The sequence below is a fragment of the Tsukamurella sp. M9C genome, assembly GCF_020169415.1.
Classification (GTDB): domain Bacteria; phylum Actinomycetota; class Actinomycetes; order Mycobacteriales; family Mycobacteriaceae; genus Tsukamurella.
In genome coordinates, this window is sequence record NZ_JAIULG010000006.1 from 56,037 (window position 1) to 112,300 (window position 56,264).

Sequence of the window (56,264 nt, forward strand, 5' to 3'; positions counted from 1 at the left end):
CTTGAGCACGAGCAGGCGCAGCTGCTCGATCCGCACGCGCGACTCGGCGATCCAGTCGCGGATCACGCCCTGCTCCGACAGCGGCTTGCCGAACGCGGTCCGGCCCGCCACGCGATCGCACATCAGCTCGACGGCCCGCTCCGCCACGCCGATCGAGCGCATGCAGTGGTGGATGCGGCCGGGCCCGAGGCGGGCCTGCGCGATGGCGAAACCGTCGCCCTCCTCGCCGATCAAGTTGGCGGCGGGGACACGGACGTCGGTGAACCGCATCTCGGCGTGGCCGCCGTGGCTGTGGTCGTCGTACCCGAAGACCTCCATGCCGCGCAGCACCTCCAGGCCCGGGGTGTCCCGCGGCACGAGGATCTGCGACTGCTGGCGGTGGCGCTCGGCGTCGGGCGCCGTCTTGCCCATGACTATGAAGATCTTGCAGTTCGGGTTCATGGCGCCCGTGATCCACCACTTGCGGCCGTTGATCACGTAGTCGTCGCCGTCGCGGACGATCGACAGGCCGATGTTGGTGGCGTCGGAGCTGGCGACGTCGGGCTCCGTCATCGCGAAGGCGGAACGGATCTCGCCGTTCAGGAGCGGGGTGAGCCACTGCTCCTTCTGCGCGGCGGTACCGAACTCGTTGAGCACCTCCATGTTCCCCGTGTCCGGGGCGGCACAGTTGAACACGGCGGGCGCGAGGTGCAGGCTGCGGCCGGAGATCTCGGCGAGGGGCGCGTACTGCAGGTTGGTCAGGCCCGCGCCGTTCTCGCCGGGAAGGAAGAAGTTCCAGAAGCCGCGGCTGCGGGCCTCGGCGCGCAGCTCGTGCAGGACCGGGGCGCTGTCCCAGGCCCAACGGTTCTCCAGCGCGCCGAGTTGCTGGTGGAAGGTCTCCTCCGCCGGGTAGACGTGGCTGTCCATGAAGTCGTTGACCTGTCCGATCAACTCCGTGGTCTTGGCGTCGTACGCGAAATCCATGTCAGTTCTCCTTCAGTGCGTCGAGTCCGGCGTCGAGCAGCGGGTTCACTGCCTCCCCGGCCTCGGCAAAGCCCTCGCCCACGGTCTGGCCGTTGACGTAGCGGTAGTGGATGCCCTCGACGATGCCTGCGAGCTTGAAGCAGGAGAGGGCGATGTAGAAGCCGAAATCCCCAAGTTCCCGGGAGGATCCGGCGGCGTAGCGGTCGATGATCTGCTGCTCGTCGAGGAAGCCGGGCGCCTCGCTCACGTCGCTGACGGTGCCGGCGGAGATCTTCGCCAGCCGCCCGTAGACCACCATGAGCGCGAGGTCGGTGAGCGAGTCGCCGATGGTCGCGAGCTCCCAGTCGACGACGGCGGCGGGCTCGTCCTGCGGCGAGACCAGCACGTTGTCGAGGCGGTAGTCGCCGTGCACGATGCCCGGCACCGCATCGGCGGGCACCCGTCCCTCGAGAGCGGTGAACAGCTCGTCGACCTTGGGCAGGTCGCGGGTGTGCGCCGCGGCGAACTGCTTGCGCCAGCGCTGTACCTGCCGGCCCAGGAAGCCCTCGGGGCGGCCGTAGTCGCCGAGCCCGACGCTCGCGGGATCGACGTGGTGCAGCTCGACGAGGGTGTCGACCAGCCGCTCGGAGATGGCGCGGGTGCGGTCGACGCCGAGCGCCTCCAGCTCCGTCGCCCGGCGGTAGGGGACGCCGTCGATCTCGCTCATCACGTAGAACGGCGCACCGAGCACTTCGGGGTCGTCGCAGTAGGCGTACATCACCGGGACCGGCACGGCGGTTCCGCCGAGCGCGGACATCATCCGGTACTCGCGGCCCATGTCGTGCGCCGACGGCAGGAGCTTGCCGACCGGCGGGCGGCGCAGGATCCAGGACGAGGCACCGTCGGAGATGCGGTACGTGAGGTTGGACTTGCCGCCCGCGATGAGGACGGCCTCGAGCTGCGATCCCGCGCCCTGCACGTGCTGCGGGAGCCACGTGCCGAGGACGTCGAGATCGAGGCCCGGGTGCTGCTCGGCCATCAGAAGACCACCACGGAGACGGTCTCGGCGACGCACGCGGGACGGTCGCCGCCCTCGCGCTCGATGGTCACGCGCGCGACGACCTGCTGGCCGCCGCCGCCCGGGGTGACCGAGACGAGCTCGACCCCGGCCCGCACGCGCGAGCCGACCGGCACCGGCGCGGGGAAGCGGACCTTGTTGCTGCCGTAGTTGACGCCCATCTTCGTGCCCTCGACGGTGTAGATCTGCCACACCAGCATCGGGATGAGGGACAGGGTCAGGTAGCCGTGGGCGATGGTCGAGCCGAACGGCCCGGCCTTCGCCTTCTCCGGGTCGACGTGGATCCACTGGTGGTCCCCGGTGGCGTCGGCGAACAGGTCGATCCGCTTCTGGTCGATCTCGACCCAGTCGCTGTAGCCGAGGTGCTCCCCCACGGCCGCCTGCAGTTCCTCGAGTCCGTTGAGTACCCGCATGTTTCTCGTCTCCTCGTCCTGTCCGGACCTAGTCCTTGGGCCCGCCGGCCACGTACAGCACCTGGCCCGAGACGAAGCCCGCGCCCTCGCTGGCGAAGAAGCTGGCGGCGTGCGCGATGTCCGCGGGCTCGCCGACGCGCTGCACCGGGATCTCCTTGGCGGAGAAGGCCTTGAAGTCCTCGAAGGGCACGCCGATGCGCTCGGCGGTGGCGGCGGTCATGTCGGTCGCGATGAAGCCGGGGGCGATCGCGTTCGCGGTCACGCCGAACTTGCCGAGCTCGATGGCGAGGGTCTTGGTGAGGCCCTGCATGCCGGCCTTCGCCGCGGAGTAGTTCGCCTGGCCGCGGTTGCCCAGCGCCGAGGTCGAGGACAGGTTGACGATGCGGCCCCAGCCCTCCTTGGTCTGGTACTTCTGCACCTCGCGCGACATCAGGAAGGCGCCGCGCAGGTGGACGGCCATGACCTGATCCCAGTCCGAGACGGACATCTTGAACAGCAGGTTGTCGCGCAGGATGCCCGCGTTGTTGATCAGGATCGTGGGGGCGCCGAGCTCGTCGGCGACGCGGGTGACCGCGGCCGTGACCTTCTCCTCGTCGGAGACGTCGACGCCGACGCCGATGGCGCGGCCGCCGGCGGCGGTGATCTGATCGGCGACCGCCCGGCAGGCGGCGTCGTCGAGGTCGAGGACGGCGACGGCGTGCCCGTCGGAGGCGAGGCGGCGGGCCACCTCGGCGCCGATGCCGCGGGCGGCTCCGGTCACGATGGCGATGCGCTGGGTCATGGGGTTCTCCTTCAGGGGTGGATGGATGTGCCGGCCAGTGCGGGAACGAGTTCCCGCAACGCCGTCCGGGTGGTGCCGGCATCGGTGTGGTGGATCGCGTGGATGCCCAGGGCGGCCGCGCCCGCGACGTTGGGAGTCGCGTCGTCGATGAAGGCGGCGCGCTCGGGCGGCACGCCGAGGCGCTCGAGGGCCAGCCGGAAGATCGCGGGATCGGGCTTGCGCAGCCCCACCTCCTCCGAGATGATCACCGGCGCGAAGAGCGCCGCGAGACGCTCCCGGGGATAGAGGTTCCCGCCGCCCCAGCTGTTGGAGACGATCGCCACCGGCACGCCCGCGGCGCGCAGGTCCTCGGCGAGCGCCCACATGGCCGGATCCTCCTGGATCCGAGCGAACATGCGGCGCAGGACGCCGTCGGGGTTCACGGGATCGCCCGAGACGGTGCGCAGCGCCGCGGCGAAGGCGGCGTCGAACTCGGGCTCGGGCAGCTCGCCGGTCTCGAGCCGGTGGATGGGGCTGCCGGCGTCGGCATCCCGGCCCAGCCAGGCCTTGAGGGTCGCCGTGAAGCTCGCCGGCTCGATCCCCTCGTCGGCGATCCACGCCTCGATGCTGTGCCGCATCGGCGCGGTGAGGACGCCGCCGTAGTCGAAGAGGACCGCGCCGATCTCGGCGGTCACTGGGCCGCCTGGTAGACCACGCGGCCCACCGTGGTGCCGTCGCCGAGGCGCTGCAGGCCGTCGGGGACGGCGTCGAAGGCGAGGCGCTCGCTCACGAGCGGGCTCACCAGGCCCTGGTCGGCGAGGGCGGTCAGCTCCGCGTGGCACTGCTGCACCGCGGCCGAGTCGTAGGCGTTGTACAGGCCCCAGTGCAGTCCGACGATCGAGTAGTTCTTGATCAGCGCGTGGTTCAGGGCGGCCTCCTGAATGGTGCCGCCGGCGAAGCCCACGACGAGGATCCGGCCCTCGAAGGCGATGCACTTGGTGGAGCGCTTGTAGGTGTCGCCGCCGACCGGGTCGTAGATCACGTCGGCGCCGCGGCCACCGGTCTCGGCCTTGACCACCTCGACGAAGTCCTGGGTGCGCCGGTCGACGACCACGTCGGCGCCCAGCTCTCGGGCGACCTCCGCCTTCTCCGCTCCGCCGACGACGCCGATGACCCTGGCGCCCGCGGCCTTGCCGAGTTGGATCGCGGCGCTGCCGACGCCGCCCGCCGCGGCGTGCACCAGGAGGGTCTCGCCCGCTTGCAGGTGCGCGCGGCGGTGCAGCCCGAACCAGCCGGTCTGGTAGCCGATGTACAGCGACGAGGCCTGCGCGTCGTCGAGTGAAGCGGGCGCCGGGAACGCCTGTGCCGCGTTCAGCACCGCGTACTCGGCGAACCCTCCGGACGGGAGCGCCGAGCCGCCGAGGACGCGCTGCCCCACGGTGAAGCCTTCGACGCCCTCGCCGACGGCGACGACCTCGCCGCACAGCTCCACGCCGGGCGTGAAGGGCAGGTCCGGCTTGACCTGGTAGAGGCCGCGGCACATGAGCACGTCGGGGAAGTTCGCCGCCGTCGCGAGCGTGCGGACGGTGAGCTGCCCGGGACCCGGATCGGGCGTCGGGGCGTCGACCTCGCGGAGCACCGCGAGCGGCTCACCCAGTTCCTGTACCTGCCAGGCCCTCATCGGCCGCTCTCCTTCGTCTCGAGTCGCTGCTGCAGTTTGTTCATGCCGTGCAGCCACTTGTCGGTCGCCGTCGCACGGACGGCGTAGTAGCCCGCCACCTCGGGGTGCGGGAGGATCAGGAACTCGTCGCCGGCGAGGGCGTCGACGGCGAGCGTCGCGACCTGCTCGGGCGTGAGGGCGGAGTCGCGGCTGAGCAGCTCCTCCAGTTCGCCGGAGCGCTCGAGCATGCCCGTCTTCACGCCCTGCGGGCAGATCGCCTGGACGACGACGCCGCGGTGGCGGTACGTCGCGGAGAGCCACTCGGCGAAGGCGACGGCGGCGTGCTTGGTCACGGAGTACGCGGGGGCGCCGAGCATGGTGAGCAGCCCCGCCGCGGACGCGGTGACCACGAACCGGCCGCCGCCACGCGCGGCCCACTCGGGCACGAGCAGCCGGGCGGCGCGCACGTGGGCCATCACGTTGACGTCCAGCGACAGCGCCCAGTCGGACTCCGGGGTCTCGAGGCCGCGCCCGCGGTCGATGCCGGCATTGGCGTACCAGGCGTCGACGGCGCCGAGCTCGCGGCGCGCGGTCTCGACGAGGGCGGCGACGCCCTCCTCGGAAGCGGCGTCGCCGGGCGCGGCGTACGCGGTGCCGCCTGCGGCGGCGATCTCGGCGACGGTCCGCGCGGCACCGTCGGCGTCGAGGTCCGCGACCACGACGCGGGCGCCGCGCGCGGCGAGTTCGCGGGCGAGCGCCGCGCCGATGCCGTTGCCGGCGCCGGTGACGACGATGCCCTTGTCCTTCGGGTCGAAGGCGGCCATCGGCTACACCCCGCCCGTGAGCAGGACGCCACCGTCGACGGTGAGCGTCTGCCCGGTCATCCAGGCGGCGTCGTCGGAGAGCAGGAAGGCGACGACCGAGCCGATGTCGTCGGGCACGCCGAGCCGCTTGAGCGGGTACGCGGCGGAGACCTGCTCCTCGCGGCCCTCGTACAGGGCGGTGGCGAAGCGGGTCTTGACGACGGCGGGCGCGACGGCGTTCACCCGGATGTCCGGGCCGAGCTCGACGGCGAGCTCCTCGGTGAGGTGGATGACCGCGGCCTTGGAGACGCCGTAGAAGGCGATGCCGGGCGCGGGGCGCAGGCCGGCGACGGAGCCGACGTTGACGATGGCGCCGCCGTGCTCCTTCTGCCAGGCCGCATAGACCTTCTTCGTCCAGGACAGCGTGGAGAGCACGTTGACCTCGAAGATCTTGCGCGCGGCGGCCGTGTCGATCTCCATGAGCGGGCCGTAGACCGGGTTGATGCCGGTGTTGTTGACGAAGAAGTCGGCGCTGCCGAAGGTGTCGATCGCGGTGGCGATCACCTGGTCCTGATGCGCCTCGTCATCCCCCGAACCGGCCACGGCCACAGCCACCTCGGGGCCGCCCAGCTCGGCGACGGCCGCGTCGAGCGCCTCCTGCTTACGTGCCGTGATGACGACCTTCGCGCCGTCGGCCACCAGCCGCTGCGCGATGGCCAGGCCGATGCCGCGGCTCGCTCCCGTGACGATCGCGGTCTTCCCGGCGAATCGGGTCATGCTCCACACACCTTCCGTTCAAACTGACTAAGCGCTCGCTTAGTTTGTAGCCTACGACACACCGCGCCGTGTGACGACCCCCTTGGGCGCACGAACCCCTGTGACGCTCCTCACAGTACGGACCGTTGCGTGCGCACACCCCCGGAAACGACGGAGCGGCCCGTACGTCGAGGACGTACGGGCCGCTCCGAGGGGCGTCAGACGCGGATCAGCTGAGCCGCTCGATGATCATCGCCATGCCCTGACCGCCGCCGACACACATGGTCTCGAGGCCGAACTGCTTGTCGTGCCACTGCAGCGAGTTGATGAGCGTGCTGGTGATGCGCGCGCCCGTCATGCCGAAGGGGTGACCCACGGCGATGGCGCCACCGTTGACGTTGACCTTGTCGGCGTCGATGCCCAGGTCGCGCACCGACGGGATCACCTGCGCCGCGAAGGCCTCGTTGACCTCCATGAGGTCGATGTCGCCGATCGACAGGCCGGCGCGCTGCAGCGCCTGCTTCGACGCCTCGACGGGGCCGAGGCCCATGATCTCGGGCGACAGGCCCGTGACGCCGGTGGAGACGATGCGCGCGAGCGGCGTCAGGCCGAGCGCCTTGGCCTTCTCGTCGGACATGATCACCACGGCGGCCGCGCCGTCGTTGAGCGGACAGCAGTTGCCGGCCGTGACGGTGCCGTCCGGACGGAAGACCGGCTTGAGCCCGGCGATGCCCTCGTAGGTGACGCCGGCGCGCGGACCATCGTCCGTGGAGACGACGGTGCCGTCGGCGAGCGTGACCGGGGTGATGTCCTTGGCCCAGAAGCCCGAAGCGACGGCGGCCTCGGCGCGGTTCTGGCTGCGCACGCCCCACTCGTCCTGGTCCTGGCGGCTGACGTTCTTGAACTGCGCGACGTTCTCGGCGGTCTGCCCCATCGCGATGTAGACGTCCGGCAGGACGCCCGCCTCACGCGGGTCGACCCAGGTCTGGCCGCCGCCGGCGAAGGTCGCGGTGCGCGCCTCGGCGTCGGCGAAGAGGGCGTTCTTGGTGTCGGGCAGGCCGTCCGCGTTGCCCTTGATGTAGCGGCTCACGGTCTCGACGCCGCCGGAGATGAAGACGTCGCCCTCCCCCGCCTTGATCGCATGGAAGGCCATGCGCGTGGTCTGCAGGCTCGAGCTGCAGTAGCGGTTGACGGTGACGCCGGGCAGGTGGTCGAGGCCGGCCTCGACGGCGACGACGCGGGCGATGTTGAACCCCGACTCGCCCGCGGGCTGACCGCAGCCGAACATCAGGTCGTCGATCTCGCGGGGGTCGAGCCCGGGCACCTTGTCCAGGGCGGCGCGCACCATCTGGACCGAGAGGTCGTCCGGACGGACGTCCTTGAGCGAGCCCTTCGCTGCACGCCCGATGGGCGACCGGGCGGTGGAGACGATGACGGCTTCGGGCATGGGATGACCTCCGAGTTGAACCATTACTAACTAAGCGCTCGCTTAGCGGTGTACCATCTACTCTGCACCACTGAGAGCCGGTCGTCAACGGACCGATCCCTGTGGTCCCGTTCACACTAGAGACACCGCGTCGACGCGCCGCATCGCGGTGCCGCCGGAGGGAAACGATGACCGAACCCGAAGCGCCGTCCCGCGCGGACGCCACCCGCGCGCGGCTGCTGTCCGCCGCCGCGGCGGCCTTCGCCGAACGCGGCTTCCACGGCACCACCACCCGCGACATCGCCTCGGCGGCCGGCATGAGCCCCGCCGCCGTGTACGTGCACTACAAGTCCAAGGAACAGCTGCTGCACCAGCTCTCGCGCGTCGGACACCAACGGATCATCGACGCGATCGACGCCGTCGACGACGCCGCGGACACCCCCGCCGAGCGGCTCGCCGCCGCGATGCGGGCGTTCGCGACGCATCACGCGTCGTCGCACACCAGCGTCCGCGTGGTCAACTACGAGCTGGACGCGCTCACCGAGGAGCACCGCGCCGAGATCGGCGGCCTCCGCCGCGAGATCACCCGTCGGCTGCGCGCGATCGTCGACGCCGGCGTCGCGGACGGCTCCTTCGACACCCCGGACCCGCGGATGGCGACCATCGCCGTCCTCTCCAGCGGCATCGACATCGGCCGCTGGTACCACGACGGCGGCGAGATCACCCCCGACCGCATCGGCGATTTCTACGCCGACCTCGCCCTGCGCACCGTCGGGGCGAGCACCACCGACATCCCGAAGTAGAGAACCCGAGGAGACCCACCATGCGTCGCACCGTCTACACCGCCGATCACGAAGCCTTCCGCGAGACCCTCCGCGCCTTCATCGAGGCGGAGGTCGTGCCGCACTACGACGAGTGGTACGCCAACGGCATCGTGCCGAAGGACTTCTACCCCAAGCTCGGCGAGCTGGGCGTCTTCGGTATCGAGGTGCCGGAGGAGTACGGCGGCGCGGGCATCGAGTCCTTCAAGTACCAGGCCGTGATCAGCGAGGAACTCGGCCGCGCCGGCGTCTCCTTCGGCGGTTCGAGCGTGCACATCGCGCTGTGCCTGCCCTACCTGACCGGCCTCGCCACCGACGAGCAGAAGCAGCGCTGGCTGCCCGGCATGGCGGCGGGCGAGCTGATGTTCGCCATCGCGATGACCGAGCCCGGCACCGGGTCCGACCTCGCGGGCATGAAGACCACCGCCAAGCTCTCCGAGGACGGCACGCACTACGTGCTCAACGGCTCGAAGACCTTCATCACCGGCGGCGTGAACGCCGACCGCGTGATCGTCTGCGCGCGCACCGCGCCGTCGACCCCCGAGGACCGCCGCCACGGCATCTCGCTGTTCGTCGTCGACACCACGCTCGAGGGCTACGCCGTGGGCCGCAAGCTCGACAAGATCGGCCTGCGCACCTCCGACACCGCCGAGCTCTCCTTCACCGACGTCAAGGTCCCCGTCGCGGACCTGCTCGGCGAGGAGAACAAGGGCTTCTCCTACCTCGGCCAGAACCTGCCGCAGGAGCGCCTGTCGATCGCCGTCGGCGCCTACTCGCAGGCCTCCGCCGCCGTGCGCTTCGCGCAGGCGTACACGCAGGACCGCAACATCTTCGGCAAGTCCGTCGCCTCGTTCCAGAACACCAAGTTCGAGCTCGCCGCGTGCAAGGCGAAGGTCGACGCCATGGAGTCCAGCGTCGACCGCGGTCTCGAGCTGCACGACGCGGGCCAGCTGACCGCCGCCGACGCCGCCTCGCTCAAGCTGTTCTGCACCGAGGCCGCCTCCGACGTGATCGACCGCTGCCTGCAGCTGCACGGCGGCTACGGCTACATCAACGAGTACCCGATCGCCCGGCTCTACGCCGACAACCGCGTCAACCGCATCTACGGCGGCACGTCCGAGGTCATGAAGACCATCATCGCCAAGGACATGGGCCTGTAGCCCTCACCCCGCGCGACGGTGCTGTACTGAGCACATGGACCTGCTGATCGGCCTGATCGCCGTCGCGCTCCTCTGGGCGGCCGTCGGGAACGTCCGGCGCGCCGGGCCCGGATCGGGGTGGATGCTCCGCTGGGCCCGGTACGCGCGGGCGTGGGTCGTGGCGAGCCCGGTCGCGGCGGTGCTGTGGCTCGTCGTGACGGTCAACGCCGTGATGCTGCTCGGCCTGCCGGACCGCCTGGCGGACCAGGTCCTGCAGGTGCACAGCACCAATCTCGACCGGTTCGGCACCCACCCACTGCAGGCGCTCATCACCTCCGCGCTGTGGATCGAGCCCGTCGACATCGTCTTCGCGACGCTGATGACGGTGCTCGTCCTCGGTCCGGCCGAGCGCTGGCTGGGGCACATCGGGATGCCCCTGATCTACTTCGCGGGCAGCGCGACCGCATCGCTGATCTCGGTGCTGTCGGCGAACCGCCTACTGGCGCACGGGATCATCACCGACGACCTCGACCTGCGCGGCATGATCGACGTCGGCGTCAGCTACGGCAGCCTGTGCGTGCTCGGACTGCTCGTCTACCGCATACCGTCGTGGCGCTGGCGGCTCGCCGCGATGCTCGCCCTGCCCGTCCTGGTGCGGCTCACGCTGCCCTTCTTCGGCATGTACTCGACGCTCGGCCACCTGCGCGCCGTGCTGCTGGGCTACCTGCTGTGGCCGGTCACCCGCATCCCCGCCGTCCGCCGCCGCGCCGCGGACTGGACCTGGCGGTTCCATCCCGCCGCACCGGGTAGCCCCGCCCAGTCCGGCGGGCCCGGCGGGCCCGGCGGGGAGACCGTCACCACACCGTGACGCGGTCCCGCGGCTCCAGCCACTCCTTGTCGCCGGGCTTGACGCCGAAGGTCTCGACGAAGGCGCTCACGTTCTTGACCACCTGATTCGCGCGGAACTCGTTCGGCGCGTGCGGGTCCGTCGCCAACGACTGGATCGCGGAGGCCTCCCGCGCCTTGTTCCGCCAGATCCGGCCCCAGCTCAGGAACAGCGGCGTGAGGTCCGGGTCGGCCCCCTCCCCCGCGCTCGGCACGGCGCTCGCGCTCGGCCCGGCCGACGGTGCCCCGCTCGCCTGCACGGCCCCCTCGGTCCCGGCGTCGCGGTTGGTGACGGCGATCCGGTAGGCGGCGATGGCGATGGACAGGCCGCCGAGGTCCGCGAGGTTCTCCCCCACCGTGAGACCGCCGTTGACCTTGTTGGTCGGCGGCAGCCCGGCGGGGACCAGCGCGTCGTACTGCGCGATGAGCGCCTTGGTGCGCTTGTCGAACTCGGCCCGGTCGGCCGGCTCCCACCAGTCCTTGAGGTTGCCGTCGCCGTCGTACTTCGCGCCCTGGTCGTCGAAGGCGTGGCCGATCTCGTGGCCGATCACGGCGCCGATTCCGCCGTAGTTGACCGCGGCCTGCGCGTCGGGCGAGAAGAAGGGCGACTGCAGGATCGCCGCCGGGAAGACGATCTCGTTCATGCCGGGGTTGTAGTAGGCGTTCACCGTCTGCGGCGTCATCAGCCACTCGCCCTTGTCCACCGGCTTGGCGAGTTTCGCCAGCTGGTAGGCGTTCTCGAACTCGCCCGAGGCGCGCACGTTGGCGACGATCGACTTCCCGTCGGTCTTGAGGTCGCCGTAGTCGCGCCACTGGTCGGGGTAGCCGATCTTAGTGCGGATCTTCTCCAGCTTGGCGGCGGCGGCCCGCCGGGTGGCGGGGGTCATCCAGTCCAGGTCCTCGAAGCTGGCGCGGTAGGCGCTGCGGAGGTTGTTCACGAGCTGCTCGGCCTGCTGCTTGGCGTCGGCCTTGAAATGCTTCGCGACGTACAGCTTCCCGAGCGCCTCCCCGAGGGCGCCCTCGACCACGGCCACGCCGCGCTTCCAGCGATCGCGCTGCTGCTCGACCCCGCTGAGGGTCTTCGAGTAGAACTCGAAGTTGGCCGTGGCGAAGGGCTCGGAGAGATACGCGGCGTAGGCCCGCACCACCTGGATCCGCGCGTGATCCTTGAGGGTGTTCAGGTCGGTGTCCGCCCACAGCTTCGCCGCGGCGGTGAGGAAGCTCGGCTGCGAGACCACGACGTTCTTGGCGTCGTCGGCCTTGATGCCCACGGCCTTCTGCCAGCGGTCCCAGTCGTAGCCGGGCGCCAGCTTCGCGAGCTCGGCCCACGGGTACGGGTTGTAGGTCGCCGTCGCGTCGCGCGAGCGCACGCGGTCCCAATGTCCCTTCGCCACCGACGATTCGAAGGCCAGCACGCGGGCCGCGACGCCCGGCGCGTCGGCCAGGCCGGCGAGCGAGGCCGTCTTCTCCAGGTACGCGCGGTACTCGTCGCGCACCTCGGCGTACTTCGGATCGCGGTAGTAGGCCTCGTCCGGCAGGCCGATACCCGACTGCAGCAGGCTGAGCACGTACTTCGACGAGTCCTTCTGATCCGTGTCGACGTAGAAACCGACCAGGCCGCTCACGCCCTGCTTCTGGTGAGTGCCGATGACGTCGAGCAGGGCCGCCTTGTCGGCCGCCGTGTCGATCGCGTCGAGATCGGGCTTGATCGGGTCCGCGCCCTCCCGGTCGACGCGGGCGGTGTCCATGAAGGAGTCGTAGACGTCGCGGATCTTCGCCTCATTGCTCCGGGTTCGCGGATCCTTGATGCCCTCGATGATGGCCTTGAGCTGGTCCAGCGCACGATCCGACAGCTCGGTGAAGGTGTTGAACGAGGCCTTGTCCGCGGGGATCCGGTAGCCGTCGGCCCAGGCGCCGTTGACGTGGCGGAACAGGTCGTCCTGCACGCGCACGCCGGGCGCCGCGCCGCTCAGGTCGGGCCCCGTCAGCGGCCGCGCCGGCTTCGCGGAGGAGGACGGCGATCCACCGCCGGGCCCCGATACGCCGCAGGCCGCGAGGACCGCGGTGCCCGCGAGCACGCCGAAGCCGGCGAGGAACCGCCGGCGGTCGAGCCCGCCCGACGGTGCGCCGAACGGGTCGCGATCGGGGCGGGGCGAGTGGGCGGACGAATGGGGGTCACCGGTCTGCATGAACCGAATCTAACCCGATCGGCCGCCGAGATGGTGCGACACGCTAACCACCCGAGTCGGGCGCCGGAGTCCGCCGCGAGGTCAGCGCGATGGCGACCACGACGAGTGCGATGCCGACGGCCTCGAGCCATCCCGGCCGCTGGCCCAGCATCACGGCGCCCACGCCGGTGGCGGTCACCGGGAGCAGCGCCAGCAGCAGCGCGAACCGCTCCCGCCCGACCCGGGTGAGCACCACCTGGTCCAGCGCGTACGGGACGACCGAGCTGAGCAGCCCGAGGCCCAGGCCGAGGACCCACACCTCCCAGCTGAGGAAGGCCTCGGGGCGGCTCACGAGGTCGGGGCCGAGGCCCGGGAGGGCGAGGACCAGCGCGCCGGCGGCCAGGCCGACGCCGAGCCCCTCGATGCCGCCGCCCGCGTCGGCGACCCGCTTTCCCAGCACGATGTACGCCGCCCACAGGGCCGCCGCCAGCAGCGCGCAGGCGATGCCGATCGCGCCGCCGGAGCCGAGACCGGCACCGTCGAGGTTGACGCCCGCGACGCACACCACGCCGACGAGGGCCGCCGCCGCGGCGACCAGATCCACCGCGCGCCGCGAGCCGGCGACCGCCACCGCGATCGGACCGAGGAACTCGATCGCGACGGCCGTGCCCAGGTCGATGTGGTCGATGGCCTCGTAGAAGGCCATGTTCATCGCGACGGTGACCGTGCCGAACAGGGCGGCGGCGCGCAGCCGCGCCGGGGTCCAGTCGGCGCGCCGCGGCCGCAGGGCGAGCAACAGGATGAGGCCGGCGCCCGCCCCGCGCAGCCACGCCACCGCGACGGGCGAGAGCTGTTCGAACAGACCGACGCCCAGGGAGGCGCCGACGTACTGGCTGATCGCCCCGATCACGAACATCGCGGGGATCATCAGCGGCGTCACGCGCCTCACCCTAGGGGACCGTGCGCCGGCCCCGCATCCGCGTTTCCCCGCCCGAAAGTTGTTCACCCTGGGAGAACATGCCGCCCACCTCCCCGGTGTGGTGGAACAAATGGGTACCCTCGGACGTATATAGAGATGTAAGAACGGTTCGTGAGGAACGGAGGAGTCATGACCAACACAGTCACTTCAGAGGCCCCTACGGGCGATGCCTTCGCTCCCCTGACGGCGTCCGACCGCTGCGATCGCTGTTCGGCGGCCGCCCAGGTCCGGGCCGTACTGCCGTCGGGCTTCGAGCTGCTCTTCTGCGGCCACCACTTCAGCGAGCACCGCGCGAAGCTGGAGGCGCAGGGCGCCAGCATCACGGGCGAGCCCGTCACGGTCTGAGTACCACCGACGCGACGGCGCCGTGCACCCGCCCTACTTCCGGGTGCACGGCGCCGTCGCCGTTTCTGCAGGTCGGTGCCCTACCGGCACCCGATCACTTCCAGGTGCGCAGCGCCGCGATCCGCTCGCGCAGCTGATCGGCCGACGCCATCGCGGTGACGGGTCCCCCCAGCCTGCTGCGCAGTTCGTTGTGCACCACGCCGTGCGGCTTGCCCGTGCGGTGGTGATGCATCGCGACCAGCGAATTCAGCTCGCGCCGTAGTGCGGAGAGCTGCGCGCCCGCGGTCGCCCGCTCCTCCACCTGCGCGGGCGCCGCGGGGCGCTCCACCTCGGCCGACCGGGTGTCCACCTGATCCTTCTGCCGCTGTTTGAGGAGCGCCCGCATCTGCTCGGCGTCCAGCAGCCCCGGTAGCCCCAGGTAGTCGGCCTCCTCCTCGCTGCCCGCGAAGGTGGCGGTGCCGTACGAGGAGCCGTCGTAGATCAGCTGGTCCAGCTCGGCGTCGGCGTGCAGGGAGACGAACGCCTTCTCCTCCTCGCCGGGCTCGTCCTTCTGCTTGTTCGCGTCGATGAGCAGCGCGTCCTCGAGTCCGTCGGACTCGCGGTGCGGCTTGCCGAGCACGTGGTCGCGCTGCTCCTCCAGCTTCGCGGCGAGATCCAGCAGGACCGGGACCGACGGGAGGAAGACGCTCGCGGTCTCGCCCGGCACGCGCAGTCGCACGAAACGGCCGATGGCCTGGGCGAAGAACAGCGGCGTCGAGGCGCTCGTCGCGTACACGCCCACGGCCAGGCGCGGGACGTCGACGCCCTCGGACACCATGCGGACGGCGACCATCCACTTGTCCGTGCCCTCGGAGAAGGCGGAGATCCGCTTCGACGCCGTCGGGTCGTCGGACAGCACGACGGTGACCTTCTCGCCGCTGATCTCCTCGAGCAGCTCGGCGTAGTCCCGGGCCGTCGTCTGATCGGTGGCGATCACCAGGCCGCCCGCGTCGGGCATCGCGCGACGCAGCTGCTCGAGCCGCGTGTTCGCGGCGTGCAGCACAGCGGGGATCCAGTCGCCGTGCGGGTCGAGCGCGGTGCGCCAGGCGCGCGCCGTCTGCTCCTTGCTCAGCGGCTCGCCCAGGCGGGCGGTGAACTCCTCGCCTGCGCTGGTGCGCCAACTCGCCTGCCCGGAGTAGGCCAGGAAGACGACGGGGCGGACGACGCCGTCCGCGAGGGCGTCCGAGTAGCCGTAGACGTGATCGGCCTTGGACCGCTGGCCGCCGCCGAACTCCGGCTCATACGTGACGAATGGGATGGGGTTGTCGTCGCTGCGGAACGGGGTACCGGTGAGCGCGAGCCGACGGGTGGCCGGCGCGAAGGCCTCGCGCACGCCTTCGCCCCAGCTCTTGGCGTCGCCGGCGTGATGGATCTCATCGAGGATGACGAGCGTCTTGTAGGCCGACGTACGCGCGTGGTGCTTGTACGGATGCATGCCCACCTGGGCGTACGTGATGACCACGCCGTCGAAGTCCGACGAGGTGCTGCCGCCCGAGTTGGTGAAGTTCGGGTCGAGGTTGATGCCGTTCCGCGAGGCCGCCTCGGCCCACTGGTACTTGAGGTGCTCGGTCGGCGCGACGACGGTGATCCGCTCGACGGTGCGGTCGGCCAGCAGCTCGGCGGCGACGCGCAGCGCGAACGTGGTCTTTCCGGCGCCGGGGGTCGCCACGGCGAGGAAGTCCTGAGGCTTCGAGGTCAGGTACTTCGTGAGCGCACGGCGCTGCCAGACACGAAGTGAAACCGCCATCGAGAAACGCACCCCTAAACCGCGAGAGAAGCCCGTCCGGCGCGAGTCCGCGGCGCGGGCGGGTCGATCGTGAACCCGGAAGCAGTCTACTCGCAACACGCGGCGATCCCGGTTACGGCGTGATCGGCCCCGGTGCGGAAGACTGAACATGATGGACGACGCACACGGCACGCCGGGAGGCCGGCAACCGGGCCCGGCGCAGGACGCCGAGCCGCGCGATCCGGGTCCGCACACCCAGGACCTGGATCGGCCCCGGCGCGCCTCGTTCCCCACGCGCGCGTGGGGCGTCGTCAAGGGCATGCCGCAGGTCCTGTGGCGCACCGTCGTGAAGTCCTGGGACGATTCGATCGTCGGGCACAGCGCGCAGGCGGCCTTCTGGACCACGCTGTCGCTGGCGCCGCTGCTGCTCGCCCTGATGGGCCTCATCGGTTACGTGGCGAACTGGTTCGGCCCCGACACCATCGGGGTGATCCACGACCGGCTCATCTCCTTCGGCCTGCGGGTCTTCACGCCCAACGTGGTGGACGAGATCATCCGGCCGATGGTCGACGGGGTGCTCCAGCAGGGCCGCGGCGACGTGGTCTCGGTGGGCTTCATCCTCGCGCTGTGGGCCGGGTCGTCGGCGCTGTCGTCGTACGTGGACTCGATCAGCATGGCGCACGATCAGCACACGGTGCGCAATCCGGTGTACCAGCGGCTGTTCGCGCTGGTGCTCTACCTCGAGTTCCTGGTGATCGCGGTGTTCACGCTGCCGCTCGTGGCGCTGGGCCCCAGCTTCATCATCAAGTACATCCCCGCGTCCTGGCACCCCGCGGTCGCCCAGCTGATCGACTTCGGTTACCTGCCCTTCGTCGTGCTCATGCTGGTCGGCGGCCTCGCGCTGCTCTACCGGCAGGCGCTGCCGCGGCCGCTCCCCTGGTACCGGCACGTGCCGGGCGCGGCGCTCGCGGCGCTGATCTTCCTCGTCGCCTCGACGGGGCTGCGCGTGTACCTGTCGTTCATCGCGTCGGGGAGCGGCATCTCCTACGGCGCGCTGGCGACGCCGATCGCCTTCCTGCTGTTCACGTTCTTCCTCGGCTTCGCGGTCATGGTCGGCGCGGAGTTCAACGCCGCGCTGCAGGACCGCTGGCCCGCGCGCGAGATCCGCACCGATCAGCTGCGGGACTGGGTCGTCGAGCAGATCAAGGAGGCGGGGATCCCCGATCCCGGCAGGGCGGCCGCCGAGGGCCTGCGCCGCGCGACCGACCCGATCCGCCGGCGCCAGCGGGCGGAGACCGACGAGCCGTCCACCGACACCGAGACGCCGGTGTCCGGCGGGTCGCCCGCCGACGCGCCGAGTGCCGCGGCGCCGCGGCGCACCGTCGAGACGGACGTCCCGGCGCGGCGCACCGTCGAGCCCGAGGCCCCGCGCGTGCCGCCCGCCCGGCCGCCGCGCGAGGTGGAGCCGCGGTGAGCGGCTACTTCTTCATGCGGTCGTAGATCTTCTTGCACTCGGGGCACACCGGCGAGCCGGGCTTGGCGGACTTGGTGACCGGGAAGGTCTCGCCGCAGAGCGCGACGACGTAGTTGCCCATCACGGCCGACTCGGCGATCTTGTTCTTCCGCACGTAATGGAAGAACTTGGGGGTGTCGTCGTCGGTGCCGGTATCGGCGTCGACGTCGACGTCCGGCTTCTCCAGGGTCTTCGTACTCATGACTTTCATTCTGCCAGCCGCAGTGGGACGATCGAAGTGTGGGAAACCAAGGTGAGAACACCTACGTCATCACCGACGCGGAGGACTCGTACGACGAGCAGCACCGGCGGCGCGTCCGCCGCTACCTGATGATCATGGCGATCCGCATTCCCGCCCTCGTCATCTCCGCGTGGATCTACTCCGCCACCGGCAACTGGATGATCGCGCTGGCCGTGCTCGGCGGCTCCATCCCCATCCCGTGGATCGCCGTGATCCGCGCCAACGACCGGCCCAAGAAGCGTAAGGGCGAGCCCGACCGCTTCACCCGCCGCAAGCTGGATCGCCTCGCCCTGCAGGGCCACCCGATCACGACCGTCTCGACGCGCGGCGACTAGGTGCTGCTCTCCCCCGGCCTGGCACCACTGTGCCGTCGGCTCGGCCCCGCGCTGGCCGCCGCCGATTTCTCGGAATCCGCCGTCGCCGACCGCCTGGGTGACGCCTACGGCTGCCTGTCGCGCGGCGAGCCCGGCCCCGTCGAAGCCGCGGCACCCGGCGACGCGCCCCTGGACGTGCTGATCCGCCTGTTCCTCGCCGCCGCGCCGGTCCCCCGCCCGCAGGTCGACGGTGCCCTGGCGCCCGTCACCGTCGACGACGCCCTGGCGGCCGGCCTGCTGGAGGCCGATCCGGAGGACCCGTCGCGGGTGCGGGCCGCGCTGAGCCTGCGGCCACTCGACCTGCCCGACGGTCCGCAATGGTTCCTCTCCGACCTCGACGGCCTCATGCGGCCGCACGCGCAGCACCGCGAGCACGTGCTCGGCGTGGGCCACGCCTCGCAGTCGCTGCTGCGGGCCACGCCGCGCGAGCCGGTGGGCACCGTCCTCGACCTCGGCACCGGCTGCGGCGTGCACGCGTGCGCCGCGACCCGGTTCGCACGCTCGGTCACCGCCACCGACGTGAGCGAGCGGGCCGCCGGCTTCGCCGCCGCGTCCGCCGCGCTGAACGGCGCGGACGTCGAGGTACTGACCGGCGACTGGTTCGCGCCCGTCGCGGGACGCCGGTTCGACCTACTGCTGGCGAACCCGCCCTTCGTCGTGGGCGAGGGCCGCGTCGACCACACCTACCGCGACTCCGGCCTCGATCTCGACGGCGCGTCCGAGTTGGTCGTGCGGGGCGCACCGGATCATCTGGCGCCGGGCGGCACCGCCGCGCTGCTCGCCTCGTGGGTGCACGGCGACGACGAGTCGTGGCAGGCCCGGGTCGCGTCCTGGCTGCCCGCGGACGGCATCGCGGCGTGGGTGCTGCAGCGCGACGTCGCCGATCCCGCGCTGTACGTGGGCACCTGGCTCCGCGACGAGGGGCTCGACCCGCGTGTCGGCGAGGGACGCGCGAAGTCCGACCGCTGGCTCGCCCACCTCGCCGACGCCGGCGTGACCGGCATCGGGTTCGGTTTCGTGCTCCTCCGGGCGATCGACGGCCCGTCGGAGGTGGTCTGCGAGGAGCTGAGCCAGCCCTTCGACGATCCCCTCGGCGACGAGGTTCCCGCGCACTTCGCGCGGATGGCGTGGCTGCGCGACGCCGACCTGGACGCCGCCCGGCCGCTACTCGGCGACGACGTCGCCCTCGAGCGCGTATCGGTGACCGGCGACGAGGGCTGGGACGAGGTGGCGGTGCGCGTGACCCGGATGTCGGGCCCGCGCTGGGTGCACGAGCTCGACGACGCCGGCGCCCGCCTGCTCGCCGGATGCCGCGGGGAACTCCCCGCCGAGGACCTCGTCATCCTGCTCGAGGCGGCGACGGGCGAGGACGACCTCGCCGATCCGGCCCGGCGGTTGCTCGCCGACCTGCACCGGCACGGATTCGTAACCTTCCTCTAAGCAACTTCTCAGAACGCCTCGCTGTTTCCGCAGGTCAGGGGATCCGGGCTCGGGAACTCTGTGCGCCCGTCGTCCGTTGAACCTGATGTACCGGCGAACAGGAGGCAGCCACATGGCACACCGCGTCAACACTGCTAGCACCGCAGCCCGCCCCGCTGATCGGGTGCGGCCCCCGCTGACCGAGGCCGATCTCGATGCACAGAGTCCCGCCGCGGATCTGGTGCGGGTGTACCTGAACGGCATCGGCCGCACCGCGCTGCTGTCCGCTGAGGACGAGGTCGATCTGGCCAAGCGCATCGAGGCGGGGCTGTACGCACAGCACCTCCTGGCCACCAAGAAGCGGATGGCCGCCTCGAAGAAGCGCGACCTGGCCTTCATCGTGCGCGACGGCCAGGCGGCCCGCCAGCACCTGCTGGAGGCCAACCTGCGCCTCGTGGTGTCGCTGGCCAAGCGCTACACCGGGCGCGGCATGCCGCTGCTGGACCTGATCCAGGAGGGCAACCTCGGCCTGATCCGCGCGATGGAGAAGTTCGACTACGCCAAGGGCTTCAAGTTCTCGACCTACGCCACCTGGTGGATCCGGCAGGCCATCACCCGCGGCATGGCGGACCAGTCCCGCACCATCCGCCTCCCCGTCCACCTCGTGGAGCAGGTGAACAAGCTGGCCCGCATCCGGCGCGAGCTGCACCAGCAGCTGGGCCGCGAGGCCACGGACGCGGAGCTCGCGGAGGAGTCGGGCATCCCGGCGGAGAAGATCGCCGATCTCATGGACCACTCCCGTGATCCGGTGAGCCTCGACATGCCCGTCGGGTCCGACGAGGAGGCGCCTCTCGGCGACTTCATCGAGGACGCGGAGGCCGCGTCGGCCGAGTCCGCCGTGATCTCGCGACTCATGCACAGCGACGTGCGCTCGGTGCTCGCCACCCTCGACGAGCGGGAGCAGCAGGTCATCCGCCTGCGCTACGGCCTCGACGACGGCCAGCCGCGCACGCTCGACCAGATCGGCAAGCTCTTCGGGCTCTCCCGCGAGCGGGTGCGCCAGATCGAGCGCGAGGTCATGAGCAAGCTCCGCAACGGCGAGCGGGCCGACCGGCTGCGCGCGTACGCGAGCTAGCCCCGAACCACCCTCGAAGGAACCGCGTCGGCTGTCACAGCCGGCGCGGTTCCGCTTGTTGGGCGAGGACGTCGCTGGCGTGGCCGATGCGGATCACCACGGACAGCACCGAGGCGCCGTCGGTCGTGGCGAGGATCGGCTGGCAGTCGATCGAGGCGATCTCGGGCACCTCGTAGGCGAGGGCCGCGATGCGGGTCACCACGTCGGTGAGCGCCGCGCGGTCCACGCCTGATTCGCCGGCGAAGCCGTCGAGCAGCGGGGCCGAACGTGTGGCCGTGACCAGATCGGCGGCCGCGGCGTTGGTGAGCGGCAGCAGCCGGTAGGCGCGGTCCCCCAACAGCTCCGGCACGGCGCCGCTGAGGCCGAAGGACAGCAGCGGACCGATCCGCGGGTCGTTCTCGTAGCCGACGGCGCAGCCGATGCCCTTGGGCGCCATCCGCTGCACGTGCAGCGTCGACTCCCCCGTCGCCTCCGCGAGCTCGGCGAAGGCGGCCGCCACGGCCTGCGGGCTCGCGAGATCGAGGCGGACCGCAGCGAGGTCGGCGCGCAGGCGCCAGCGCTCCCCCATCGCTTTGACCGCGACGGGGTACCCCAGCCTGTCCGCGGCCGCGGCCGCGTCCTCCGGCGTGGACGCGACGTCGAAAGCCACGACGCCGATCCCGTAGAGCCCCAGCAGCTCCGCGCTCTGATCGAAGCTCAGGGTGACGGCGCCGGTGTCGGAGTCGGCGCTGGGCAGCCACTCCCGGACGCGAGTCCTCGCGGTCTCGACGTCGGTGCGATCGGGCCGCGCGGTGTCGGAGACGGGGCGGGCGCGCCACTGCGCGTACCGCCAGCCGTGGGCGAGGACCCGGGCCGCACGCTCGGGCTCGGGGTACGACGGGACCGACCCCCGGACCCGGACGCCGTCCTCGTCGGTGACGGCGAGCAGTTCGGTGACGCCGTCGAAGGCGAGGAAGGTCGAGACGATCGGCTTGATCTGCTTGCGGGAGGCCTCGAGCAGGACCGCGGCGTGCGCCTCGGGTGGCGCCTCCACCGGCGGCACGAAGACGGCGATGATGGCGTGCACCGCGTCGTCGGCCAGCGCGGCGTCGATCGCGGCGCCGAACTCCTCGGGGGTCGCTGCGGCGCCGAGATCCACGGGCTGCGCGACGTCGAGCCCCGCGCGGATCCCGGTGTGCGTCGCGAGGATCCCGAGGGCCGTCGAGTTGCCGATGACGGCGACGCGGGGGCCGACGGGCAGCGGCTGGTAGCTGAAGAAGGTCGCGCAGTCGAACAGCTCCGGGATCGAATCGACCTGGACGACACCGGAGTTCTCGAACAGCGCCTCCGATCCGCGTCGGCGGCGGTCGGCGTCGATCCCGCCGCGGTGCACGGCGACGATCGGCTTCTGCCGGGACAGCCGCTGGGCGATCCTGCCGAACTTGCGCGGGTTACCGAAGCTCTCGAGGTAGAGCAGCACCACTTCGGTGGCGTCGTCGGTGTCCCAGTACTGGAGCACGTCGTTGCCCGAGACGTCGGCGCGGTTGCCGGCGGAGACGAAGGTCGTCAGGCCCACACCACGTTTCGCGGCGGTGTCGAGGATGGCGATGCCGAGGGCGCCGGACTGGCAGAAGAAGCCCACGTTGCCGCGCCCGGGGACGACGGGGGCGAGCGTCGCGTTGATCCGCACCGCGCGGTCGGTGTTGATGACGCCGAGCGCGTTGGGGCCGATCAGCCGCATCCCGTGCGAGCGCACGGCTTTGAGGAGCCGGCGCTCCGACTCCTTGCCGCGTCCACCGGCGTCGGAGAAGCCGGACGAGACGACGAGGAGCGTGCGGACCTCCTTAGCGAGGCAGTCGTCGAGCACCTGGTCCATGTTGTCGGCGGGCACGGCGACCACGGCGAGGTCCACCTGATCGGGGATGTCGCGCACCGACTCGTAGGCGCGGATGCCCGCGACCGAACGGCGTTCCGGGTGCACCGGGTACACCGGGCCGGCGAAGTCGCCCGCGATGATGTTGCGCAGCACCGCGTGGCCGACCTTGCCCGGGGTGGCCGACGCACCGATCACGGCGATCGACTCCGGCCGCAGTGCGTTGCTCACGCTGCGCGCCTCCGAGGCGAGCTCGCGGGCGTTGCGCACGGCGACCAGGGCCTCCGTGGGGTCGATGCCGAACTCCACGTGCACCACGCTGCCGTCGAAGCTGCGCCTCAGCTCGTATCCGGCGGCCTTGAAGACGTTGACCATGTACCGGTTCTCGGCGAGAACCTCCGCCTCGAAGCGGTGGAAGCCGTTCTCGGCGGCGGCGCCGGCGAGGTGCTCGAGCAGGATCGGGCCGAGACCGCGGCCCTGGTGCTCGTCGGCGACGACGAAGGCGACCTCCGCCGACGTCGGCTTGCCGGAGTCGGCGAGGCCCTCGTAGAGGCCGACGGCGATGATCTTGCCGCCGAGGATCGCCAGCAGGCAGACGCGCTGCTCGTGGTCGACGGTGGTCATCCGCGCGACGTCGCGGGGCGGCATGACCGGGTAGGGCCCGAAGTAGCGGAGGTAGCGGGTGCGCTCGGAGAGTCCGGCGTGGAAGGCGACCATGTCGTCGGCGTCGTCGGGCACGACGGGCCGCAGGTGGACGACGCCGCCGTCGGAGGCCAGCACGTCGGCGACCCAGTGGGCGGGGAACTCGTACGGTCCCGACGGTGCCTGCGGGCTCGGCGCCGGGAACGGGTCGGTGGCGGGCCCCGAGGGGTGCAGGGGGATGTCGTCAGTCACGAGGGTCCTCCGGATCCAGTCCGTGGAGAGGAAAAACCGCGGATCGGGCGCGGGCGATGAAGCGGTCGGCGGCGGCCTCCAGCGGGGCGGCGGTGGGGTCGTAGGAGGAGGGCTCCCAGGGGGTGAACGCGGTGCCGCCGCCCTCGCCCATCGTGTCCGGCAGGCCGCTCACGGCACCGACCTGGTCGGTGGGGAGGCTCGCGGCCAGCTCCTTCCACTCCTCGGGAATCGGTGTGGCCGGGTCGATGTCGACGCCGACGACGGCGCCGATCAGGTGGGTCCAGGCGCGGGGCACCACGTGCACGAGCTGATACCCGCCGCCGCCGATGGCGAGCCACCGGCCGTCGCACACCTCGTCGGCGAGGTCGCGCATGGCCAGGATCGCGGCGCGCTGCCCGTCGACGGTGAGCGAGAGGTCGGTCAGCGGGTCCGTCGCGTGGGAGTCGCAGCCGCACTGGCTCACGATGAGCTGGGGCCGGAACTCGCGGACGATCGACGGGACCACGGCGTGGAAGGCGCGCAGCCACAGCCCGTCGGGGCAGAACGCGGGCACCGGGATGTTGACGGCCGTGCCACGCGCCTCCGGGCCGCCGAGCTCCGTCGGGTAGCCGGTGTTGGGCCACAGGTGCTGGGGGTCCTCGTGCAGGGAGACGGTGAGCACCCGCGGGTCGTTCCAGAACTGGGCCTGCACTCCGTCGCCGTGGTGGGCGTCGACGTCGATGTAGGCGATCCGGTCGAAGCCGTTGTCGAGCAGCCAGGAGATGGCGATGGCCGCGTCGTTGTAAACGCAGAAACCCGAGGCGTGCGAGCGCATGGCGTGGTGCATCCCGCCCGCGATGTTGACGGCGCGGGTGGTGTGGCCGACGGCGATCGCCTTCGCGCCGGTGAGGGTGGAGCCGACCAGGCTCGCGGCCGCCTCGTGCATGCGCAGGAAGATCGGGTTGTCGTCGTTGCCGAGGCCGTATCCGGTGAGATCGATCCGCGAGCGGCCCGAGCCCGCGACGCGCACCGCCGCCAGGTAGTCGTCGGTATGGGCGCGGCCGAGCTCCAGCGGGTCGAAGTCCGCCGGCGCCACCACCTCGACCCCGTCGAGGACCCCGAGCATCCGCGAGAGCTCCATCGTCAGGCGCAGCCGGACCGGGTCCATCGGATGGGAGTGGGAGAACCGGTAGTCGAGAACCGAGGGGTCCCAGACCACCTGGGAGTCGGGGAACCGTGCCATGTGTCACGACCCTAGTCGTTGCACACCTGCGCCGCTTCGAAGTTAGGTAACCTTAAGTACGGGGGACGGTAGCCCGTCTCGGTTAAGCTCGACAGTGACGAGAAGGAGCTGGATACGTGAACGATCTGGTGGACACCACCGAGATGTACCTGCGGACCATCTACGAGCTCGAGGAGGAGGGCGTGGTGCCCCTCCGGGCGCGGATCGCGGAGCGTCTCGAGCAGAGTGGTCCCACCGTCTCGCAGACGGTGCAGCGCATGGAGCGCGACGGGCTGGTCCGGGTCGCCGGTGACCGGCACCTCGAGCTCAGCGAGAAGGGCCGCCAGTTGGCCATCGCCGTGATGCGCAAGCACCGGCTGGCCGAGCGGCTCCTGGTGGACGTGATCGGGCTGCAGTGGGAGAACGTGCACGCCGAGGCGTGCCGCTGGGAGCACGTGATGAGCGAGGACGTGGAGCGGCGCCTGCTGGAGGTGCTGGGCAACCCCACCACCTCCCCGTACGGCAACCCCATCCCGGGGCTCGGCGAGCTCGGGGTGGCGATCACCGGCGAGCCGGCGCGCCCCGCCCGCCTCACCGACCTGCCGCAGGGCGGTCCGACGGCGGTGGTCATCAAGCGGCTGGCCGAGCACGTCCAGGCGGACACCGACCTGATCGGCCGGTTCCGCGAGGCCGGCGTCGTCCCGGACGCGCGCGTGTCGGTCACCGTCCAGCGCGGCGCCGTGGTCATCTCGGTCGCCGGGCACGAGGACTTCGAGCTCCCCGACGAGATGGCCCACGCCGTCTTCGTCGAGGCGGTGTAGCCGATGCGCCTGGTGGTGACCGGCGGCGCCGGCTACGTGGGCAGCGTGTGCACGCAGGTGCTGCTCGAGCGCGGTCACGAGGTGACGGTTCTCGACGACCTGAGCACCGGCAACCGCGAGGCGGTGCCTGCGGGCGCGACGTTCGTGGAGGGCGACGTGGCGCAGGCCGCTCGCCCGCTGCTCGCCGACGGCGACTTCGACGGCGTCCTGCACTTCGCAGCGAAATCGCTGGTGGGCGAGTCGGTGTCGCATCCGCACAACTACTGGCAGGGCAACGTCGTCACCACGCTGACGCTGCTCGACGCGATGCTGGCGGCCGGCGTCCCGCGCCTGGTCTTCTCGTCGACCGCGGCGACCTACGGCGAGCCGGAGTCCGTCCCGATCACGGAGGACGCGCGCACCGCGCCCACCAACACCTACGGCGCGACCAAGCTCGCGATCGACGCGGCGATCTCCTCGTACGCCACCGCCTACGGCCTGGCCGCGGTCTCGCTGCGGTACTTCAACGTGGCGGGCAGCTACGGGGGCTTCGGGGAGAACCGTGAGGTCGAGACGCACCTGATCCCCCTCGTGTTGCAGACGGCCCTCGGACAGCGCGGCGACATCGCGGTCTTCGGCGCCGACTACCCCACCGACGACGGCACCGCGGTCCGGGACTACGTCCACGTCAAGGACCTGGCCGAGGCGCACCTGCTGGCCCTGGACCACGCGCGTCCGCGCACGCACGAGATCTTCAATCTCGGCTCCGGTGAGGGCTTCTCGGTGCGTCAGGTGATCGACACGTGCCGCGAGGTGACGGGGCGCGAGATCCCCGAGACCGCTGCCGAGCGCCGCGCCGGCGACCCCGCCGTGCTGGTCGCGTCGTCCCGCCGGGCGATCGAGGAGCTCGGCTGGCGGCCCGAGAAGACGGACCTGCGCGACATCGTCGCCGACGCCTGGGCGTACACCCAGGAGCTGGGCGACCGCGCGCACGCCGCCCGCCGCGCCTGACCCCGTACCTCACTCCGATCCCCCTCGCAGGTCGTCACCCGGCGAGGGGGAACCCGAGGTCCCGGGGCGGGAGGTCCACGCCGAGGCGGCGGGCCACGTCCACGCCGATCTCGGCGGTGATGCACAGCTCCCGCGGATGCATCCCCGCGGCCAGCGCGTGCGCCAGGAGGTGCGCGCCCCGGTAGCGACCGTCGGCGGTCAGCGCCGCGTCGAGGGCGATGCCGGTGAGCGGACCGTCCCCGCGCAGGTAACTCCCGGCGGCCACCAGCGTCGCCGCCGCCGCACGCGGCGTGCCCCGCAGGCGCCGCGCCAGCTCGGCGAACAGCAGCCGGGCCTCGTCCGCCATCACGGTGAGGGCCAACGCCATCGCCGCATCGCGCACCTTCACCTCGAGCAGCGCTCCCCCGAGCAGCGCGACGTCGGCGTCCGAGAGGTCCGCTGAGCGCTGCGCGGTGACGGCCCCGACGACGGCGGCCAACAGCTCGCACGGATCGCCGTCCGCCTCGTAGTCCGCGGCGTCGCGGCAGCGGTCCGCGCCGATCCCCGGGCCCTCCTCCGCGAGCTGGTCCGTCAGCTCCGTGCGGGACCGGTGGATGGTGCGCCCCTCCACGACGGCCGCGACCATGAGGGGCGACGACGCCGGATCCGGGAGAGCGCCACTCTCGCCGTGCCGGCACACCCATCGCTCACCGGCCTCCATCCGGTCGAGCAGGACCAGGTCGATGATCTCGAGGTCGGGATCGACCGCGTCCCGGGACCGGGCGGCGTCCTCGAGCAGCCGGAGCAGCGCCGGGGTGACCCGCTCGCGCGGGCGGTCGTCGACCGCGACGCAGAACAGCCGGTCCGCGCCCTGGCGCCGCAGCAACCCCACCGCCTCGGCGATGTGGGTCCGGCAGTCCTTCCGAAGACCGCCGGACGCGGTCACCTCGAGGTCGGTCCGAGCGGTGGCCCCGATCCGGCCGGTCACCTCGTCGTGCGCGAGCAGCACCACCGATCGGGTCGGATAGAAGCCCAGGAGAGCCGGGACGGCGGCGACCAGGTCGCCGAGGGAGTCGATCTTCATGGCCGGGTCCGCGTGATGTTTCGTCATGCTCGAATGCTCGTGGAGGCGACGGACGACGATCGCCGCTGCGCCCCGTCCATCCCCACTTTGGTTACGAAACGTTCTCCACGCTGGGCGTTGTCCACAGGATCGCCCGTACCGGACACCCGCGGACGGGCGCCCGACGTGCGGCACCGGCGAGCGCTACTGTGAACCGCGTGATCGGCTTACCGCGGTTCTCGGACCGCACGCGCGACTGGTTCCTCAGCGGCATGTCTGAGCGGGCCGGCACCCACGTCGGACCCCACGCGAAGGACGCGGAGCACCCGCAGCCGTGGTGGAAGGTCATGTGCCTGACCGGCGTCGACTACTTCTCGACCCTCGGCTACCAGCCCGCGATCGCGTTCATCGCGGCCGGCGTCATCTCCCCCATCGCCACCCTCGTGCTGATCGCGCTCACGCTGTTCGGCGCTCTCCCGGTCTACAAGCGGGTATCGCGGGAGAGCTTCAACGGCTCCGGCTCGCTGGCGATGTTCGAGCGGCTCCTCCCCTGGTGGGGCGGCAAGCTGTTCGTGCTGGTCCTGCTCGGATTCGCGGCCACCGACTTCATCATCACCATCACCCTGTCGTCGTCCGACGCCGCCGAGCACATCGTCGAGAACCCGCTCGTCCCCACGTTCCTCCACGGCGCAAACATCCCCATCACCCTGGGGCTGGTCCTGGCCCTGGGCGTGATCTTCCTCAAGGGCTTCCGCGAGGCGATCGGCACCGCCGTCGTCCTGGTGACGGTCTACCTGTCGCTCAACGTGGTCGTCATCGGCGTCTCGCTGTTCCACGTCGCCGAGCGGCCGCAGAAGGTGCTGGACTGGCAGGACCTGTTGTGGGCCGAGCACTCGAATCCGCTCATGGTGATCGCGGTCGCGCTCATCGTCTTCCCGAAGCTGGCGCTGGGCCTCTCCGGTTTCGAGACCGGCGTCGCGGTGATGCCGCAGATCAAGGGCGACCCGAACGATCCGCCCGAGTACCCCGCCAAGCGCATCCGGGACACCGGGCGGCTCCTGACCACGGCGGCCGTGATCATGAGCGTCCTGCTCGCCACGTCGAGCTTCGCGACCACCGTGCTGATCCCCGCGGAGGAGTTCGGCCCGAACGGCGACGCCAACGGCCGCGCGCTGGCGTGGCTCGCGCACGAGTACCTCGGGAACGGCTTCGGCACCGTCTACGACGTCTCGACGGTCGCGATCCTCTGGTTCGCCGGGGCGTCCGCCATGGCCGGCATGCTCAACCTGGTGCCCCGGTACCTGCCGCGCTACGGCATGGCCCCGCGCTGGGCCTCGGCCGTGCGGCCGCTGGTCGTGGTGCTCACCGTGATCGCCCTCGCGATCGTGCTGATCTTCGAGGCGGACGTGAACGCGCAGGGCGGCGCCTACGCGACCGGCGTCCTCGTGCTCATGACCTCGGCCGCGATCGCCGTGACCATCTCTGCGCGCCGCAAGCGCCAGACGGGGGCCACCTGGGGCTTCGGCCTGATCTCCGCGGTCTTCGTCTACACCACGATCGACAACATCATCGAGCGGCCCGACGGCGTGCGGATCGCCGCGCTGTTCATCCTGGCCATCGCCGTGGTGTCGATCGGCTCGCGCGTGCGCCGCTCGTTCGAGCTGCGCGCCTCGTCGATCACGTTCGACGAGAAGGCCCTCGAGTTCATCCGCGACGACGCCGCCGCGCAGCACGCGATCCGGATCGTCTCGCACGAGCCCGACGTGGACACCAAGAAGGAGTACCGGGACAAGGTCCGCGCGGAGCGCAAGTTCGGGCACATCCCCGGCCGCTCGCGGGTGATCCTGCTCGAGGTGTGGCCGCGCGACTCGTCGGACTTCGAGGAGGACCTGGAGGTCCGGGGCATCGAGAAGTTCGGCTACCGCCTGCTCAAGGTGCGCTCGGGCAGCATCGCCAACACGATCGCCGCGGTCCTGCTGTACATCCGCGACGAGACCGGCGTGGTGCCCGAGGTCTACTTCCAGTGGTCGGAGATGAACCCCGTGCTCAACATGGGCAAGTACCTGGTGGAGGGCTCGGGCGAGGTCGCGGCCGTGTGCCACGAGGTGCTGCGCCAGGCCGAGCACGACTCCAAGCGCCGCCCCACCGTCCACGTCTCCTGACGCCGCGCGCTCACGGCCGGTAGGCGAAGGGCAGCTCGTGGTGGGAAACGGGCAGCGTCTCGACCCGCATCCACGGGTACCGCTGTTCGACGGTGCGCGCCAGGGCCGCGCCGTCGTGGTACCGACTGCGCAGCGCGACGACGACGGTGACGCCGCCCGGGACGGCTTCCAGCGCTTCGAGCGCCGCCGCGGACGGCCTGCGCGGCGGCCAGTACGTCGGACGGGGACCATCCGCGACCGCCGCGGCGAGGCGACCCGACTCGACGGTCGGCGGCCAGTGTCCTCGTGTCTCCCAGAGTGCGAGAGCGCGTTGCCGCGTGCTCGACGGGGCCACGAGCGCCGGTAGCGCCCGGATCAGGACGCTCGGCCGCATGCGGGCGAAGACATCGGTCGGGTCGAGCAGGGTCATCGTGCGCACCCGCTCGGGACGCGCGAGAGCATGAGCGACCGCGATCTGCGCGCCGTAGGAGTGGGCGAGCACCGCGGCGGACGGCGCACCGACGCCGTCGAGGACCTCCCCGACCCACGCCGGCCAATCCGCGCGGGAGTGGAAGGCACGCCGTTCGGTCCCGCCAGCGTCGCCCGGCAGGTCGGGCGCGATCACCCGGAACCGCTGCGCGAGGTCCTCGGCCTGCGCGAACCACACCGCCGCGGTACCACCGCCGCCCGGCAGGCACAGCAGCGGCGGCGCGTCGTCGTCACCCGCGACGAGCACCCGCGTGCGGGCGAGGTCACCGTCGACGACGAGCCGCCGGACGGGGACGCCCCACTGCTCGACCACGGCGTCGTAGGCGTCTTCGAACCGGTCCACGAAGCATTCCTCTCGATCATCGAGATATTTGACCGTCAAGATACCTGATATCGTCACCGCGTGAGCGACAACGAGCACCTCGTGCACGCCCTGCGCGCGGCGGCGCTGCGGTGGGAGCGCGAGATCGCTGCCTTCGGCGCGCGGCACGCGCTCGGCGACACCGACGTACGGGCACTGATCGCGTTGCTCGACCTGGAGCGGGCGGACGCGCCCGCCACCCCCGGTGCGCTCGCGGCGGCGTTGCGGCTGAGCTCCGCGGCGTGCACCGCCCTCGTCGACCGCCTCACGGCCGCCGGCCTGGTCGAGCGCGGCCCCGACCCCGACGATCGCCGCCGGGTCCGGTTGCTCGTCACCCCGGGCGCGCGGCGCCTCGGCGAGGACTTCTTCGGCGATCTGATCGGCCCGATCCGAGTCGCGGCGGCCGCGCTCACGCCCGCAGAAGCAGAGGTCGTGAGGCGTTTCCTCGCGTCCGCCGTTACGCCGTGAGCGGAAACACGCGGCGCGCGGGAATCGACACAGTGCGCGCGAGGTTGTCCCACGTGGAAAACTGGTAGCTCTCCCGCTCGCGCGGGGAGCACTGCGGTTGGAGGTAGCCCATGGACGAGCAGTCCCACATGTACGAGCTGGAGTTCCCCGGCCCGTCGGTCTCGGACACCGACGGCAACGGCCCCGTGCTGGTGCACGCGCTCGACGGCTACGCCGACGCCGGACACGCGCTGCGGCTCCTGCGGCAGCACCTCAAGGACAACCTCACCACCGAGCTCGTCGCGTCCTTCGACGTCGACGAGCTGATCGACTACCGTTCCCGCCGCCCCTCGATGACCTTCGAGGACGGCTTCACCGGCGTCGACGAGCCCGAGCTCAACCTCTACGCGGTGCGCGATTCCGCAGGCAAGCCCTTCCTGCTGCTCGCCGGCGCGGAGCCGGACCTGCGCTGGAACGGCTTCGTCAGCGCGGTCGCCGGCCTCGCCGAGCGGTTCGGCGTGCGCACGGTCGTGGGCCTGCACGCCATCCCGATGGCGGTGCCGCACACCCGGCCCGTGCCGGTCACCGCGCACGGCAACAACCCGGACCTGCGCAGCGAGCTGCGGTCGTGGGACGGCGGCACCATGCGCCTGCCCGGCAGCGCCGCGGGCATGCTGGAGCTGCGCATGGCTGACAAGGGCTACGACACGCTCGGCCTGTCGGTGCACGTGCCCCACTACCTCGCGCAGAACGACTACCCCGAGGCCGTCCTCGGCATGCTCGGCGCGCTGGGCAGCTCCGTCGGCCTGCAGCTCCCCGAGGGCGATCTCGCGGTCGAGTCCGCCGAACTGCGCGAGCAGATCGACGCCCAGGTCTCGTCCAGCTCGGAGATCTCCTCGGTGGTCGAGGCGCTGGAGCAGCAGTACGACGAGGCCGCGCAGCAGCCCCGCGAGCTGCTCATCGCCGACGGCGAGGCCATCCCCACCGGCGACGATCTGGCCAGCGAATTCGAGGCCTTCCTCGCGGAGCAGGCCGGCGACGAGGGCGAGAACGGCACCGCGTCGTGACACAGGTGCGTCAGCGCGTCGCGCTGATCCACGGCCACCGCCGGGCCTACCGGATCGGCGGCAGCGGACCCGCTCTGCTGCTCATCCACGGGATGGCCGACAACTCGTCGACGTTCGAGCCGATCCTCGAGCGCCTCGCCGAGCGGTACACGGTGATCGTGCCCGACCTGCTCGGGCACGGACTCTCCGGCCGCCCGCGCGCCGACTACTCGCTGCCCGCGTTCACCAACGCCATGCGCGACCTGCTGCTCTACCTCGGCATCGAACGCGCGACGCTGGTCGGACACTCGCTGGGCGGCGGCATCGCCGGCCAGTTCACCTACCAGTACCCGCAGATGGTCGAGCGGCTCGTCTTCGTCAACACCGGCGGCGTCACCCGCTCCGTCTCCCCCGTGCTCAAGGCGGTCTCCCTCCCGATGTCGGAGGTCGCGATCCGCTCGCTCGCCCTTCCGGGCGTGCTGCCCGTCGCGAGCGCCGCGCTGGGTCTGCTGGGCCGGGTGCCGCTCAAGCTGTTCGTCGACAACGCCGAGTGCGCCCGCGTACTCGCGGGCCTGCCGCACGCGGGGACGCCGCGCGCCTTCGCCCGCACCCTGCGCGCCGTGGTCGACCCGTTCGGCCAGGTGGTGACGATGCTCGACCGCACGTACGTCGCCGAGTCCGTGCCCGTGCTCGTGGTGTGGGGCTCGGACGACCCGATCATCCCCGTCGAGCACGCGCACCTGTTGCACGCCTCGCTCCCGTCGTCCCGCCTTGAGGTGTTCGACGGTGCGGGCCACTTCCCGTTCCGGAGCGACCCGGAGCGCTTCCTCGCGGTGCTGACCGGGTTCATCGACGACACCGATCCCGCGCGGCTGACGACGGCCGACCTGCAGGACGCCCTGCGGCGCGACGCGGATCTCGACGCCGACCTGGACACAGGCGCCGAAACGCCCGCGTAACCGGACGGGGCGCCGCCCGTAATCCGGCCCGCCCACACTGACGAGCAGTCAGTCGTGAGGAGGCCGCGATGAGTTCCGAGGTCCTGCCCTTCCGGGCCCGTCCGTACGTGCCCGACCTGTGCTTCGCGACGATCCACGGGCACCGTCGCGCCTACCGGATCGGGGGCACCGGCCCGGCCGTGCTGCTGCTCCACGGCATCGGCGACAACTCCCTGGTCTGGGACTCCGTCCTGGCGCCGCTCACCGACCGGTTCACCGTGATCGCCCCGGACCTGTTGGGCCACGGCCTCTCCGACCGGCCGCGCGCCGACTACTCGGTCGCGGCGTTCGCGAACGGCATGCGCGACCTGCTCTGCTACCTCGGCATCGAGCGCGTCTCGGTCGTCGGGCACTCGCTGGGCGGCGGCGTCGCGGGGCAGTTCGCCTACCAGTACCCGGAGATGGTGGAGCGGATCGCCTTCGTGGCGCCGGGCGGGGTGGACCACGACGTCTCGCCGCTGCTGCGGCTCCTCTCGCTCCCCTTCGCCGAACAGCTCGTCGCGCTCACGGCCCTGCCGGGCGCGAAGCAGGTCCTCGCCACCGCGCTGCTCGCCGCGGCCGCCGTGCCCAGCCCCGTGCGCCCCGACGCGGTGCAACTGCGCCGCGCGCTCGACCGGATGCCGAACACCGCCTCCCCGCACGCCTTCGCGCGGACGCTGCGCTCCGTGGTCGACCTGCGCGGCCAGGTGGTCACCATGCTGGACCGCTGCTACCTCACGGCCGAGGTCCCCACGCTCGTGGCGTGGGGCTCCGACGATTCCATCATCCCGGCATCGCACGCCGAGGTGCTCCGGGCGGCGCTGCCGTCGGCGCGCGTGGAGGTGTTCGACGGTGTCGGCCACTTCCCGATGACGGAGGCGCCCGACCGGTTCCTGACGCTCCTCACGGACTTCCTGACGACCACCTCGCCGGCGCGGCTGGCGCGGACCCACCTGCGCGACGGGCTGCGGTCCGCCGCCGGCGTCACCGTCGCCGCGCCGGCCCAGGAGCTGGGCTGAGCGGCCACGATCGCGGCCCGTAGAGTGAGATGAGTGAACCTCACCGACCTGCTGCCGTCCGACCCGACGGCCGACGCGGTCTTCGAGGCCTTCCTGGAGTGGACCGAGGATCGCGGCATCACGCTCTACCCCGCCCAGGAGGAGGCCCTGATCGCGGCGTGCTCGGGCGCCAACGTGATCGTGGCGACGCCCACCGGCTCCGGCAAATCCCTGGTGGCGATGGGCGCCCAGTTCGCGGCGCTCGCGCAGGGCCGCCGCACCTACTACACCGCCCCGATCAAGGCCCTGGTCAGTGAGAAGTTCTTCGCGCTCTGCGAGGTCTTCGGCACGGAGAACGTGGGCATGGTGACGGGCGACGCCGCGGTGAACGCCGACGCCCCGATCGTGTGCGCCACGGCGGAGATCGTCGCGAACTTCGCGCTGCGCGAGGGCGCGGACTCGGACATCGCCCAGGTGGTGATGGACGAGTTCCACTACTACTCCGAGCCCGACCGCGGGTGGGCCTGGCAGGTGCCGCTGATCGAGCTGCCGCACGCGCAGTTCGTGCTCATGTCCGCCACGCTCGGCGACACCTCCTTCTTCGAGGAGGACCTCACCCGCCGCACGGGACGGGAGACGGTCCTCGTCGCCGGGGCGGAGCGCCCGGTGCCGCTCCACTTCGCCTACTCCACCATGGCGATCCAGGACCAGATCGTCGAGTTGGTCACCACGCACCAGGCGCCCGTGTACGTCGTCCACTTCACCCAGCAGTCCGCGGCGGAGCGCGCCCAGGCGCTCATGTCGCTCCCGCTGGCGAGCAAGGAGGAGAAGGCGGCGATCGCTGCGGCGATCGGCGACTTCCAGTTCACCACTGGCTTCGGCAAGACCCTCTCGCGCCTGATCCGCTCCGGTGTCGGCGTGCACCACGCCGGCATGCTCCCCCGCTACCGACGGCTCGTGGAGAAGCTCGCGCAGGAGGGCCTGCTCAAGGTCATCTGCGGCACCGACACGCTCGGCGTCGGCATCAACGTGCCGATCCGCACCGTCTACCTCACGGGCCTGACCAAGTTCGACGGGAACCGCACGCGCCACCTCCGGGCCCGCGAGTTCCACCAGATCGCGGGCCGCGCCGGGCGCGCGGGGTTCGACACGATGGGCACCGTCGTGGTGGCCGCGCCCGAGCACGAGATCGAGAACGCGCGCCGGGAGGCGAAGGCGGGCGGGGATCCCGCGAAGCTCAAGCGCGTCCAGCGCAAGAAACCGCCCGAGGGCTTCGTCTCCTGGGGGAAGGCCACCTTCGAGAAGCTCGTCGCGGCGGATCCGGAACCGCTGGTCTCGCGTTTCTCGGTGACCAACTCGATGCTGCTCAACGTGATCGCCCGGCCGCAGAACTGCTTCGAGTCGATGCGTCACCTCCTGGAGCAGAATCACGAGTCGCGCCGGAACCAGCTACGGCACATCAGAACCGCGATCACGCTGTTCCGCGGCCTCGAATCGGGCGGCGTCGTCGAGCGGCTCGCCGAGCCCGACGAGGACGGCCGGCACGTGCGGCTCACCGTCGACCTGCAGCCCGATTTCGCCCTGAACCAGCCTCTCGCGCCCTTCGCGCTCGCGGCGCTGGAGCTGCTCGACGCCGAGTCCCCGGAGTACGCCCTCGACGTGATCTCCGTGATCGAGTCCGTTCTCGACGACCCGCGGCCCGTGCTGCGGGCGCAGCAGAACGCAGCGCGCGGCGCCGCGGTGGCGGAGATGAAGGCGGACGGGATCGACTACGACGAGCGGATGGCGCTGCTCGAGGACGTCACGTACCCGAAGCCGCTGGAGGAGCTGCTCGTCCCCGCGTTCGCGACCTACGCCGCGGGGCACGCCTGGGTGACGCAGTTCGAGCTCTCGCCGAAGTCCGTGGTGCGGGAGATGATCGAGCGCGCGATGACCTTCAACGACCTGGTCTCGAAGTACCAGCTGGGCCGCTCGGAGGGCGCGGTCCTGCGGTACCTGTCGGACGCCTTCCGGACGCTGCGGCACACCGTTCCCGAGGCGGTGCGCACGCCGGAACTCGACGACTACATCGCCTGGCTGGGCGCGCTGGTGCGGTACGTGGACAGCTCGCTCGTCGACGAGTGGGAGGAGATGACCTCCCCGGACCCGGTGAAGGCGCACGCCTCCGCCCCGGAGATCGGGCGCTCCACGTCGCTGACCTCCGACGAGCGGGCGTTCGCAGTCATGGTGCGCAACACGATGTTCCGGCGCGTGCAGCTCGTCGCCGAGGAGGAGTACGACCTGCTCGACGCGATGGACCCCGGCGTCGACTGGTACGCGGCCTTCGACGACTACTACGAGGACTACGACGACATCGAGACCGGACCGGACGCCCGTGGCCCGCAGCTGTTCTCGCTCGATACGTCGATGCCGCGGGCCTGGAAGGTGCGGCAGACGATCGCCGATCCCGACGGCGACCACGGCTGGGCCATCACGGCCGTCGTCGACCTCCCCGCGTCCGACGAGCGCGGCGACGTCGTGCTCGTGGACGTGGAGGTCGTCTCGGGCTGACTAGCCCCGGACGACGGCGTCGAGGCCGGCGAGCGACTGGTCGAGGTACTCCGGCGGGAACGGCGGCATGGAACCGACGAAGTCCCGGAAGGACTGCGGGGTGTCGGTCCAGTCGTAGGTCAGCGTGACCTGCGTGCCGTCGTCCGACGGTGCGAGGTCGTACCGCCACCACCAACCGCCGGCCTCCCAGGCACCCTCTCGACTCGTTCCGGGCAACCACCCGATGACGCGGTCCCGCTCGAAGTCGGTGACCTTGTTCTCCATCACGTAGTCGCCGCCCGCCTGCTCGAGGTACATGTTCACGGAGAACATCTGCCCGACGTGGTCGAGCGGGGCGGGGTCCACCGCGGCGCGGACCCAATCCGTGGGCTCGATGTCCTGGTGGCGTGCGGGATCGGCGAGCGCGGCGAAGACCCGATCGGGGCTCGCGGCGATGACTCGGGTGGTGGACATCCGCTCGGACATGGTGACTCACTCTCTGCTGTGTCTCCACGGCGCGCGTCGGCCCGCACGCCATGTTCACAGCGTACACATGAAGGCCTCCGGCGGCGCCGGATCGCGGATATCCGCCGCGGGTCAGCGTGCGGGCGCGGCCTCGACGCCGCCCTCGTCCGTCCCCTGCGCCGCGGCCGACTCCACGGTGGGGGTCGACTCCACGGCGGGGGCCGACGCCGTGGGCGTCGGCTCCGACCGCGGGGTCTCCGGCGCGCTCGTGCCGGAGACCTCGACCACGGTCGGCGCATCGGTGGGCGATGCGGGAGCCGCCGGCTCGGGCGTCGCCGGGCCACTGGGCGCCGGCTCCGTCGTCGATCCCCCGGAGGCGTCGGCCGGTGCGCTCGTCGCGGAGACGGGCGTCGTCGCGGGTTCGACGGAGACCGGGCGCGCCCCGGACGAGGGGCCGGCCGCCTCGTCCGCGCCGAACGCGGACGAGGTCACCGCGGGCGCCCCCGGCTCCCGGGTGCGCGCCGCGCCGTCCGATGCGTCGCCGGGCGACGCGACCCCGGCCGTGCCGGCCGGCGCGGCGGTCACTGTCGGGCCGGCGGGCCGGAAGACGTCGGCGACGACCTTCTGCACCTGGGTGATCGCGTCCTCGACCGCGATGATCACGATGCGCACCGCGGTCTCGAGGCTGTTCTGCACGAAGTAGACGGCGCGCTCGACCGCGCTCGGGTTGAGCGCGCGCGGGTCGACGCCGGTGCGCACGATGCTGCCGTCGGCGCGGGTGATCTCGAAGTAGCCGATCACGGGCTCGTGGTCGGACACGGGATCCGCTCCCGCGACGGGGATCTGCACCCAGCGGACCTTCGCGCCGCCGGTGGTGCCCACGTAGTCGAGGGTGTCGCGGTAGCCCGTATAGCCCTGTTTGGCGACGAGGGTGTTGGTCACGGAGTCGTAGGTGAAGGGCAGGGCGCCGGGGTCGAACAGGTCGATCCCGCTCCGCGCGACGAGCTGCTGGAACTCCGTGAGTCCCTGGGCGTCCGGCCTCCCCTTCCCGGCGAAGTACTCGGTGTTGAAGTCGCCCCCGTAGATCACGGGCGCGCCGTCCGCGGCGAACGTGTCGACGAAGCGGCGCAGCTCCGCGGCCTGCTTCATGCGGATGTCGTGGGTGCGCGAAGCGCGGTCGTTGATCGTGTCGTCGGCCTGGGTGTGCATTGCGACGACCCAGAACTCCTGGCCGTCCTTCTCGATCCGGGCCATCACCGCGCCCTTGTTCGCGAACATGTCGGGGGCGAGCGGGGCGTAGTTGGTGTAGACGTACTGCTCCGACTGCGCGATGGGGTACTTGCTCACCACGGCGACGCCGCCGTTGACCGACCAGAGCGCGTCGCTGCAGGCACCGAACACCCCGGCGCAGCTCTCGCCGAGGCGCGGCGTCTGATAGGTGTAGCCCTGCTCCCGCAGGCCGTCGAGGATCGCGCGGCCGGCGGTGCCGTTCACCTCGCTGAGCAGCAGCACGTCGGCGCCGCTCGCGGCGAGCTGGTCGACGGACGCCCGCACCCGGGCGTCGGAATCGGCCTGGGTCCCGGAGACCGCGTTGAGGATGTTCGGCAGCTGGTACATGTTCCAGGCCTGCACCTTGACCTCGACGGGTGCCGCCGGCGCGGGTGCCTGCGCGGGCGCGGGCCGCACCACGGGCGGCACCGCCGTGGTCGCCGCCGCGGCGGGAGCCGCCGTCATCGCGCTGATCCCCGCGAACGCCATCACCGCGACCGCCGTCGCCCCGAGCCCGCCTCGCCGTGCCATCGTCCCCGCCTTCGTCCTTGCGATACCAAGGAGAGATTAAACCGGACGTCGCGCCGATCCGGTGGGCGATCTCGTGCGGCGGCGCGAGCGGCAGCGGGCTACTTCCGGCGGGGCCGGTTGCGGGCCGCGCGCGCCTCGATGACCCGCTGCTCCTCGGCGCGCACCGCTTCGAGGCCGGCGCGCTCGTCGATCAACCACTGCGGCGGATCCGCGAGGAGGGCTGTGATCTCCTCGGTGGTCAGCGCCTCGCCCACGCCGGCGCGCTGCAGGCCCGAGATCGACACGCCCAAGCGGGCGGCGACGAGGTTCTTCGGGTGCGGCCCGTTCTTCCGCAGATCCTGCAACCACTGCGGCGGCTCGGCCTGCAGCGCGGCCAGCTCGTCGCGGGTGATCGCCTTCTCCTGGAACTCCGCCGGCGTGGCGGGCAGGTACACGTCCAGCTTCTTCGCCGCGGTCGCGGGTTTCATGGACTGCGTGTTCGGCCTGCTCATGCGGACCAGCCTATCGGTAATCTCATGCCGTGACCTCATCGCTTCCGCCGGGCCTGCGGCTCGGCTACGTCCCCGGCGCCACGCCCGCCAAATGGGCCCGCATCTGGGGCGAGCGGCATCCGGACGTCCGACTGGACCTCGTCCCCCTCCCGGCGGCGGACGCGCCGGACGCGGTCCGGGACGGCACCGTCGACCTGGCGCTCCTGCGCCTGCCCGCGGAGACGAGCGGGCTCGCGACGATCGCGCTGTACGAGGAGCAGGTGGTCGCGGTGGTGCCGAAGGAGCACCACGCCGCGGCCGCCGACGAGCTCGCCGCGGCCGATCTCGACGGGGAGCCGACCCTTCTCCCCCACGACGAGGCCCTGCACTGGGACGGCGCCCCGGGCGCGCCGGTCGAGCACCGACCGGAGACCACCGAGGCCGCGATCGAACTCGTCGCCGCGGGCCTGGGCGTGCTCCTCGTGCCGCAGTCGCTCGCGCGGCTGCACCACCGCAAGGACCTCACGTACCGGCCGGTCATCGACGCACCGCCCTCCCCCGTCGTGCTCGCGGTCCTCGCGGGCGAGCAACCGGAGGCCGTCGCGGAATTCATCGGCGTGGTGCGCGGCCGGAAGGCGGGCTCGTCCCGGGGCCGCGCCGAGCCCGCACCCAAGCGCACCGCGCGGGAGAAGACGCTCGCGAAGCAGGCCGCCCGCGCCGCGGCGGGCAAGAAGGCCGCGACCCCGAAGGCCAAGCCCGGCAAGCGCCCCCGCCGCTGAGCTCAGCCGAGCGATTCGATCCACTCGTCGACGGCCTGCACCTCGGCCTGACGCGGGAAGACCTTGCGCACCAGCACGCGGTGCACCTCGGGATCGTGGTCGGCGCAGGCGTCGGCCAGGACCGTGAGGCCGTAGTCGAGATCGCCCGCGTAGCGGACCGTCGACAGGACCACCCCACTCGTCGAAATGCCTGCGAGCACCAGGTGATCGGCCTGCAGGCCGCGCAGCACCACGTCGAGATCGCTGCCGCTGAACGCCCCGAACCGGCGCTTGACCACGACGGGCTCGCCCGGCAGCGGCGCCACCTCGGGGACGATCGCCGTGAGCGGGGAGACCTCGGTCATCGAATCGCCGCCCTCGCGGAGCATGGCGAAAGCCCGGTTGGTCGGCGGGATCTCGGGATAATCGGGCCGGAAGGCGACGCGCACGTGCACCACCGGCACGCTGTGGTCGCGCGCCGCCGACAGGGCACGTGCGGCGGAGGCGAGCGCCGCGGCGCCGGCGCGCTCGGCACCGTCGACGATGCCTCGCTGGTAGTCCATGAGGATCAGAACGGAACGCGATTCGGCCATGCGTCCAGGCTAGCGCTCAGCGCAGCGCGTCGAGATCCACCCGCACGGCGAACGGTGCCATCGCCTCGAACGCGCCGGTGGCCTCGACGGACTCGTACGCGCCATCCACCAGCGTGAGGATTTCGAGCCGGACGTCCGCACCGTCGAGGTCGACGATCCAGTAGTGCGGGATCCCGGCCTCGGCGTACTCGTGGCGCTTCATCACCAGGTCGGTCCGGCGGGTGCCGGGCGACAGCACTTCGACCACGAGCACCACGTCCGTGCCGGAGATCCTCCTGCTCGCGACCCCGGTCCGGACGACGACCACATCAGGGGCGCGCACCGTGGCCGGCGTACGGGCGTCGAGCACCACGTCCACCTCCGGGTAGACGTCGAACTGCTCGGGCGCCGCGGCATCGAGCGCTGAGAACAGACGCCCACCGGCACGTTGATGTTCCGGCCTCGGCTTCGGCGACACGATCAGGACCCCCTCCTGAAGCTCCGCGTGCGACGACGAGTCCTCCCCCAAGGCGTCCCACTCCTCCAGCGAGAGGAGGTGTGGGCGGGTCGCTGCGGTCATGGCGCCATCGTACGCCCGGTTCGGCCAGGTCACACGGTAGATCCTGCGGCCGCGCGGGCGATCTCGGCGAGGCGGGCGAAGCCCTCCGTCTTCGCGCTGGACGCTCGGTAGGCGAGGCCGATCCGGCGGCCCGGCGCCGGCGCCGCGAACCGTGCGGTCGCCAGATCCGTGCCGCGCAGTTCGACGGCGACCGCGGGCTCGGGCAGCAGGGTGACCCCTAAGCCGCCTGAGACGCACTGCACGATCGTCGCGAGCGAGGCCGCCCGGGTGTCGCCCATGACGCCGACGCCCGCCTCGGCCTGGCGGCACAGGTCGAGCGCCTGGTCGCGGAGGCAGTGTCCCTCGTCGAGCAGCAACAGCTGCAGCCCGGACAGGTCGTCCGCGGTCAGGTCGTCGCGGCCGGCGAGCGGGTGACCGGGCGGCACCACGAGGACGAACTCCTCGTCGTAGAGCGGGATCTCGGCGACCGACGAGCTGTGCACCGGCAGCGCGAGCACGGCCACGTCGATCCGGCCGGAGCGCAGCGCGTCGAGCAGGCGGGCCGTCTGGTCCTCGACGACGGTGACCGCCAGATCGTCGACCTCGGCGCGCAGCTGCGGCAGGAGACGAGGCAGTCGATACGGCGCGACCGTCGGGATCATGCCGAGCCGGAGCGTCCCCCGCAGCTCGCCGGTGAGGCCGGCCGCCGAGCTCACCAGCTCCGCCGCGGACGCCACGATGACGGAGGCCTGTTCCAGCAGGGCCATTCCCGCCTCCGTGATGAGCACTTTGCGCGTGCTGCGCTCCACCAGCTGTACGCCGAGCCCGGTCTCGAGCGAGGCCAGCGCCTGCGACAGCGACGGCTGGCTCACGCCGAGCGATGTCGCCGCGGTGCCGAAGTGGCGCGAGCGTGCCACTGCGACGAAGGCGCGCAGCTGCGCGAGGGTCGGCTGATAAGGCTGATCGGACATACCTATCAGTCTAGTGCCATCCATCACCTTTGCTTTACAAAGATGTGATTCGCTCGGCACAGTGGTCTCCGAAAGCAACCCCGCCCGCGCGCCCATACCCCGGGTCGCACCTCGGGCTCATCGATACCCAATGAAGGAGTCATCTTGCCTCTCTTGACCATCGGCGACCAGTTCCCCGCGTTCAACCTCACCGCCGTGATCGGCGGCGACCTGTCGAAGGTCGACGCGCAGCAGCCGGACGACTACTTCACCACCGTCACCAGCGATGACTACGCCGGCAAGTGGAAGATCGTCTTCTTCTGGCCGAAGGACTTCACCTTCGTCTGCCCCACCGAGATCGCCGCCTTCGGCAAGCTCAACGACGAGTTCGCCGATCGTGACGCCCAGGTGCTCGGCGCCTCGGTCGACAACGAGTTCGTGCACTTCCAGTGGCGCGCGCAGCACGAGGACCTCAAGACCCTCCCCTTCCCGATGCTCTCGGACCTCAAGCGCGAGCTGGCGCAGGCCTCGGGCGTGCTCAACGCCGACGGCGTCGCGGACCGCGCGACGTTCATCGTCGACCCCAACAACGAGATCCAGTTCGTCTCCGTGACGGCCGGTTCCGTGGGCCGCAACGTCGACGAGGTGCTCCGCGTGCTGGACGCCCTGCAGTCCGACGAGCTCTGCGCCTGCAACTGGAAGAAGGGCGACCCGACCCTCGACGCCGGCGAGCTGCTGAAGGAGAGCGTCTAAACACATGTCGATCGACAACCTGAAGAACGCGGTCCCCGAGTACGCCAAGGACCTCAAGCTCAACCTCAGCTCGCTCGCGCGCTCCACCGAGCTCACCGAGCAGCAGCTGTGGGGCACCTTCCTCGCCTCGGCCGCGGCCACCAAGAACGCGACCGTCCTGCGCGAGATCGCCGAAGACGCCGCCGATACCCTGTCGGCGGAGGCCTACCAGGCCGCCCTCGGTGCCGCCTCCGTCATGGGCATGAACAACGTCGCGTACCGGGCGAAGGGCTTCCTCGGCGCCGACTACGCCCAGGTGCGCATGGGCCTGCGGATGAACATCATCGGCAACCCCGGCGTCGACAAGACCGACTTCGAGCTGTGGAGCCTCGCCGTCTCGGCGATCAACGGCTGCGAGCACTGCGTCGCCGCCCACGACGACGTGGTCCGCAAGGCCGGCCTCACCAAGGAGCAGGCCTTCGAGGCCGTCAAGGTCGCCGCCACCGTGCAGGGCGTCGCGCAGGCGATCTTCGCCGCCGAGACCCTCGCGACCGCTTCGGTCTAGCCTCACCGCTTCACAACACGACGGTGCCCGCCCCTCCTCGCGAGGGGCGGGCACCGTCGTTCTCGTACGCGTAACGAACAGCTCGCGGCCACCGACCTACGGTCATGCGGCAGAACCTGGTGGTGGCGCTCCGCGTCGCAGCCCTCATCGTCCTCCTCACCGCGGCGGTCGCTGCGGCGACCGCCGCGCACCCCCGCGATGCCGACCACACGGAGTTCGCCCACGAACTGGATCGAGGCGCGGTCGTTCAGGTGGCGCTGCCGGATTCCTCGTCGAGCTCGATCGACGACGAGACCGTCTGGACCGCGACGTGGTCGACGGGGCCGTTCCAATGGCGCCGGGGCCCCATCACCGACCGGCTGCAGACCCCCGTCGCCGAGTTCACAACCGCCATGCGGGCTCGCGGGGTCCGCGTCACGACGAAGGACGACGACGCCGAGCTGCTCGCCTGGCCCCTGCGCGGACCACCATGGGTCACGACCGTCATCGGGCTGACCATGCTGGCCACGCTCGTCGCCATGCTGTCCTCACGCCCCATCTACGGCACCCGGTGGGCATGGTTCTGGATGTTCGTCATCGGGCAGCTGGGCGCCCTGCTGTACCTCGTGCTGGAGCCCGCCCCGCTCTGGCGCCGCGGCACGGGCTCCGCGCACGGCCCGGCCGCCGCGGGCGATCCAGAGGGCGCGGGGCCACGGCCACCACGCTCTCGATGGAACGGGCTGCAAGGCGTCGCCTGGTCGATCCTCCTGCTCATGGCCGGCGCGATGGCCTCCTCCGGAATCGGCTGGCTCGCGGCGCGCGTCCTCCCCTGAACGCCCCGGGAGGATTCCGTCACGGTCGCCAGGAGCCGGCCTCCTGGCGGGTCGCGTGGTTGACCCGGTTCCAGAGGTTGATCTGCCCGACCGCCAGGACCAGCGCGGCCAGCTGGTTCGCGTCGAACTCGTCCGCGGCGGCGTCCCACAGCGCGTCCGGCACGGCCTCGGGGTGCCCCGCGAGCGCGGTCAGCTCCTCCGTGAGCTCGAGCGCGATCCGCTCGGCGTCGGAGAAGTAGGGCGTGTGACGCCAGGCGCCGACGGCGAAGAGCTTGTCGTCGGACGCGCCGTGCTTGCGGGCCATCCGCCAGTGCCCGTCGAGGCAGGTGCTGCAGCTGTTGAGCTGACTGGCCCGCATGTTGACCAGCTCCAACAGCTCCGGCGACAGCCCCGAGGCCGCCACCGCCTCGCCCAGCTTCGTCAGCGCATCCAGCGCCCCGGGCAGGGCGAAAGCGGGGTTCGTCATCCGTGCGGTCATGTCGGTCTCCTCTGTCGGTCACACTCGGGGCGGGCGCCCCGTCATACACCTGACGGATCGACGACGGAGGATGTGACACATGGACCTGAACGACTTCGAAAGCGCACGGCCCCGGCTGCTCGCGGTGGCCACGCGGATGCTCGGCTCCCCAGCCGACGCCGAGGACGCGGTGCAGGAGGCGTGGCTCCGGGCCGACCGGGCGGACTGGGACGGCACCGTCGACAATCCGGCCGCGTGGCTGACGACCGTCGTGTCGCGTATCTGCCTGGACCGCCTGCGCGCCCGTCGCGAGACCGCGTCGCTCGACGACGTCGACCCCGCCGACCCTGCGCCCGCGCCAGACGACGAAGCGCAACTCGCGGAGTCCGTCGGTGCGGCGATGGGCGCGGTCCTCGACGACCTCGGGCCGGCGGAGCGCGTGGCCTTCGTCCTACACGACGTCTTCGCCGTGCCCTTCGACGACGTGGCGGCCATCCTCGGGCGGAGCCCCGCCGCGACGCGCCAACTCGCGAGCCGCGCCCGCCGGCGGGTGGCCGGGACGCCCCGGCCGGACGCGGCGCGGACGGACGCGGTGCGCGCCTTCCTCGCGGCGTCGCGCGACGGTGACTTCACCGCCCTCGTCGAGCTGCTCGACCCGGACGCCGTCTTCCGCACGCACACCGACGGTGCGGCCACGTCAGTGCTGACCGGCGCGCCCGCGATCGCGGAGGCCTTCCTGTTCAAGGCGAAGACGGCCCTGGTCGCGCTGGTCGACGGCGTGCTCGGCTACACCGTGCGGCTGCCCGGCGCGCCCAGCTACCTACTGCTCGGCGACGTGACTTTCACCGCGGACGGCCGGATCGCCGCCCTCGACGTCACCCTGCGCGCCGACGAGGTGGCGGGCAGCGAGGTGGTCCCGCTCTGACACGTGGAACGACGGTGCCCGCCCCCGGAGAGCCGGGGACGGGCACCGTCGAACGCGATGGGCCTAGTGGTCGATGGCCTTCTCGACACCGACGCCGGTGAGCGAGCGGACCTCCATCTCGACCGCCTTGTCGGCGAGATCGGTGTCCGGCTTGCCGAAGAGCGTGCCCAGGATCGCGAGGCCGAAGCCGATCGGGATCGACACCAGGCCGGGGTTCTCCAGGGGGAACCAGTGGAAGTCGAGCGACTTGAACATCGACGTCGACTTGCCCGACACGGCCGGCGAGAAGACGATCAGGACGATGGCCGAGATCAGGCCGCCGTACATCGACAGCACCGCGCCGGTGGTGTTGAACTTCCGCCAGAACAGCGAGAACAGGATCGTCGGCAGGTTGGCGGACGCCGCGACGGCGAACGCCAGGGCCACCAGGAAGGCGATGTTCTGCCCCATGGCGCCGATGCCCAGGATGATCGACGCGATGCCGATGACCACGACGGTGATGCGCGAGACACGGACCTGCGATTCCTCGGAAGCCTTGCCGTGCTTGATGACACCGTTGTAGATGTCGTGGGCGAGGCTCGCGGACGCGGTGATCGCCAGGCCGGCGACGACCGCGAGGATGGTGGCGAAGGCGACGGCGGAGATGACCGCCATGAGGATCGTGCCGCCCAGCGAGAACGCGAGCAGCGGCGCCGCGGAGTTGACCCCGCCGGGGGCCTTCGCGATGACGTCGGCGCCCACGTAAGCGGCGGCGCCGAAGCCCAGCACCAGGGTGAAGATGTAGAACGCGCCGATCAGGCCGATGGCCCAGGTCACCGAACGGCGGGCCTCCTTGGCCGTGGGCACGGTGTAGAAGCGCATGAGCACGTGCGGCAGGCCCGCGGTGCCGAGCACCAGCGCCAGCGCCAGCGAGATGAAGTCCAGCTTGGTGGTCTCGGTCTTGCCGTACTTGAGCCCGGGCTCGATGATCTTCTCGCCCGCAGCGCTGCCGTCGATGGCCTTCTGCAGCAGGTCGGAGAAGTTGCCCTTGACCGCGGCGAGCACCATGAGCGTCATCAGCAGTGCGCCGCCGACGAGCAGGACGGCCTTGACCATCTGCACGTAGGTGGTGCCCTTCATGCCGCCGACGAGCACGTAGACGATCATCAGGACGCCGACGACCGCGACGACGACGGCCTGGCCGGTGGTGCCCTTGATGTTGAGCAGGAGCGAGACGAGGCCGCCCGCGCCGGCCATCTGGGCGATCAGGTAGAAGAGGGAGACGGTGAGCGTCGCGAGCGCGGCGGCCATGCGGACGGGGCGCTGCTTGAGCCGGAAGCTCAGCACGTCGGCCATGGTGAACTTGCCGACGTTGCGCAGCCGCTCGGCGACGAGCAGGAGCGCGACGAGCCAGGCGACCAGGAAGCCGATGGAGTACAGGAAACCGTCGTAGCCCTGGACCGCGATGGCGCCGCAGATGCCGAGGAAGCTGGCGGCCGAGAGGTAGTCGCCCGCGATGGCGAAACCGTTCTGCGGGCCCGTGAACGTGGCGCCGCCGGTGTAGAAGTCCGTGGCCTTCTTGGTGGTGCGGCTGGCCTTGATGACCAGGCCCATCGTGACGCCGATGAACAGGACGAAGACGAGGATGTTCAGCGCGGTGGAGCCGACCTGCTGGCCGACCTCGATCGTGCGGGGCTCCCAGGCGAGGAGATCGGTCACTGGCCCGCCTCCCCGGCCTTGAGCTCGCCCTCGATGTGCTCACGGAGATCCGTCGCCATCGGGTCGATCGTGTTGTTCGCGAACCGCACGTACGCCCAGGTGATGGCGAACGTGGTGACGAACTGCCCGAGCCCCATCACCAGCGCGACGTTGATGTTCCCGAACAGCTTCTGGCTCATGAATTCGTGCGCGTAGGTCGCCAGCAGCACGTACACGGCGTACCAGAGCAGGAACGCCACGGAGATCGGGATCACGAACGTCGCCAGCCTGCGCCGGAGCTCGTGGAATTCCTTGCTGTCGTAGGCGCGCTGGTAGACCGCCGCCGTATCCTCTTCGTTCACGTCCGAAAGTGTGGCACGGACCACATTCACCGCAGGGTTGAATGGGCCACATACGCCGTGCAACCCCTTGCAACCGCCTTTACTCGGCGCTTGCTCCGGTCAGGAGTCGAGCGCCCGCCGCGTCGCCGCGGCGATCTCGGCGACCTGCTCGTCGGTGGTGACCAGCGCCGGCGAGTACTGCAGCGTTCCGAGGCCGGCGGCGCGGCCGGAGACGCCCTGCGCCCGAAGCTTCTTCACCATCGCCATGGCCTCGGCGGGCTCGTGCAACTGCACGCCGGCGACGGCGCCGACGCCGCCCCGCACGTCCTTGACCTTCGGGTGGTCGGCCAGCGTGGCGAGCTCCCGCAGCAGGGTGTCCTGCAGCCGCAGCGCCTCGGCGAGCAGGTTCTCGCGCTCCATGATGTCGAGCACCGCCATCGACGCAGCGGCGGCGGCCGCGTGGCCTCCGTAGGTGTAGCCGTGCCGCCACCACACGCCGCCCCCGTAGAAGGGCTCGGCGACGCGCGGTGCCACGAACAGGGCGCCCATCGGCACGTAGCCGCTGGTGAGCCCCTTGGCCGTGGTCATCAGGTCGGGCTCCAAGTCGAACCGGCTCGAGGCGAACCACGCGCCGCCGATCCGGCCGAAGCCCGTGATCACCTCGTCGGCGATGAACAACACGTCGTGCTCACGGCAGATGTCGCGGACCTCGCGCAGGTACCCCTCCGGCGGGGGCAGCAGGCCGCCGGCGCCGATCACCGGCTCCGCGACGAAGGCCGCGATGGCATCCGCGCCGACCCGCTCGATGAGGCCCAGCAGCTCCTTGGCGTCGTCCCACGCGACCGTCGCGGTGTCGTCGAAGAGCACCCCGCCGTAGCCCTCGGCGTTCACCGGGATGCCGCCCAGGCTCGTGCCGCCCACGTGCATGCCGTGATAGGCGTTCGAACGGCCGACGATGAGCTTCTTCTCCGGACGTCCCTGCTCCTGCCAGTACCGGCGGGCCAGCTTGATCGCCGAGTCGACCGAATCGGAGCCGCCCGAAGTGAAGAAGATCTTGCTGTCCGGCACCGGCGCGATGGCCTGCAGGCGGTTCGCGAGGGCGACGGTCGTGTCGGTCGCGGCATCGCCGAAGCCGGTCACGTGCGCGACCTTGAGCAGCTGATCGCGCACCGCGTCGGCGACCTCGGCGCGGCCGTGGCCGACATTGGCGAACCACAGGCCGGCGGTCGCGTCGAGGTACCGATTGCCGTCGGTGTCGAAGACGTACGCGCCCTCGCCGCGCGCGAAAACGAAGGCGCCGTCGCGCTGCACGGCGCCCATGTCCGCGAAGCCGTGCCAGAGTGCCGATGAGGTCGTGGGTCCCTGTCCGCTCATGGTGGATAAACTAGTCGCAAATGACGAAGCAGGAGACGCGCACCGCACGAGACGACGGCGCGGGCGGACCGTCGAAGCGCGATCTGTACGCCGCGCTCGGCACCGATGCCGACCCGGCGCTCACCCTCCGGGACGAGGCCCGCCTCCGCGGAAGACTCAAGCGCGCCAAGCCCTCCGACCTACCGAAGCTGGCCCGCGAGGTGGAGACCGCGCGGGCGCGCTACGCCGAGCGCACGGCGGCGGTGCCGGCGATCGTCTACCCCGAGAACCTCCCCGTCAGCGCGCGGCGCGAGGAGATCGCCAAGGCCATCTCCGAGAACCAGGTCATCATCCTCGCGGGCGAGACCGGCTCGGGGAAGACGACGCAGCTGCCGAAGATCTGCCTCGAGCTCGGCCGCGGCGTCCGGGGCATGATCGGCCACACCCAGCCCCGGCGACTCGCCGCCCGCAGCGTCGCCGAGCGGATCGCCGAGGAGACGAACACGGAGCTGGGCGACGCCGTCGGCTACGCCGTCCGGTTCACCGACCGGGTGTCGGCGAAGACCTCGGTCAAGCTGATGACCGACGGCATCCTGCTGCGCGAGCTCACCCGCGACCGCCTGCTCCGCGACTACGACACGATCATCATCGACGAGGCCCACGAGCGCAGCCTCAACATCGACTTCCTCCTCGGGTACCTGCGGCAGCTCCTGCCCCGCCGGCCCGACCTCAAGGTGATCGTCACATCCGCGACCATCGAGCCGGAGCGGTTCGCCGCCCACTTCGCGCGGCCCGACGGTACGCCCGCCCCCGTGATCGAGGTCAGCGGCCGCACCTACCCGGTGGAGATCCGGTACCGCCCGCTGGACGAGATGACCGACGACGCCGAGCCGCTCGACCAGGTCACCGGGATCGTGCACGCCGTCGACGAGCTCTCCCGCGAGGCACCCGGCGACGTCCTCGTCTTCCTCTCCGGCGAGCGCGAGATCCGTGACGCCGCGGAGGCGCTGCAGGCGCACGTGCGGCCCGGGACCGAGATCCTGCCGCTCTACGCACGCCTGTCTTCCGCCGAGCAGCACCGCGTCTTCGCCCCGCACACGGGCCGGCGGATCGTGCTGTCCACCAACGTCGCCGAGACCTCGCTGACGGTGCCCGGCATCAAGTACGTGGTGGACACCGGCACCGCGCGCATCTCCCGGTACTCGGTGCGCACCAAGGTACAGCGCCTCCCCATCGAGCCGGTCTCGCAGGCCTCGGCGCAGCAGCGCTCCGGGCGCTGCGGCCGCACGTCCGACGGCATCGCGATCCGGCTGTACTCGGAGGACGACTTCGACGCGCGGCCCGTGTACACCGATCCCGAGATCCTGCGGACCAACCTGGCCTCGGTGATCCTGTCGATGACCGCGTTGGAGCTGGGCGAGGTCTCCGCCTTCCCGTTCGTGCAGCCGCCCGACGAGCGGGCCGTCCGCGACGGCACGGCGCTGCTCGAGGAGCTGGGGGCGCTGGAGGACGCGCACGAGGGACACAAGCGACTCTCCGCGGTCGGCCGCCAGCTCGCGGACCTGCCCGTCGACCCGCGCATGGCGCGCATGCTCGTCGCCGCCCGCGAGTTCGGGGTGCTCCCCGAAGTGCTCGTGATCGTCGCCGGGCTGTCGATCCAGGATGTGCGCGAGCGGCCCGCCGAGCACCGTCAGGCCGCAGACGCGCAGCACGCCCGCTTCGCCGACCCAACCTCGGACTTCCTCTCGTACCTGAACCTGTGGCGGCACCTCGGCGACCGTCGCGCGGAGCTGACCTCCAGCGCCTTCCGCCGCGAGTGCCAGCGGGAGTTCCTGCATTACGTGCGGATCCGCGAGTGGCAGGACCTGCAGGGCCAACTGCGGCAGATCTGCCGGGACCTGGGGTGGAAGCTCGACTCGCTCGGCCGGGAGCCGGCGCCGTCGCCCGACCTGATCCACCAGGCGATGCTGGCCGGACTCCTGTCCCAGATCGGCCTGCGCGAGCCGGACGGCAAGGAGTTCCTGGGCGCGCGGAACGCGAAGTTCCTGGTCTTTCCCGGCTCCGCACTCGCCAAGAAGCCGCCGCGGTTCGTCATGGCCGGTGAGCTCGTGGAGACCTCGCGGCTCTTCGCGCGGACCGTCGCCAAGATCGAGCCCGAGTGGGCCGAGAAGCTGGCCGGGCCACTCGCGAAGCACCACTACTCCGAGCCGCACTGGTCCACGAAGCGGGAGGCCGTGCTCGCCAAGGAGCGCGTCACACTCTTCGGCGTGCCGCTGGTGGCCGACCGCACGGTGAACTTCGGCCGGATCGACCCCGTCGCCGCGCGGGAACTCTTCCTGCGGCATGCGCTCGTCCAGGGCGAATGGCGCACGCGCCACCCGTTCTTCGCTCGCAACCGGGCGCTGCTCGACGACGCGGAGTACCTCGAGGACAAGGCCCGCCGCCGGGACATCGTCGTGGACGAGGACGGTCTCTACGACTTCTACGACCGACGCGTGCCCGAGGGCATCGTCTCGGCGCGCCACTTCGACTCCTGGTGGAAGAAGACCTCGCGGACCGACCCCGGGTTGCTGGACCTCACCGCCGACGACCTCCTCGCCGACGGTGCCGCCGACGTCACGGCGGAGGCGTACCCGACGTCGTGGCTGCAGGGCCGCATCGAGGTCCCGCTGAAGTACCGCTTCGAGCCGGGTGCGGCCGACGACGGCGTCACCGCGCGGATCCCCGTCAAGGACCTGTCCACCGTCCGCGCCGACGGCTTCGAGTGGCTCGTCCCCGCGATGCGCGAGGAGCTCGCGGTCGCGCTGATCAAGTCGCTGCCCAAGCAGCTGCGCCGCGAGGTGGTGCCGGCCCCCGACTTCGCCGCGGCCGCGCTCGCGCGCCTCACCCCGCGCGCGGAGCCGCTCACCGAGGGCCTCGCCCGCGAGCTGACGCAGCTGTCCGGCACCGTGATCCGAGCCGGGGACTTCGCCACCGGCGCGATCCCCGATCACCTGCGGGTGACGTTCACGGTGATCGGCGACGACGGCCGCGTGCTCGGGACCGGCAAGGACCTCGACGCCCTCAAGCGCAAACTCGGGGCCGCGGTGCAGCAGGACCTGTCGAGCCGCGCCGGGGCGTACGAGCGCGCTCCGGCGAAGCAGTGGACCGCGGACACGCTCGGCGACGTGCCGCGGACCATCGACACCGAGGTGCGCGGCAGCCGCGTGACCGGCTTCGGCACTCTCTACCCCGCCGGTGACGCCGCGGGCGTGAAGGTGGTCGCGGCGGAGCCGGAGCAGACCGCGCTGATGGGGGCCGGGCTCGACGTGCTCCTCGCCAACGTCCTCCCGGCGGGGCACAAGTCGGTGCTGCAGTCCGTCGGACAGCGGGAACGGCTGGCGCTGTCGCAGAGCCCGTACGCGACGCCGATGGACCTCGTCGCCGACTGCCGGCGGCGCGCCATCACGGATCTCCGTGTCCGCGCGGGCCTCGCGTGGACGCCGGACGAGTTCGAGTCGCTCACGGCGACGGTGCGCGCCGGGCTCGGCGAGGCGGTCCAGCAGAACTTCGCCGCCGTCGCCGCCGCGGTGGCGACGGCCACCGAGGTTCGATGCGCGATCGCGTCCGCGCCGCCGGCGCTGCGCGACGCGGCGGAGGACATCGCCGAACAGCTCGACGGGCTGCTGTTCAGCGGCTTCGTCGCGGCCACTGCGGACGTCCATCTGCAACACCTGCCGCGCTACACCGCGGGCGCCGCCGCGCGCTGGGCCGCGCTACCCGCGTCGATCGACCGGGACGACCGCGGCATGGCGACGCTGGATCGTGTCTACGGCGCCCTGACCGCGAAGCTGGACACACTGCCCGAGCATCGCCGCGACGCAGCTCTGGACCAGGTGCACTGGCTGATCGAGGAACTGCGGGTCAGCCTGTTCGCGCAGTCGCTCGGTACCGCCGGGTCGGTCTCGGAGAAGAAGGTGCTGGCCGCGATCGCGGCTCTGACCTGAGAGCCGACCGCGCGGGCCGGCGCGGAAACGGGCTACGCCGCGTCGGTGGGGTCCGCCGCGGCGGCCCGGGTGCGGAGATCGCGGATGGCGGCCTCGAAGTCCTCGATGGACGAGAACCCCTGGTAGACGGAGGCGAACCGCAGGTAGGCCACCTCGTCGAGGTCGCGGAGCGGCCCGAGGATGGCGAGGCCCACCTCGTTCGCAGGAACCTCGGCCACGCCCATCGCGCGGATCGCCTCCTCGACCTGCTGGGCGAGCTTGTGCAGATCGTCCTCGGCGACGTCGCGGCCCTGGCACGCGCGGCGCACGCCCTTGACGACCTTCTCGCGGCTGAAGGGCTCGGTGACGCCGTTGCGCTTCACGACGGCCATCACCGCGCTCTCGACGGTGGTGAAGCGGCGCCCGCACTCGTTGCAGGAGCGGCGGCGGCGAATGCCCTGCCCGTCGTCGAAGACACGCGAATCGACCACACGGGTGTCCTCGTTCTTGCAGAACGGGCAATACATCGGTCCACCTCCCGCGCGGCTGCGCTCGGACGTCCGGCGGGGCAGTTGCAGCACGGTGGCCCCTGCCACCGACGTGCCCCGCGATCTCGACTCCGAGAATACTCGGCGCGGGAACGGCACCACGTTGTCGAGGTGGGCGGAGCGCCCGCCCTGCCGGGAATCCACTATCGCCATGCGGGTGGTCATCTGCGTCTCCTTCGCTCGTGGGTGATGGTCAGTAGCGCGGCGTGACGAGGGTCTGCCCCGCGTGCACGCGGCCGCCCTGCAGGCCGTTGATCTCCGAGATCTCCGCGACGACGGCGGCCTGAGCGCGCTCGGGCGCGATCTCACGGGCGATCTGCGCGAGGTCCTGGCCGGCACGGACCGTCACGACCGAGGTGAGGGCGGGCTGCGCCGCACCGGCGGGCGCGGGCTCCGCCTGGGGCGCGCCGCCGAACAGCACCAGCAGCGCGGCGAAGACGCCGGCGGCGAACAGGACGCACGCCGCGACGGACGGGCCGGGGATGCGGCGCGCGCAGCCGTCGGCGCGCGAGTAGCCGAGGGGTGCGCGGCGCCCCGCAGTACGCACGCCCGGGCGTTCGACGGTGCGCCGAGCGGACCCGCGGGCACCGGTCACGCGGACGGCGGTGAGCTCCGTTCGAACAAGACCCTCTGCGGCGCCGTTCGACGAGGTGATCGAGAGCGCCGACACCTCCCGCCCGCGGCTGCGGGCGAGCCGCGGCGAGACCCCGCGGGCCCGGGTCGCGCCGCGCCGGTCGGCGGCCGCCGAACCGTGCCGCACGAGCGCCTGCGCCTCGGCGGCGGCGCTCTGCGCTGCAATGATGACGTCTCGATCGATGATCGCGGTCATGATCTCTCCTTCGTCGGTAGCGGGTCCTTCTCGCTCACCTACTGGTCTATCGGAGGGGACTGACAAGTTTTCAATCCAGCCCCACCAGTCACACCGGAGTGCGTGCAAGTGTTCGAGAGAACTTCTGTTCGATTTCTACCACACCCCTCGAGCGAGCGGAAGACACGCGGACAAATTTCTCGAACAGATGTTTGTCAGGTCGTTCGAGCTGGACTACAGTGGAGTCGGAACCGAACGGGCGTGAGGAGCGACACATGACAGATGAGCGACAGGTTCAACACCGGGACAAGCGCTTCCGCGACGCACAGGGCAACGTCTCCGAGGATCACCTCACCCGTCGCCAGAAGCAGGTCCTGGAAGTCATCCGGCGCTCCGTCCGCGAGCGCGGCTATCCCCCGAGCATCCGGGAGATCGGCGACGAGGTGGGCCTCACGTCCACCTCCTCCGTGGCGCATCAGCTCCGCACCCTGGAGCGCCTGGGCTTCCTGCACCGCGATCCGAACCGCCCCCGCGCCGTGAACGTCCAGGGCGCCGAGGAGCGCACGGCCCAGGTCATCCAGAAGGTCATGGAGGACGAGGACCGGATGCCGGAGCCCGCGTTCGTCCCGGTGCTGGGGCGCATCGCCGCGGGCGGCCCCATCCTGGCCGAGGAGGCGGTGGAGGAGATCTTCCCGCTTCCCCGTGAACTCGTGGGCGAGGGCTCACTGTTCCTGCTCAAGGTGGTCGGCGAGTCGATGACGGACGCCGCGATCTGCGACGGGGACTGGGTCGTGGTGCGTCAGCAGTCCGTCGCCGAGAACGGCGACATCGTCGCCGCGATGCTCGACGGCGAGGCCACCGTCAAGACCTTCCGGCGCACGGGCCGCGACGTCTGGCTGATGCCGCACAATCCCGCCTTCGACCCGATCCACGGCAACGACGCGGTGATCCTCGGGAAGGTCGTCACCGTGATGCGTCGGATCTGACCGCACCCGCACTCGCCTCCGGCCGCGCCGGCTCGTCGACCGCTCGGTCGGGGGCCGGCGTTCGTCGTCCACCGAGGGACGCCAGCGCGCACGCGGCGCCGCCGAGCACCAGCCCGGCGAGCACACCCGGATGAAGGGCCTCGCCCAGCATCAGGAAGGCGAACAGCGCGGAGACCGACGGGATCACGGCGAAGAGCATCGCGGCGCCGCTCGCCCCGGCGATGCCGATCACGCGCAGGTACAGCGTCGTCGCCGTCATCGAACTCAGCAGCACCATCAGCACGAGCACGAGGGCGCCCTGCACGGGATCGCTCACCGTCGCGCCGAACAGTACGGTCAGAGCGCCGGCCGGCACGGCCGCGACCACCATGCCGATCGCATTCCCGGCCAACGGATCGACGCCGCGGCAGAACCGCTGCTGGTACACCCCGCCCACGGCGATGCCCGCCAGTCCCACCAGCGTGAACCCGATCCCCGCCCCGGCATGGGCCAGGGCCGGCACCGTCGACCAGCACGCCGTGACGACCGCTGCGAGCCCCAGCAGAGCCGCCAGGGCGCGGCGGGCCGTGAGTCGCTCGCGGAGCGCTATCCGGGCCACCACCGTCGTCACGGCCGGGTTGACACCGATGATCAGGGCCGCGACCCCCGCAGGCACGCCCGCCTGTAGCCCCAGGTAGCAGCCCAGGAACTGCGTGGCCTGCGTGAGCAGCCCGACGACGACGGCGTGTCCCAGGTCGGCGCCCCGCGGCAGGCGCCGGTCGGTCGCGCGCACCAGGCCGAGCATCAACACCCCGGAGACCGCGAACCGCAGGAAGAGCAGCAGGAACGGGCTCATCGCCGCGATCCCGAGGGCACCCAGCGGATACCCGAAGGCGTACAGCACCACGACGGAGAGCGCGAGCATCGGCGGAATTCTCATGACTCGATGGTCGAACGCGCAGGCCCCCGCCGTCCAACAATGATTGACGATCACGATCGATCGGTTCTATCGTTCAGTCATGCCGGATCCGATCCTGGACATCGTCCCACTGCGCAGCGTGGTCGCCATCGCCCGCTGCGGCGGAGTCCACCGCGCCGCCGAGACGCTCCACCTCACGCAGTCGACCGTCAG

54 protein-coding genes (2 of these 54 cut by a window edge) are annotated in these 56,264 nt (G+C 71.3%); 24 read left to right on the forward strand and 30 right to left on the reverse strand.

Annotation, left to right across the window (positions count from 1 at the left end; genetic code table 11):
• The 9 genes from LB823_RS05370 to LB823_RS05410 form a co-directional block, all read right to left on the reverse strand.
• Window positions 1-963: the 5' portion of an acyl-CoA dehydrogenase family protein gene (locus tag LB823_RS05370; RefSeq protein ID WP_224645733.1), read on the reverse strand. 267 nt of this gene lie to the left of the window's left edge; 963 of the gene's 1,230 nt are visible here — the first part of the coding sequence; it begins with the start codon at window positions 961-963; its stop codon lies off the left edge, out of view.
• Window position 964: 1 nt separating this feature from the next.
• A complete protein-coding gene (locus LB823_RS05375) occupies window positions 965-1,981 on the reverse strand; it encodes a phosphotransferase family protein (protein ID WP_224645734.1) in 1,017 nt (338 codons plus the stop codon).
• The gene (locus LB823_RS05380; protein WP_224645735.1) at window positions 1,981-2,433 is read right to left on the reverse strand and encodes a MaoC family dehydratase; all 453 of its coding nucleotides are present in this window, start codon (window positions 2,431-2,433) and stop codon (window positions 1,981-1,983) included. Before LB823_RS05380 ends, LB823_RS05375 begins: the two co-directional genes overlap by 1 nt.
• Before the next feature lie 28 nt (window positions 2,434-2,461).
• Window positions 2,462-3,214: an SDR family oxidoreductase gene (locus LB823_RS05385; RefSeq protein WP_224645736.1), complete on the reverse strand. Its 753-nt coding sequence runs from the start codon at window positions 3,212-3,214 to the stop codon at window positions 2,462-2,464.
• Between the two features lie 11 nt (window positions 3,215-3,225).
• Window positions 3,226-3,888, reverse strand: coding sequence for an HAD family phosphatase (locus LB823_RS05390; RefSeq protein ID WP_224645737.1), 663 nt, complete (start codon window positions 3,886-3,888; stop codon window positions 3,226-3,228).
• Entirely contained in the window at window positions 3,885-4,874 is a 990-nt protein-coding gene (locus tag LB823_RS05395) for an NADPH:quinone oxidoreductase family protein (protein WP_224645738.1), read from the reverse strand. The genes LB823_RS05390 and LB823_RS05395 overlap by 4 nt, the downstream gene beginning before the upstream one ends.
• Window positions 4,871-5,677, reverse strand: a complete 807-nt coding sequence (locus LB823_RS05400; protein ID WP_224645739.1) for an SDR family oxidoreductase — start codon at window positions 5,675-5,677, stop codon at window positions 4,871-4,873. Before LB823_RS05400 ends, LB823_RS05395 begins: the two co-directional genes overlap by 4 nt.
• A 3-nt stretch (window positions 5,678-5,680) precedes the next feature.
• Window positions 5,681-6,433 carry an SDR family oxidoreductase gene (locus LB823_RS05405; RefSeq protein ID WP_224645740.1) on the reverse strand — a complete coding sequence of 251 codons (753 nt, stop codon included), beginning with the start codon at window positions 6,431-6,433 and terminating at the stop codon, window positions 5,681-5,683.
• 208 nt (window positions 6,434-6,641) lie between these two features.
• Complete coding sequence (locus LB823_RS05410; RefSeq protein ID WP_224645741.1) at window positions 6,642-7,859, reverse strand: acetyl-CoA C-acetyltransferase; 1,218 nt, start codon at window positions 7,857-7,859, stop codon at window positions 6,642-6,644.
• A gap of 167 nt (window positions 7,860-8,026) precedes the next feature.
• Between LB823_RS05410 and LB823_RS05415 the strand changes: the two genes are divergently transcribed.
• The 3 genes from LB823_RS05415 to LB823_RS05425 are packed head-to-tail and all read left to right on the forward strand — an operon-like array spanning window position 8,027 to window position 10,666.
• A complete protein-coding gene (locus LB823_RS05415) occupies window positions 8,027-8,641 on the forward strand; it encodes a TetR/AcrR family transcriptional regulator (protein ID WP_224645742.1) in 615 nt (204 codons plus the stop codon).
• A 20-nt stretch (window positions 8,642-8,661) separates the two neighbouring features.
• Window positions 8,662-9,819 carry an acyl-CoA dehydrogenase family protein gene (locus LB823_RS05420; protein WP_224645743.1) on the forward strand — a complete coding sequence of 386 codons (1,158 nt, stop codon included), beginning with the start codon at window positions 8,662-8,664 and terminating at the stop codon, window positions 9,817-9,819.
• 34 nt (window positions 9,820-9,853) lie between these two features.
• Window positions 9,854-10,666, forward strand: a complete 813-nt coding sequence (locus tag LB823_RS05425; protein ID WP_224645744.1) for a rhomboid-like protein — start codon at window positions 9,854-9,856, stop codon at window positions 10,664-10,666.
• Here the strand turns inward: LB823_RS05425 and LB823_RS05430 are convergent.
• Window positions 10,653-12,872, reverse strand: a complete 2,220-nt coding sequence (locus LB823_RS05430; protein ID WP_224645745.1) for a M13 family metallopeptidase — start codon at window positions 12,870-12,872, stop codon at window positions 10,653-10,655. The genes LB823_RS05425 and LB823_RS05430 overlap by 14 nt on opposite strands.
• Before the next feature lie 43 nt (window positions 12,873-12,915).
• On the reverse strand, window positions 12,916-13,791 hold the full coding sequence (locus tag LB823_RS05435; RefSeq protein ID WP_224645746.1) for a DMT family transporter: 876 nt from the start codon (window positions 13,789-13,791) through the stop codon (window positions 12,916-12,918).
• A gap of 168 nt (window positions 13,792-13,959) precedes the next feature.
• Here LB823_RS05435 and LB823_RS05440 point away from each other — a divergent pair, with 168 nt between their 5' ends.
• A complete protein-coding gene (locus tag LB823_RS05440; RefSeq protein ID WP_224645747.1) occupies window positions 13,960-14,175 on the forward strand; it encodes a hypothetical protein in 216 nt (71 codons plus the stop codon).
• A 94-nt stretch (window positions 14,176-14,269) separates the two neighbouring features.
• Here LB823_RS05440 and LB823_RS05445 read toward each other — a convergent pair whose 3' ends face one another.
• Window positions 14,270-15,961, reverse strand: a complete 1,692-nt coding sequence (locus tag LB823_RS05445) for a DEAD/DEAH box helicase (RefSeq protein WP_224645748.1) — start codon at window positions 15,959-15,961, stop codon at window positions 14,270-14,272.
• Window positions 15,962-16,112: 151 nt separating this feature from the next.
• Between LB823_RS05445 and LB823_RS05450 the strand changes: the two genes are divergently transcribed.
• Window positions 16,113-17,414: a YihY/virulence factor BrkB family protein gene (locus LB823_RS05450; protein ID WP_224645749.1), complete on the forward strand. Its 1,302-nt coding sequence runs from the start codon at window positions 16,113-16,115 to the stop codon at window positions 17,412-17,414.
• Window positions 17,415-17,418: 4 nt separating this feature from the next.
• On the opposite strand, the gene LB823_RS05455 is transcribed toward LB823_RS05450, so the two are convergent.
• Window positions 17,419-17,655 (reverse strand): DUF3039 domain-containing protein, encoded by a 237-nt coding sequence (locus LB823_RS05455; protein ID WP_068525069.1) that lies wholly within the window; start codon window positions 17,653-17,655, stop codon window positions 17,419-17,421.
• A gap of 38 nt (window positions 17,656-17,693) precedes the next feature.
• On the opposite strand from LB823_RS05455, the gene LB823_RS05460 reads away from it, so the two are divergent.
• The 3 genes from LB823_RS05460 (at window position 17,694) to LB823_RS05470 (ending at window position 20,622) form a co-directional block, all read left to right on the forward strand.
• Entirely contained in the window at window positions 17,694-18,029 is a 336-nt protein-coding gene (locus tag LB823_RS05460; RefSeq protein ID WP_224645750.1) for a DUF3099 domain-containing protein, read from the forward strand.
• Window positions 18,030-19,508, forward strand: coding sequence for a methyltransferase (locus tag LB823_RS05465; protein ID WP_224645751.1), 1,479 nt, complete (start codon window positions 18,030-18,032; stop codon window positions 19,506-19,508).
• A gap of 112 nt (window positions 19,509-19,620) precedes the next feature.
• Entirely contained in the window at window positions 19,621-20,622 is a 1,002-nt protein-coding gene (locus LB823_RS05470; protein WP_224645752.1) for a sigma-70 family RNA polymerase sigma factor, read from the forward strand.
• Window positions 20,623-20,656: 34 nt separating this feature from the next.
• On the opposite strand, the gene LB823_RS05475 is transcribed toward LB823_RS05470, so the two are convergent.
• Window positions 20,657-23,368 (reverse strand): bifunctional GNAT family N-acetyltransferase/acetate--CoA ligase family protein, encoded by a 2,712-nt coding sequence (locus LB823_RS05475; protein WP_224645753.1) that lies wholly within the window; start codon window positions 23,366-23,368, stop codon window positions 20,657-20,659.
• Complete coding sequence (locus LB823_RS05480) at window positions 23,361-24,590, reverse strand: acetoin utilization protein AcuC (protein ID WP_224645754.1); 1,230 nt, start codon at window positions 24,588-24,590, stop codon at window positions 23,361-23,363. Before LB823_RS05480 ends, LB823_RS05475 begins: the two co-directional genes overlap by 8 nt.
• A 116-nt stretch (window positions 24,591-24,706) precedes the next feature.
• Here LB823_RS05480 and LB823_RS05485 point away from each other — a divergent pair, with 116 nt between their 5' ends.
• Entirely contained in the window at window positions 24,707-25,390 is a 684-nt protein-coding gene (locus LB823_RS05485) for a metal-dependent transcriptional regulator (protein ID WP_224645755.1), read from the forward strand.
• Window positions 25,391-25,393: 3 nt separating this feature from the next.
• The gene (gene galE / locus LB823_RS05490; protein WP_224645756.1) at window positions 25,394-26,380 is read left to right on the forward strand and encodes a UDP-glucose 4-epimerase GalE; all 987 of its coding nucleotides are present in this window, start codon (window positions 25,394-25,396) and stop codon (window positions 26,378-26,380) included.
• 34 nt (window positions 26,381-26,414) lie between these two features.
• On the opposite strand, the gene LB823_RS05495 is transcribed toward galE, so the two are convergent.
• Window positions 26,415-27,470, reverse strand: a complete 1,056-nt coding sequence (locus tag LB823_RS05495; RefSeq protein ID WP_224645757.1) for a DUF4192 domain-containing protein — start codon at window positions 27,468-27,470, stop codon at window positions 26,415-26,417.
• Between the two features lie 161 nt (window positions 27,471-27,631).
• On the opposite strand from LB823_RS05495, the gene LB823_RS05500 reads away from it, so the two are divergent.
• Window positions 27,632-29,584, forward strand: a complete 1,953-nt coding sequence (locus tag LB823_RS05500; RefSeq protein WP_374201276.1) for an APC family permease — start codon at window positions 27,632-27,634, stop codon at window positions 29,582-29,584.
• Between the two features lie 10 nt (window positions 29,585-29,594).
• Here LB823_RS05500 and LB823_RS05505 read toward each other — a convergent pair whose 3' ends face one another.
• A complete protein-coding gene (locus LB823_RS05505) occupies window positions 29,595-30,395 on the reverse strand; it encodes an alpha/beta fold hydrolase (protein ID WP_224645758.1) in 801 nt (266 codons plus the stop codon).
• Between the two features lie 60 nt (window positions 30,396-30,455).
• Here LB823_RS05505 and LB823_RS05510 point away from each other — a divergent pair, with 60 nt between their 5' ends.
• The 5 genes from LB823_RS05510 (at window position 30,456) to LB823_RS05530 (ending at window position 36,431) form a co-directional block, all read left to right on the forward strand.
• Window positions 30,456-30,881: a MarR family winged helix-turn-helix transcriptional regulator gene (locus LB823_RS05510; protein ID WP_224645759.1), complete on the forward strand. Its 426-nt coding sequence runs from the start codon at window positions 30,456-30,458 to the stop codon at window positions 30,879-30,881.
• Window positions 30,882-30,991: 110 nt separating this feature from the next.
• Window positions 30,992-31,927, forward strand: coding sequence for a proteasome assembly chaperone family protein (locus tag LB823_RS05515; protein ID WP_224645760.1), 936 nt, complete (start codon window positions 30,992-30,994; stop codon window positions 31,925-31,927).
• A complete protein-coding gene (locus LB823_RS05520) occupies window positions 31,924-32,865 on the forward strand; it encodes an alpha/beta fold hydrolase (RefSeq protein WP_224645761.1) in 942 nt (313 codons plus the stop codon). Before LB823_RS05515 ends, LB823_RS05520 begins: the two co-directional genes overlap by 4 nt.
• 68 nt (window positions 32,866-32,933) lie before the next feature.
• Window positions 32,934-33,902 carry an alpha/beta fold hydrolase gene (locus LB823_RS05525; protein ID WP_224645762.1) on the forward strand — a complete coding sequence of 323 codons (969 nt, stop codon included), beginning with the start codon at window positions 32,934-32,936 and terminating at the stop codon, window positions 33,900-33,902.
• A 33-nt stretch (window positions 33,903-33,935) separates the two neighbouring features.
• The gene (locus LB823_RS05530; RefSeq protein WP_224645763.1) at window positions 33,936-36,431 is read left to right on the forward strand and encodes an RNA helicase; all 2,496 of its coding nucleotides are present in this window, start codon (window positions 33,936-33,938) and stop codon (window positions 36,429-36,431) included.
• On the opposite strand, the gene LB823_RS05535 is transcribed toward LB823_RS05530, so the two are convergent.
• The 3 genes from LB823_RS05535 to LB823_RS05545 all read right to left on the reverse strand — a co-directional run bounded on the left by LB823_RS05535 (window position 36,432) and on the right by LB823_RS05545 (window position 39,166).
• Window positions 36,432-36,896: an SRPBCC family protein gene (locus tag LB823_RS05535; RefSeq protein ID WP_224645764.1), complete on the reverse strand. Its 465-nt coding sequence runs from the start codon at window positions 36,894-36,896 to the stop codon at window positions 36,432-36,434.
• A gap of 111 nt (window positions 36,897-37,007) precedes the next feature.
• Window positions 37,008-38,675 (reverse strand): sphingomyelin phosphodiesterase, encoded by a 1,668-nt coding sequence (locus LB823_RS05540; protein ID WP_224645765.1) that lies wholly within the window; start codon window positions 38,673-38,675, stop codon window positions 37,008-37,010.
• Between the two features lie 98 nt (window positions 38,676-38,773).
• Window positions 38,774-39,166, reverse strand: coding sequence for a DUF5997 family protein (locus LB823_RS05545; protein ID WP_224645766.1), 393 nt, complete (start codon window positions 39,164-39,166; stop codon window positions 38,774-38,776).
• Between the two features lie 29 nt (window positions 39,167-39,195).
• Here LB823_RS05545 and LB823_RS05550 point away from each other — a divergent pair, with 29 nt between their 5' ends.
• A complete protein-coding gene (locus tag LB823_RS05550; RefSeq protein ID WP_224645767.1) occupies window positions 39,196-39,924 on the forward strand; it encodes a LysR family transcriptional regulator substrate-binding protein in 729 nt (242 codons plus the stop codon).
• A gap of 2 nt (window positions 39,925-39,926) precedes the next feature.
• Here the strand turns inward: LB823_RS05550 and LB823_RS05555 are convergent, their stop codons facing one another.
• From LB823_RS05555 to LB823_RS05565, 3 genes are read right to left on the reverse strand one after another with little or no spacing between them, the layout of a single operon-like run.
• On the reverse strand, window positions 39,927-40,496 hold the full coding sequence (locus LB823_RS05555; RefSeq protein WP_224645768.1) for a cysteine hydrolase family protein: 570 nt from the start codon (window positions 40,494-40,496) through the stop codon (window positions 39,927-39,929).
• A 16-nt stretch (window positions 40,497-40,512) separates the two neighbouring features.
• Window positions 40,513-41,055 (reverse strand): Uma2 family endonuclease, encoded by a 543-nt coding sequence (locus LB823_RS05560; RefSeq protein WP_224645769.1) that lies wholly within the window; start codon window positions 41,053-41,055, stop codon window positions 40,513-40,515.
• Between the two features lie 29 nt (window positions 41,056-41,084).
• Complete coding sequence (locus LB823_RS05565; RefSeq protein ID WP_224645770.1) at window positions 41,085-42,005, reverse strand: hydrogen peroxide-inducible genes activator; 921 nt, start codon at window positions 42,003-42,005, stop codon at window positions 41,085-41,087.
• Between the two features lie 144 nt (window positions 42,006-42,149).
• On the opposite strand from LB823_RS05565, the gene LB823_RS05570 reads away from it, so the two are divergent.
• The 3 genes from LB823_RS05570 to LB823_RS05580 all read left to right on the forward strand — a co-directional run bounded on the left by LB823_RS05570 (window position 42,150) and on the right by LB823_RS05580 (window position 44,093).
• Entirely contained in the window at window positions 42,150-42,737 is a 588-nt protein-coding gene (locus tag LB823_RS05570; protein ID WP_224645771.1) for a peroxiredoxin, read from the forward strand.
• A 4-nt stretch (window positions 42,738-42,741) separates the two neighbouring features.
• The gene (locus tag LB823_RS05575; RefSeq protein ID WP_224645772.1) at window positions 42,742-43,281 is read left to right on the forward strand and encodes a carboxymuconolactone decarboxylase family protein; all 540 of its coding nucleotides are present in this window, start codon (window positions 42,742-42,744) and stop codon (window positions 43,279-43,281) included.
• Window positions 43,282-43,385: 104 nt separating this feature from the next.
• On the forward strand, window positions 43,386-44,093 hold the full coding sequence (locus tag LB823_RS05580; protein ID WP_224645773.1) for a hypothetical protein: 708 nt from the start codon (window positions 43,386-43,388) through the stop codon (window positions 44,091-44,093).
• A gap of 19 nt (window positions 44,094-44,112) precedes the next feature.
• Here the strand turns inward: LB823_RS05580 and LB823_RS05585 are convergent, their stop codons facing one another.
• Window positions 44,113-44,571: a carboxymuconolactone decarboxylase family protein gene (locus LB823_RS05585; protein WP_224645774.1), complete on the reverse strand. Its 459-nt coding sequence runs from the start codon at window positions 44,569-44,571 to the stop codon at window positions 44,113-44,115.
• Window positions 44,572-44,650: 79 nt separating this feature from the next.
• On the opposite strand from LB823_RS05585, the gene LB823_RS05590 reads away from it, so the two are divergent.
• On the forward strand, window positions 44,651-45,475 hold the full coding sequence (locus LB823_RS05590) for a sigma-70 family RNA polymerase sigma factor (protein WP_224645775.1): 825 nt from the start codon (window positions 44,651-44,653) through the stop codon (window positions 45,473-45,475).
• Between the two features lie 63 nt (window positions 45,476-45,538).
• Here the strand turns inward: LB823_RS05590 and LB823_RS05595 are convergent, their stop codons facing one another.
• The 3 genes from LB823_RS05595 to LB823_RS05605 form a co-directional block, all read right to left on the reverse strand.
• Entirely contained in the window at window positions 45,539-47,173 is a 1,635-nt protein-coding gene (locus LB823_RS05595) for a cation acetate symporter (protein WP_224645776.1), read from the reverse strand.
• Window positions 47,170-47,514: a DUF485 domain-containing protein gene (locus LB823_RS05600; protein ID WP_224645777.1), complete on the reverse strand. Its 345-nt coding sequence runs from the start codon at window positions 47,512-47,514 to the stop codon at window positions 47,170-47,172. The genes LB823_RS05595 and LB823_RS05600 overlap by 4 nt, the downstream gene beginning before the upstream one ends.
• A 99-nt stretch (window positions 47,515-47,613) precedes the next feature.
• The gene (locus LB823_RS05605) at window positions 47,614-48,867 is read right to left on the reverse strand and encodes an aspartate aminotransferase family protein (RefSeq protein WP_224645778.1); all 1,254 of its coding nucleotides are present in this window, start codon (window positions 48,865-48,867) and stop codon (window positions 47,614-47,616) included.
• A 20-nt stretch (window positions 48,868-48,887) separates the two neighbouring features.
• Between LB823_RS05605 and hrpA the strand changes: the two genes are divergently transcribed.
• Window positions 48,888-52,832, forward strand: coding sequence for an ATP-dependent RNA helicase HrpA (gene hrpA, locus LB823_RS05610; RefSeq protein WP_224645779.1), 3,945 nt, complete (start codon window positions 48,888-48,890; stop codon window positions 52,830-52,832).
• Window positions 52,833-52,864: 32 nt separating this feature from the next.
• On the opposite strand, the gene nrdR is transcribed toward hrpA, so the two are convergent.
• Window positions 52,865-53,338 (reverse strand): transcriptional regulator NrdR, encoded by a 474-nt coding sequence (nrdR, locus tag LB823_RS05615; protein ID WP_224645796.1) that lies wholly within the window; start codon window positions 53,336-53,338, stop codon window positions 52,865-52,867.
• 214 nt (window positions 53,339-53,552) lie between these two features.
• Window positions 53,553-54,188, reverse strand: coding sequence for a hypothetical protein (locus LB823_RS05620; protein ID WP_224645780.1), 636 nt, complete (start codon window positions 54,186-54,188; stop codon window positions 53,553-53,555).
• A gap of 254 nt (window positions 54,189-54,442) precedes the next feature.
• Here LB823_RS05620 and lexA point away from each other — a divergent pair, with 254 nt between their 5' ends.
• Window positions 54,443-55,153, forward strand: a complete 711-nt coding sequence (lexA, locus tag LB823_RS05625; RefSeq protein ID WP_224645781.1) for a transcriptional repressor LexA — start codon at window positions 54,443-54,445, stop codon at window positions 55,151-55,153.
• Here lexA and LB823_RS05630 read toward each other — a convergent pair.
• Window positions 55,131-56,072 carry a DMT family transporter gene (locus LB823_RS05630; RefSeq protein WP_224645782.1) on the reverse strand — a complete coding sequence of 314 codons (942 nt, stop codon included), beginning with the start codon at window positions 56,070-56,072 and terminating at the stop codon, window positions 55,131-55,133. The genes lexA and LB823_RS05630 overlap by 23 nt on opposite strands.
• 79 nt (window positions 56,073-56,151) lie before the next feature.
• Here LB823_RS05630 and LB823_RS05635 point away from each other — a divergent pair, with 79 nt between their 5' ends.
• A protein-coding gene (locus tag LB823_RS05635) for a LysR family transcriptional regulator (protein WP_224645783.1) crosses the window boundary here: on the forward strand, window positions 56,152-56,264 show its 5' end (the start). Its footprint extends 727 nt past the window's final position; the window shows 113 of its 840 coding nt (coding positions 1-113); it begins with the start codon at window positions 56,152-56,154; the stop codon falls past the right edge of the window.

Bases quoted from the DNA above. Each gene is read 5' to 3' on its own strand.
- galE (WP_224645756.1), top strand. From the start codon at position 25,394: ATGCGCCTGGTGGTGACCGGCGGCGCCGGCTACGTGGGCAGCGTGTGC.
- LB823_RS05605 (WP_224645778.1), bottom strand. From the start codon at position 48,867: ATGAGCGGACAGGGACCCACGACCTCATCGGCACTCTGGCACGGCTTC.
- LB823_RS05590 (WP_224645775.1), top strand. From the start codon at position 44,651: ATGGACCTGAACGACTTCGAAAGCGCACGGCCCCGGCTGCTCGCGGTG.
- LB823_RS05445 (WP_224645748.1), bottom strand. From the start codon at position 15,961: ATGGCGGTTTCACTTCGTGTCTGGCAGCGCCGTGCGCTCACGAAGTAC.
- LB823_RS05480 (WP_224645754.1), bottom strand. From the start codon at position 24,590: ATGGCACGGTTCCCCGACTCCCAGGTGGTCTGGGACCCCTCGGTTCTC.
- LB823_RS05430 (WP_224645745.1), bottom strand. From the start codon at position 12,872: ATGCAGACCGGTGACCCCCATTCGTCCGCCCACTCGCCCCGCCCCGAT.
- LB823_RS05425 (WP_224645744.1), top strand. From the start codon at position 9,854: ATGGACCTGCTGATCGGCCTGATCGCCGTCGCGCTCCTCTGGGCGGCC.
- LB823_RS05535 (WP_224645764.1), bottom strand. From the start codon at position 36,896: ATGTCCGAGCGGATGTCCACCACCCGAGTCATCGCCGCGAGCCCCGAT.
- LB823_RS05575 (WP_224645772.1), top strand. From the start codon at position 42,742: ATGTCGATCGACAACCTGAAGAACGCGGTCCCCGAGTACGCCAAGGAC.
- LB823_RS05515 (WP_224645760.1), top strand. From the start codon at position 30,992: ATGGACGAGCAGTCCCACATGTACGAGCTGGAGTTCCCCGGCCCGTCG.
- LB823_RS05395 (WP_224645738.1), bottom strand. From the start codon at position 4,874: ATGAGGGCCTGGCAGGTACAGGAACTGGGTGAGCCGCTCGCGGTGCTC.
- LB823_RS05540 (WP_224645765.1), bottom strand. From the start codon at position 38,675: ATGGCACGGCGAGGCGGGCTCGGGGCGACGGCGGTCGCGGTGATGGCG.
- lexA (WP_224645781.1), top strand. From the start codon at position 54,443: ATGACAGATGAGCGACAGGTTCAACACCGGGACAAGCGCTTCCGCGAC.
- LB823_RS05455 (WP_068525069.1), bottom strand. From the start codon at position 17,655: ATGAGTACGAAGACCCTGGAGAAGCCGGACGTCGACGTCGACGCCGAT.
- LB823_RS05630 (WP_224645782.1), bottom strand. From the start codon at position 56,072: ATGAGAATTCCGCCGATGCTCGCGCTCTCCGTCGTGGTGCTGTACGCC.
- LB823_RS05410 (WP_224645741.1), bottom strand. From the start codon at position 7,859: ATGCCCGAAGCCGTCATCGTCTCCACCGCCCGGTCGCCCATCGGGCGT.
- LB823_RS05470 (WP_224645752.1), top strand. From the start codon at position 19,621: ATGGCACACCGCGTCAACACTGCTAGCACCGCAGCCCGCCCCGCTGAT.
- LB823_RS05555 (WP_224645768.1), bottom strand. From the start codon at position 40,496: ATGGCCGAATCGCGTTCCGTTCTGATCCTCATGGACTACCAGCGAGGC.
- LB823_RS05525 (WP_224645762.1), top strand. From the start codon at position 32,934: ATGAGTTCCGAGGTCCTGCCCTTCCGGGCCCGTCCGTACGTGCCCGAC.
- LB823_RS05380 (WP_224645735.1), bottom strand. From the start codon at position 2,433: ATGCGGGTACTCAACGGACTCGAGGAACTGCAGGCGGCCGTGGGGGAG.
- LB823_RS05585 (WP_224645774.1), bottom strand. From the start codon at position 44,571: ATGACCGCACGGATGACGAACCCCGCTTTCGCCCTGCCCGGGGCGCTG.
- hrpA (WP_224645779.1), top strand. From the start codon at position 48,888: ATGACGAAGCAGGAGACGCGCACCGCACGAGACGACGGCGCGGGCGGA.
- LB823_RS05450 (WP_224645749.1), top strand. From the start codon at position 16,113: ATGGACGACGCACACGGCACGCCGGGAGGCCGGCAACCGGGCCCGGCG.
- LB823_RS05415 (WP_224645742.1), top strand. From the start codon at position 8,027: ATGACCGAACCCGAAGCGCCGTCCCGCGCGGACGCCACCCGCGCGCGG.
- LB823_RS05440 (WP_224645747.1), top strand. From the start codon at position 13,960: ATGACCAACACAGTCACTTCAGAGGCCCCTACGGGCGATGCCTTCGCT.
- LB823_RS05375 (WP_224645734.1), bottom strand. From the start codon at position 1,981: ATGGCCGAGCAGCACCCGGGCCTCGATCTCGACGTCCTCGGCACGTGG.
- LB823_RS05545 (WP_224645766.1), bottom strand. From the start codon at position 39,166: ATGAGCAGGCCGAACACGCAGTCCATGAAACCCGCGACCGCGGCGAAG.
- LB823_RS05580 (WP_224645773.1), top strand. From the start codon at position 43,386: ATGCGGCAGAACCTGGTGGTGGCGCTCCGCGTCGCAGCCCTCATCGTC.
- LB823_RS05400 (WP_224645739.1), bottom strand. From the start codon at position 5,677: ATGGCCGCCTTCGACCCGAAGGACAAGGGCATCGTCGTCACCGGCGCC.
- LB823_RS05560 (WP_224645769.1), bottom strand. From the start codon at position 41,055: ATGACCGCAGCGACCCGCCCACACCTCCTCTCGCTGGAGGAGTGGGAC.
- LB823_RS05385 (WP_224645736.1), bottom strand. From the start codon at position 3,214: ATGACCCAGCGCATCGCCATCGTGACCGGAGCCGCCCGCGGCATCGGC.
- LB823_RS05495 (WP_224645757.1), bottom strand. From the start codon at position 27,470: ATGACGAAACATCACGCGGACCCGGCCATGAAGATCGACTCCCTCGGC.
- LB823_RS05420 (WP_224645743.1), top strand. From the start codon at position 8,662: ATGCGTCGCACCGTCTACACCGCCGATCACGAAGCCTTCCGCGAGACC.
- LB823_RS05620 (WP_224645780.1), bottom strand. From the start codon at position 54,188: ATGACCGCGATCATCGATCGAGACGTCATCATTGCAGCGCAGAGCGCC.
- nrdR (WP_224645796.1), bottom strand. From the start codon at position 53,338: ATGTATTGCCCGTTCTGCAAGAACGAGGACACCCGTGTGGTCGATTCG.
- LB823_RS05405 (WP_224645740.1), bottom strand. From the start codon at position 6,433: ATGACCCGATTCGCCGGGAAGACCGCGATCGTCACGGGAGCGAGCCGC.
- LB823_RS05565 (WP_224645770.1), bottom strand. From the start codon at position 42,005: ATGTCCGATCAGCCTTATCAGCCGACCCTCGCGCAGCTGCGCGCCTTC.